A 54,505-nucleotide genomic window follows, 5' to 3' on the forward strand; every position below is an offset into this window, starting at 1 on the left:
CGCAGATATGCTCATAAGGCCAGCGGCGGGAGCGCCCTGCGGGCAAGGACTTCAGACCTTCAACACCCGACAGCGTAAACCAGTTAATCCAGCGACCGACAGATGAACGGGCACAGCAGAGTGTTCTGGCGACATCGCTGACACGGTCGCCCCGGTGTAACATCAGCATGGCGGTAAGTCTGCGGGCATGGTTCTTGTCACGCGTTTTATGGATAGTTTTCTGCATCAGGCGTCGTTCGATACGGGGTATGGGTGCTATGATCGGCATCGCTCAGTCCGGTTGGTGATGTGGGATATTTGGCGATTGATCAGATCGCACAATCCGGGCTGAGTTCCCTTTAAGTGATCTACTATTCCGCGCAGCTATTTAGATGTAAAAGATCAAGATTATTGTCAAATAGTACTTAAAAAGATAGATGAAGATACATTAAATAAATCCCTTGAAAATATTGATAATGGGTTAAATCATGGAGATAAGGAGCGCCAGAATGAAAGGGGCTAATAAAAAATCACTTTATCTCTGTGGAGGCTGTTTTTTATTTTTCTTTTTGTTTAAAGAGTTTTACCTTGATGATAAAAGAATACTTGATAAAGTCGAAAAAAGTTGTCGCGATGGAATGAAAAGCATAACCCTTAGCCAAGTGACAGATTTTGAATGGGATACAGTTTATATTCAGTACGGGCTTTCGACAGAGTTTATGTATGATGACTATAATCTATCTGGTCTCGGTGAGGATAATGTTACCGAAACTTATGGCTTATCAATGTATTTTATTAAAAATGGTCATGGAGTTTACATGGAAAATCACAAAGATTATATAAGGACATCCCCAGCATTTACCGCTGTTGTACATCAACCTCCTTTGTATGTGGAATTTGATGATCTGTTTTTTGAAAGTCATAAGGGGAAAAGAGATCGCATTTCAATTTCTGCGATCTTTAATAAGGATACTGAATTATCTATTAAGGTTAGAGAAATTCGCGGCAGTAAAATATGTACCTTCTCCGGCGGCATTGGTGATGTTTCCGGCATCTATTCAGGAGGCTGAATCTTGCCCTCGTTTTTAGTCAATAAATTTGAATGATGTAAGCAAAACCTTCCGCTATTCGTTGGGTGAATGTGAGGTTATGATTTATCACATCAAGGCACGGTGCCTTACCAAAACAACTTAACTGAAGGATTTACATCATGAACAGCATCAAAACTTTTGTCGCAGTTATCGCTCTCGCTACCTCATTCGGTTCTTTCGCAGCCCAGACCGTGACCGCAACGTCTTCTACTCTTGACGGTGCTGAAGCAAAAATCGCGGCTCAGGCTCAGGAAGCGGGTGCCTCTTCTTACAAAATCACTCAGGCCTTTGCCGGTAACCGCGTGCACATGACCGCTGAGTTAAATAAATAAGCCATAGCCACTGTCCCTGGCTCAGCCGAGCCCGGGACAGGTTTTATTTCCGCAGTAGCCGCACAAATTCCCCCGCGTTTTTCAATCCCGTAATTTCCCCTGGCAGATGCTTGTACAGCGTTCTCGCGAGATAGCTGAAAATCTTGAGTTCATGGCGGGCAGACGCGCTGGCACAGGCGATCAGCAGATGGCTTACCGGCTCGTGATTGACCGTGAGCGGATGAGAAAGCGTAATGAAAAAACCACGAAACGATGTCTCTCTCTCACTCCAGCAATGCGGAATAGCCAGCTGGTTCACGATAAGATTTTCCCCTTCCTGTTCACGCTGACAAATTCGCCAGGCTTCATCGGCGGTTAAATGCTTGTGTTTTACCAGCCGTTGACTGACGCGAGCGCAAATCTCCAGCCAGCTGTCCTCAGGGGAATTATCTTCATGGAAACTACCTTCAATGGGAAACAGGCGGTCGAGATTTTGCCGAATAAATACCGTATCGAGAAAATCCTTGATCTGGCTAATGCCACCGGGGGTGATAATGTTGCGGATATTCAGCACATTGCTCACGCTTTCATCCAGCTCCAGATGGCTGTTATTGATGATGCATACCGGCTGTAGCTCTTCCCGAAGCCCTATCATTTCGGTCACGCAGCGGGCGATATGTACCCGACTGTTCGGGATATCGCGTTCAATCGCCAGTTTGTTAACGGTGGCGATCGCATTTTGCTCGGCCAGTAGAATCACTGGCTGGCGTTCGGTCTGACGACGTTCCAGGGCGCAGGCAAAGTAGAGACCAATCAGGTCGCTGTCCGACATGATCAGCCCAAGCTGTTCACGCAGCAGGGCGATAAAGCGAATGCTCATATCAAACGCGACGGGCCATGCTGCTTTCAGATTGTTCATACTGCCCTGGCGGCTCTCGGCCACCCACACCGGCGAGGCTGCGCAGCGGGTCACGTGCCCGGTTAAGTCCTCAATGAGCTGGGCATCCAGTTCCCCGCCGGGATGGGCGCTTAAGGTTTCAGTCAGCAGATGCTGGATAACCTCCGGCGTAATGCGTGTAGCCTGAAGTTGCAATTCATCCAGCAGCGACACCAGCACGCTCAACGTCTTCTGATTAAAATAAAAACCCGCGTTTTCAATACAGAGCGCAATGTCATGATCCCCTTCGGAAAGCGGTACGCTGCGGATAACATTACGCATCGCCCATACCGCAAGGACCATGCTGACGACATAATCCCGGCCGATCGCGGGCCATCCCTGTAATGAGGCAAGAGATGAGGTTAATCGTTCGACAGCGGCGTAGTTAAAGCCAGTTAGCGGGGAGATAAACGGGTCTTTTTTCAGCAAGTTGGCGAGGATCAGGATCTGCCGCGTTTCGGGCTCGTCGATGAAATAACCGACCCCGGGCCGCCCGGCGATACTGAATACTTTTTCATAGCGTTGACGCAGTTTTACCAGCTTATCGGCAACCAGCGTTTCTGGAAGATTAAGTGCGTCTGCCAGCTGAAGACGGGTGGTGAAGCCGTTGAGCAACAGCAGGGCCAACAGCTGATCGTCGTGGTCGTGGCGCTGCAACAGCTGGAAATAGTGCTTTCGGTCGAGAATTTCGAGCTGCACTCCTGCGCTGCCCTGATTGTTCACCCGGGCGCGACCGCTGAGGGTGAAGTTCAGATAATCAATATCCCGCGAAATGGTTCGCGCGGATACGCCTGCGGACTGCGCCAGCTCCGCCAGGGAGCTGGACTGATGTTCCAGTTTGACCAAAAGGGAGAGCTGACGTTCGTTGAGCATCCTTGTTCACCTGAAATCCCGCAAATCCGCCACCGTATCACTGTTCAATCGCTGCAACAGTGTGCGGGTCATAGCAAATAACGCATCGTAGTCTTTTTCAGAAATCATCCCGCTGTTGGCGTGCAGATAGCGCGTGGGCAGGCACAGCGCCAGCACCGGGCGACCACCGCCCATCACGTTGTAGCGCCCGCCGTCGGTGGCCCCGGTCTTCATGATGCAGACCTGCACGGGGCTTTCTGTCTGCACCGCCGAGGCTTTCAGCAGCGCCGTTAATTTCTGGTTCGGGAAATAGCGTTTATCAAACAGCATCACCGCCGGGCCGCTGCCGAGTTTCAGCGGGAATTTCACGTTATCAATGCCTGGCACATCGCCAGCCACCGCGGTATCGAGGACGATCACCACGTCAGGCTGGATAGATTCGGCTGACGTTTGCGCCCCGCGCAGGCCCACTTCTTCTTCCACTGTGGCCACGCCATACAGGGTGATGTCCGGGTTATCGACCGCCTGAAACAGCTCGGCCATTAAGGCGCATCCGGCGCGGTTATCCAGTGCTTTTGCGACGATTTTATCCTCACCCCAACGGGCGAAATTGGCCTCGGGGCTAACAAAGTCGCCCGGTGCAATACCGCACTTTTCCACTTCTTCACGGCTGTTCGCGCCAACATCAATAAACATTTCGTCAAAATCGACCGGATGCTGTTTTTGCTTTTCCGTCAGCGCGTGGGGCGCGACTGAGCCGATGACTCCCGCAATTATCTGGCCCGTACGGGTTCGTACCGCGACCCGATGGTTGAGCATCGACTGGCTCCACCAGCCGCCGATGGTCGCAAAGCGCAGAAATCCCTCGTCGGTGATGTGGCTTACCATAAAACCCACTTCATCCATGTGCCCGACAATCGCCACTTTCGGGCCACGGTTGCCTTTGCGGGCGATAAAGCTGCCAAGGCCGTCGAAGCTGATTTCCTCCGCGCTCGTTTCCAGCGCTGCCCGCAAAATATCGCGAACTTCCTGTTCATCACCGCTGACGGCGGCGGCGTTACACAACTGCTTAAGCAGTTCGGTGTCCATGTACGTTTTCCTGTTGTGTCGCGGTTTTACGCTTCAGCCAGAGGCCTTTCAGTAAAATGATCAACGAGATGTTAAGTGCCAGCCCGACGGCCAGCACCAGATAGAACGACCCGACCGGTGACATCAGCCCGATGAGCGGATCAAAAATGCCTAAGCCAGGCGCCAGGCGTTTAATACCGAATGCAATCACCAACATCCCGGTAATGCCGCCACTCAGGGTATTGGCGGTGATCATCGGCAGCGGAGCGGCCAGCGCGTAAGGGATAGCAGGTTCGGTTGCCACCGTGGCACCGACCACAATCGCGCTGCTGGCGGCACTTTTTTCCTGCTGCGTGAACAGTTTCGGGGCCAGATAGGTGGCGATCCCGGCGGCCATTGGCGGCATTAACGCCACCACACCGACGATCGCGTACCAGTCGTAGATGTGTTTTTCGAGTAGCGAGAAGCAGAAGAACCATGCAGTTTTGTTGATAGGCCCGCCCATATCGAACGCCAGCATCGCCCCGACCAGGAACGCAGCACCGAGTTTCATCGACGGCGGAATGGTGTTGAGGATGTGCAGCAGGCCACTCATCACATCGGACATAAACGGCCCGACGAGGTAATAGGTCAGCACGCCAAACAGCAGCAGCGTAACGAAGGGAATCAGCATCGAGCCGAGCAGCGGTTGCAGGGCTTTGCCGAGTCGTACTTTACGAAACCACAGTACGAAGTAGCCGATAGCCAGCCCCAGCACCACCGCGCCAAGGAAGCCCGCGCCCGACTGGGTGCCGAGCAGGCCTTTATCGTTGGCGAGATAGCACACCAAAAATGCCGGGGCAAATGCCGGTTTATCAGCAATCGACGAGGCGATATACGCCCCCATAATTGGGATCATGAAGGTGAACCCGAGATAGCCGATCGATTCAACCACCCAGGTAAACGACGGTGCGCCTTTCGCCATATCGGTATATGGCAAACCCATCTGCACCAGCATATTGGCGATGGCCACCAGGATGCCGCCGCCGATAACGAACGGCAGCGCGGCTGAAACGCCCGCCATCAGATGGCTCATCACGCTGCCCTGAACAACATCCTGCTTTCCGAGCTTCACGCTGTTATCGGCGGTAAACGTCAGCGCTTGGGTCGCTAAGTGAGGGAAAATGGTGTCGATATTTTTTAGCGCCTGTGAGATAGGGATCTCATAAACCTTTTTTCCGACGAAACGCTGGCGATCGTCATTGCTGATGCCACGCCCGGTGGCGAGGATCACATAGTCGGCGGCAGCGATTTCCGCATCGCTGAGGCGGTTTTCGACCCCGCTTGAGCCTTGCGTTTCCACCCGAATGGTATGCCCGAGCTGACGCGCCTTTTGCTCCAGCGCTTCGGCGACCATATAAGTGTGAGCGATCCCCGCCGGGCAGTTGGTAATGGCCACAACGCGCAATGATGATTCCATAGCCGGTTCCTTTTATTCGCTGAGCGTCTGATTCAGTAGCGTCAGGATTTGGCTTACGTCGCCCTCCTGCAGCTGGCGGATAAAATCGGCATGAATGATTTTCCGGCACAGCGCACCAATCATTTTCAGCTGATTCGCTTCCCCTGCCTGCGGCACGCCGATGCAAATCCAGCCGTTGACCGGTTGGCCATCCGCGGCTTGCCAGTCGATGGTTTCCGTTTTGCGGGCGAACAGGACGAAGGGCCGGGTGATACAGGCACTTTTGCCGTGTGGAACGGCGATGCCTGAGCCGAAGCCGGTGGAATGCAGTTTTTCACGCTGCAACAGCGTTTGCAGAAATACACTTTTATCGCTGACAAAACCGCGGGCGTAAGCCATATCCGCTAATTGCTTCAGAATGGAATAGGCAGTATTGCCGCTAATGTTCAGGTTGATGCAGTCGGGAGTGAGGCGCGCCATCCGGATGCTCCGTCTAAAAAATAGACATCCAGTGTAGCGGGCAGGCGCGGGAAAGCTGACGGGCAATATGTCCGTGGGTGATGACAGAAACAGCGCTAAGTTTTGCGGGACAGCGCACACTCAGGCATGAAACCTGAGTGTATGCAGAATTAATGCAGGCCGAAATAACGCAGTACGGCGGTCACCACCGCAGCGGCGACAATCACCACAATGAGCGGCATTTTGCGCCAGGCCAGAAACACCGCCACCGCCACGCCGATAACACGCGCACTGCCCGCAAAATGGCTGCCCTCAAAGAAGGTCGCCGCCAGCGCTACTGCAAACAGTAAAGTAGTGGCCGCGTCGTTGAGCATCGCCTGAGAGCGGTCGGATAGTGCCAGCTTGTTGCCGAGCTTTGCCCCACCAAAGCGCATAAGGTAGGTTCCGGCGGACAGGACGGCGATGCCAAGAATAATCCACAGGGTATCAGCCATTATTTTTTCCTCGCGAAAATGCCCAGCAGCGACAGCAGAACCGGCACGCCTGCCGGAGTGAACGGCACGGACGCCAGTGAAATCGCGGCCCCGCTGAGCGCGCGAATTAACGTGGTGCGTTTCTTGAGCGCCGGCACCACCAGCGCCAGCAGAATCGCCGGGAATACCGCGTCGAGCCCGATGGTTTCCGGGGTGGGCAGCAGTTTACCGACGCCGCTGCCCAGCAGAACACCGACCGGCCAGAGGATGGCTATCCCGCAGCCGCACAGCCAGTAGGCCGCTTTGCGCTGTTCCGGCGTCGGCTGCGACAGGCCAAACACTACGCTTTCATCATTCATGATATGGCAGCCCAGCAGGCCGATGGCGCGGGTGCCCACCAGTTCACGCACTGCGATACCGAAGGGGATATGTCGGGCGTTCACCAGCAATCCCGCCGCCGCGGCGGCAAACGGGTTACCGCCGCTGACGATTATCCCGAGAAACATAAATTCAGACGCACCGCCCAGCACCAGCGTCGACAACGCCAGCGGCACCCACAGCGGAAAGCCCCATGACATCGCCAGCGATCCATACGAGACGGCGACCACGCCCACCGCTACGCAGACCAGCATGATGGCTTTGATGGTGTCGCCTTTCAGGCAGGAGAGAGAAAGTTTGGTCATCCAGTTTTAGCCATATCGAACGAGTTTCCATTATAATGAACAGTGTTGATTCGTTTTTCAAGACGAACGATTCGTTCGTTTTATAATATATGGAGCCGTGTATGACACAGCCAATCAGCGTGATCGCCAGCAGCCTGGTGCGTGAACGCCAGCGTACTGGGCTTTCACTGGCGGAGATCGCTCGCCGGGCCGGGATTGCTAAATCCACGCTGTCGCAGCTTGAAGCAGGAAACGGTAATCCTAGCCTGGAAACGCTGTGGTCGCTTTGCGTGGCGCTGGATATTCCGTTTGCCCGTTTGCTTGAGCCACAGGCGCCCACGACCCAGGTGATCCGCCGGGGTGAGGGCACGAAAGTGGTGGCCGAACAGGCGAACTATCAGGCGATTTTGCTCGCCACTTGTCCGCCGGGTGCCCGTCGGGATATTTACCTGTTGATGACGCAGCCGGGCGCAGACCGCATTTCTCACCCGCATTCGCCGGGCTCCGTTGAGCATATTATTGTCACCCAGGGCCGGGCGATGGTGGGCCTGACCGGTGCGGCGGAAGAGTTAGGTGCTGGCGATTACATCTGTTACCCCGCCGATAGAGAGCATGTTTTCAAAGCCCTGGAAGACGATACCCAAGCTATTCTGATTGCTGAACAGAATTAATGATAATCGCCCTCAATAGTTAGGGCGGTTTTTCGTTTAATCGATTTGTTTATTGTATGATTTAAAATAAGGGATGTTATCTCGCTCACGTTGTTGTCTATTTTTATTATCACCTTTCCTTGCTAATCAATATTATCCCTTGTCGGTTTCATTCAATGCATTTCTGAATGAAATCAAGCTGAATGAATGCAAATCATTCCTTTTTTAAATAAATAATAACTATAAATCATTCATCGCAAAAATATATTCATGGCGGAAAGCAATGTCCGCATTATTATTTCCTCAAGGAACGATGTATATGAAAAAAACGGCAATCGCAGTGGCTATTGGATGCTTACTGGTGGGGCATTCGGCTAGCGCAAAATCAACCTCGCTCACCGTTGAACAACGTCTTCAATTACTGGAAGACCGACTCATTTCGGCTGAACATCGGGCTGAAAAAGCAGAGCAAGAAGTTCAGGTGTTAAGAACCCAGCAAACCACGGCTCGAAAGGAGCTGAAGGAAGTACAGGAACGCGTAGTGGTAAAAAGCGAGACCCCGACAACGGAGACTGCAAAAAATGCCGCTACCCCAGCACTGTCGCTTTCCGGCTACGGTGACCTGAAAATCTACGGTGATGTCGAATTCAACATGGATGCGGAGAGTAAAAGAGGAACGCTGACCAAACTCAACGAAGATAACACGACCGAACAGTGGGACATGGATGGTCGTATCCTGCTTGGTGTTGACGGTATGCGTAAACTGAATGATGACCGTTACGCGGGCTTCTCCATTCAGCCGTTGGCTGATATGTATGGCAGCATGAACCTTGATGATGCGTATTTTCATTTTGGTCAGGAAAATGACTGGAAAGTGAAAGTGGGCCGCTTTGAAGCATTTGATATGTTCCCACTTAATCAGGATACCTTTGTTGAGCATTCGGGTAATACAGCCAATGATCTTTATAGCGATGGTCAGGGCTATATCTACATGATGAAAGAGGGGCGCGGGCGTTCCGATGCGGGCGGTAACTTCTTGCTGAGTAAGCAAATTGATGACTGGTATTTTGAATTAAATTCGCTGATTGAAGATGGCGCAACGCTATTTTCTGATAATGATAACGTGAGTGCGAATGGACGCACCTATCATGGTCGCGAGATGGAAAAAGAGAGAAATGTCATCTATATGCGTCCGGTCGTTTCCTGGTCGCCGATGAAAGAGCTGGCCTTCTCTGCGGCAATGGAATCCAACGTCATTAATAATGCGTATGGTTATACCAACAACAAAGGCGAGTTTGTCGATCAGTCCGATCGTACCGGGTATGGTTTGACCATGACATGGGACGGAAAGAAAACCGATCCTGAAAATGGTGTGACATTAAATCTCAATACCGCGTACATGGATGCCGATAATGAAGAAGATTTTACTGCCGCCGCTAACGCGTTATGGAAAAACTTCGAGCTAGGTTATATCTACGCCCATAATAAAATCGACGATTTTGAAAAAATGGTTTGCGAGGATGACTGTATCATCACCGACGAAGGTACCTATGATATTCATACCATCCATGCTTCTTATTTGATTCCAAACGTGATGGATATGAATAACTTCAATATCTATCTGGGGACCTACTGGTCTAAAATCCAGAGCGATGAGCAGATTTCCAGCGATGACGATCGCTACGGTGCGCGCGTGCGGTTCAAATATTATTTCTAAGAACACATCACAGCATACCCGGCAGCCTTGTCGGGTATTTTCCTGAGCGTCAACCCCATCAAATCCCGCGACGGCCATCATTCTGTTACACCGTTAAAATATTGTATGATGGAATTCTCTTCAAAGGACAATGTTATGACGAAGGTGAGCTTGAACAAAGTTCAACCTGTAAGGATTACTAAAAGTGACGAAAACATGATTAAAAGAAGTGTTTACTGTCCTCCCCAATCGTCGAGGAGGACAGGTAGAGAGACTTACTCCAGCCAGAACACTTCTTTCAGCTCTGCGCTCACCGGGCTGTTATCCGGATTTGAGGGCATCACTTCCCCCATGTATTTCCACCAGCGCTGACAAACATCGGTATTGGCGACGGCGTTCCAGCGCTCTTCCGACTCAATTTCCACCGTGGCAAACAGCAGGTTCCGGGGCTTATCAAGATAAATGGCGTAGTGATGCGCGCCATGGGCTTTCAGCACCGCTTCCAGTTCAGGCCAGATAGGATTGTGGCGACGTTCATATTCCTCATGCGTGTGAGGATGCACCTGCATGACAAAAGCTTTGCGGATCATAATGCCTCCAGATAGAGCTCGCGCACCTCGTCACGGCTGGCGGTACGCGGGTTGCACGGTGCGCACGGGTCGGCGAGGGCTTTATCCAGCCAGCTTTCGATATCGGCTTTGGTAACGCCGAGCTGGCTGAAACCAGACGGAATGCCGACCCGGGTGCTGAGATCGCGAATCGCCTGAATCGCCGCCATGCTCGCCGCTTCATCGCTCATGCCGCGAGTGTCGACACCCATGGCGTGCGCCACGCGGGCAAAGCGAGGGACGGCGTTCGGACGGTTAAAGTTTTCGATGACTGGCAGCAGGATGGCGTTGCACACGCCGTGCGGCAGGTTGTGTGTGGCCCCCGGCTGATGCGCCAGGGCGTGGACCAGCCCGAGACCGGCGCTGTTAAAGGCCATTCCCGCCAGGTACTGGCCGAACGCCATTTGCTCACGTGCTTCAAGGTTATGGCCGTTTTTGACCGCTTCTGGCAACCAGAGCGTAATCAAGCGAATCGCTTCCAGCGCGTTGGCGTCGGTGAGCGGATGCGCGCCCACGGAGACAAATGCTTCGATGGCGTGCGTCAGGGCATCCATACCGGTGGCTGCGGTTACGGAAGCCGGGATATCGAGCATCACGCTGGCATCGTCTACGGCGATATCCGGGATGATGTTGGAGTCGATGATGACTTCCTTCACCTGGCGTTCGCTGTCGATGATCACTGCGTTGCTGGTCATCTCTGCGGCGGTGCCGGCGGTGGTGTTAATCGCCACCAGCGGCACGCCCGGTTTTTTCACTTTGCCGACGCCGGAATAACGGGTAGACGGTCCTGGATTTGCGGTAAGGATTTTAATGGCCTTGGCGGTGTCGATTGGGCTCCCGCCCCCGAAGGCAATCAGGTAGTCGCAGTCTGCGCTTTGATACGCCTCGAAACCCTTCTGTACCAGCGCTTCCGTTGGGTTAGGGAACACCTCATCGAAGAGGTGATAAGACATTTCATGACTATCAAGAGCGGCAAACAGGGTGTCCAGCAGGCCCATTTTGACCAGATGACCGTCGGTGACAATCAGCGCTTTACCCCACTGTTTATCCGCCACCAGATTAACCATATCGCCAATGGCGCCCGCGCCATGCAGACTGATTTTCGGCAGTGCCAACATAAAACTCATGCTTATTCTCCTTAATATTGCTGATTTTACTGCCGGTTGGCACCTGCCACCCGGCGTTAATTCTTTCTTCGTGCCATCACTCTGCGGGTAATAATCGGCAGGGAAATCACCACGATCAGCATCGCGCCGATGATTATCGACATGACGATGCCCGGCACGTTGAGCAGGCTCAGGCCAAAAGTCACCAGTCCCATCAGGAAGGCGGCGATAATCACACCCACCATGCTGCCGGATCCGCCGAGAATATTGACCCCGCCGAGCACCGCCATCGTCACCACCGACAGCTCCCAGCCCAGGGCGATGGTTGGACGCGTGCTGCCCAGACGCGAAGTCAGCAGCACGGCGGCCAGGCCAGACATCAACCCTACCAGCACGAACAAAATCAAGTTGTGACGCTTGACGTTTATGCCCGAATACCATGCGCCAGTGGGATTGTTGCCGATGGCAAAGGTGCGCCGACCGAAGTTGGTTTTGTGCAGCACGAAGGTGAATACCGCCGCCAGCACGATAAATAATGCAAACTCAAACGACAGCGCGCCCCACACGTAACCCTGGCCGAACCAGGCAAAACTGGCCGGATATTGATTCAGCGCCTGATCGCCGAGCAGAATGTAAGAGATGCCACGGAACAGGCTCATGGTGCCGATGGTTATCACTATCGACGACAGATTTAGCCGGGTAACCAGCAGGCCGTTTACCAAACCGCACAGCAGCCCAACGGCCAGACCGACGCACACCAGCAGCGGGGTATCCATCCCCGCAGCGGCGCAAAATCCCATCGCCGTGGAGCTGAGGGCAATAATCGCCGCCACCGACAAATCAATCTCACGGGCGATAATCAACATGGCCATCGGTAGCACGATGATCGCCTTTTCGGTGAAGTTGAACGTGGCATCTGACAGGTTCCAGACGTTGAGAAAATAGGGTGAGGCAAAGGCGTTCACCACGAACACGGCCAGCGTGACCGCCAGCAGGAAACCTTCCCAACACGCCAGACGCTGGAAAAGTGACGTCTTCGGGGACGTATTTTGTACGGTGTCAGAGGTCAGAATTTTACTCATGATTTCACCGCCTGTTTTTGCCGGGCCAGCGCCGCATCCCGCAGGATCAGACGCCCTTTGCGCTTATTACCGCGCTCGTTAAGCACCACCGCAATCACAATCACCGCCCCGGAAATAGCCATTTGCCAGAACGGCGACACGCCGACGACCGGCAGGGCGTTGTTAATCACCCCAAGGAACAGCGCACCACACAGGCAGCCAAGCACCCGTCCGGTGCCGCCCATGGTGCTAATCCCACCGATGACGCAGGCGGCGACGACCTGTAATTCGAAGCCGTTTGCCACATCGACGTAGGCCACCGCAAAGCGTGAAATCCATAGGTAGCCGCAGAACCCGGCCAGTGCCCCGGACAGGCAGAAGCTGACGAACTGCATTTTTCCGGCGTTGATCCCGGTGTAATACGCCGCCGTGGCGTTGCCCCCTGCGGTGTATAACGCCCGCCCGGTACGGCTGTAGCGCAGGAAATATCCGACGAGCAACAGTGCGGCGATGGCGCACCAGCTCAGCACCGGCAGACCCCATATCGTCGCGCGCGGAAGGCCCAGAAAATCGGCACTCATCTGGTTGGCGTTCACCCAGCCACCGTTGGAGAGCAGAAAAATTATCCCGCGATAAATACTCATGGTGCCAAGCGTCACCACAATCGCCGGAATACCAAGCTTCCACACCAACAGTCCATTGATGATGCCCATCAGCAGGCCGAGCAGCGTCGCCAGCGCCAGCAGGGCAAGCACCGGAATATCCGGATGATGAAAATTAACCAGCGCTACGATCATCCCGCTGAGAGCCAGGTTGGCGGCCATCGACAGGTCGATGCCTTTGGTCAGCAAAACCATCATCTGACCGAGGGCGAGAATGATCAGGATGGCCGTATCGTTGAACATCTCCACCAGGTTGCCCGGGGCAATGAACGACGGCGCACGGCTGCCGATGGCGGCGACCAACAGCACGATAACCGCCGCCAACAGCGCTTCGCGGTGTTTGAGCAGAGAGCGCAACATCATGCGGCCTCCTTGCCAGCACCGCTGGCGGCGCTGACGATAACTTCCGCCGTCGCCTCACCCGCGCGGTATTCCGCCACGATAAGCCCTTCATGCATCACGATAATGCGGTCGGCCATGCCCATCACTTCCGGCAGTTCGGACGACACCATGATCACCGCCAGGCCAAGGTTCACCAGCTCGGACATAAACTGATGCACCGCCGCTTTCGAGCCGATATCAATGCCTTTGGTCGGTTCGTCGAGGATTACCACGTCGGGATGCGTGGCGAGCCATTTGGCGATCACCACTTTTTGCTGATTGCCGCCGGACAGCGTTTCCACCGGCTGTCGCCAACTGGATGCTTTTACCTGCAGCCGCCGGGCGTAGTCATCTGCCAGCCGCCATTCGCGGTCATCGTGCAGAATGCCGTTCGGGTTGAGCGTGCGCAGCTGCGGCAGGCTGATGTTCTGGGCAATGGGTAATTCAATAATCGCCCCCTGCTTTTGCCGCTCTTCCGGCACGCAGACAATCCCGGCGTTAATCGCGTCGGCGGGCTGATGGAAATGGACGTGGCGGCCGTTGAGTAGGATGTCGCCCGAAGACGGTTTTGTGACCCCCGACAGCGCCTGCATCAGCTCGGTACGCCCGGCACCGACCAGACCATAAAAGCCGAGGATTTCACCTTTGCGCAGGCTGAAATTGATATGCGCAAACTCGGTCGGATGGCACAGGTCTTTTACTTCCAGCACCGTGTCGCCGGGTTCACAGGCCACTTTCGGGAAGGTCTGGGTGATGGCACGCCCGACCATCATCGACACCATTCTCTCTTCGGTAATGTCGTGGATATTGCCCGCGCCAACAAACACGCCGTCGCGCAAAATGGTGTAGTGATCGGCCAGTTCGAAGATTTCATCAAACTTATGCGAGATAAACAGAATGGCTTTCCCGTCCTGCTTCAGGCGCTCAACTATTTGATAAAATTCGAGGATTTCGTGCTGGGACAGCGCGGCGGTTGGTTCATCCAGGATAACCACCTGGGCATCAAACGACAGCGCCCGGGCGATGGCGACCATGTGACGCTGGGCGATGCTCAGGGTTTTTAGCGTCGCACGCGGATCAATTTGTACTTCAAGACGAGCCAGAAGGGCCTGGGCGCGGCGGTGCATTTCGGGCCAGTCGAGTTTTTTCAGCAAACCCTTATACAGATACTGACCGACAAAAATGTTCTCAGTCACCGACAGTTCGTCAAACAGCACGGTTTCCTGATGAATGGCGGTGATCCCCACTTTATGCGCCGATTCGGGGGTGGGTAACAGAATGGGGATCGCTTTATAAAGAATGTCGCCCTCGTCGGGCTGATAAATGCCGGTCATCACTTTAACCAGCGTGGATTTTCCGGCGCCGTTTTCGCCTATCAGCGCGGTCACTTTGCCGGGCCACAGGCTGAGCTGCACGTTTTCCAGCGCGCGCACGCCCGGAAAGAACTTGCTGATGCCCGTGAGCTGGAGCAATGGGGTGGTTTCGGTCATGTGCGTTCTCCATCAAAAAGGGGTCTTGTAGGGCGGGTAAGCGGCAGCGTCACCCGCCGTGTTGCCGGATGGCGCTACGCTTATCCGGCCTACAAAACGCATCAGAAAATTTTGGAGAACTTATCAATGTTGCTGGCATCGTAAACGAACGGCTTCGCCATCGCGCCGTTACCCTCTGCATCCAGCGTGACTTTGCCGAGTTTGCCCATGCTGGCTTCGGTTTTGGTGGCCGTTCCTTTCACCAGATCGTCCGCTAAATAGGTTGCCGCATAGCCGAGATCGATAGGGTTCCAGATAGCGAAGCTTTTGCTGGCTCCGGATTTAATCGCTCCCGCCATTTCAGATGGCAGCCCCAGGCCGGTCACGTACACTTTGCCGATTTTGCCCTGATCCTTCACCGCCTGCGCCGCCGCCACGATGCCGACCGACGACGGTGAAACGATCACTTTCAAATCCGGGTAGGTTTTCAACAGACCGACCGCTTCGCGGTAGCTTTTATCGGACAGGTCATCGCCATAGGCGACGGTGACCAGATTGATTGATGGGTACTGCGGCAGCACCTTTTTCATCTCCGCAATCCAGATATTCTGGTTGGTGGAGGTGGGCGTGGCGCTCAAAATCGCCACATCGCCTTTGTCGACATTCAGCGCTTTCAGCGCATCGGCTGCCAGCTTGACGTTGGTTTCGCCGATCAGCGCGTTATTGGAAGGATTGAGGTGGATCTGACGGCCAGCCTGCGCCACGCCAGAATCCCATGACACCACTTTGATCCCACGCTGCATCGCCTTTTTCAGCACCGGGACCAGCGCATCCGGATCGTTGGCTGAAATGGCGATCGCATCTACTCCTTGGGCGATCAGGCCGTTCAGCACTTCGATCTGTGCCTCAGCCGTGGTGGTGGTGGGACCGGTATAAATGACTTTAACGTCACCTAACTCTTTTGCCGCTTCCTGCGCGCCAACGTTGGCTGCCTCAAAAAATCCATTTCCCAGCGATTTTGCCACCAGGGCAATTTTGACTTCAGCTAAAGCAGAACCGGACAACGCCAGTGCGGCAACGGTGAGGATCAAGCTTGGTTTTATTTTCATTGCTTTTACTCCACTGAATTGAGTTAGTTGTAGGGATTGCAGGTGTTTTTTCGCCCCGTCTCATTGAGCGGGGCGCGATGTTGTTATCTGTTATGCGTAAAGCGCTAATGCTGATGCCATCGGGGTCACGTCAAAGCGTTTGGCGAGGGCAATCAGTTCTTCTCGGGTGATGGTCTGTTTCATGCCGCCCATCGAGTAGACCTTCACCAGAACTTCAGCCGATTTCTCGGCGGTATCAATTAAGCCAAAGGCTTCATCAAGCGTTGGACCGCTGCCAAACACGCCGTGGAATGGCCACAGCACCAGCGAGTGCTGCTGCATTTCCGTGGCGGTGGCCTGGCCGATTTCATCGGTACCCGGCACCATCCACGGCAGAATGCCGACGCCATCCGGGAACACCACCAGACACTCGGTGCTGCCTTCCCACAGTTTGCGAGTGATGAGCTCGGAGGTATTTTCCAGCACGTAGGTCAGGGCGATCAGGTTGGTGGCGTGGCAGTGCATGATCACGCGGTCTTTTCCGTTGGTCGCTTTGATACGTTCGCAGTGGGAAAGGAAGTGTGCTGGCAGCTCAGAGGTTGGCACCGCTTCGTGCGTCAGCCCCCAAAGAATGTGGTAGCCCGCGCCGTCGCTGTCCACTTTCACCACGCCTAAATTCGCGGACGGATCGAGCTGTACGTTGCGGAAAAACTTGCCGGAACCGGTAACGATAAACGGCGTGTTGGCCAGCGCTGGCATCGGCTGGCTGAGCGGAATATAACGCGGATTCGGGTGGAAATCGGCTTCGAAAGGCGCGATATCTGCGGCATCCAGACGCAGGGTCAGGTTGCCGCCGTTGCGCTCGTCCCAGCCTTTGAGCCAGGCATCGGTGGTGGCTTTGATCATGCCCTGAACGAACCAGGCGTTGGTGATGGTCTGCATAGTCTTTCTTTCCTTCAAATTGTCGGGTGGCGCTGCGCTTACCCGACCTACCTGTAATGCGTAGGCCCGGCAAGCAACGCGCCGCCGGGCAGGTTTTTATTTACGCTTTGCTAAAACGCCTTTCTCATAGGCGCGCACGCTGTCGAGCCACTGGCTGCCCGCTGGCGTATCGTTCCGCTGGCAGTACATTTCCCACACCGCCTGCCACGGCAGGCATTTTTGCTCTTCGAGCAGGGCTAAACGTGCGGTGTAATCGCCGTCCAGTTCCAGTTGACGCAGTTCAGCCGTCGGTTCCAGCAGCGCGCGCAGCAGGGCTTTCTTCATGTTGCGAGTACCAATTACCCATGCCGCGATGCGGTTGATGGAGGCGTCGAAGAAATCGAGGCCGATGTGTACGCGGTCGAACAGGTCGTGGCGGATGATTTCGCTGGCAATGGCCTGGGTTTCGTCGTCCAGCAGCACTACGTGATCGCTGTCCCAACGTACCGGGCGGCTCACGTGCAGTAGCAGGCGCGGCACAAATAGCATCGCTGCAGAAATTTTGTCGGAGATAACTTCGGTCGGATGGAAGTGACCCGCATCCAGACACAGTGCGGTCTGGCGGCTGGTGGCGTAACCCATGTAGAACTCGTTGGAACCGACGGTGTAGCTCTCAGCACCAATGCCGAACAGCTTGCTTTCTACGGCGTCGATGTGGTGCGCCGGGCTCAGTTTTTCGCTGATGATTTCATCCAGCGCGTTCATCAGGCGCTGACGCGGGCCGAAACGGTCGACGGTCAGGTCTTTCATGCCGTCCGGGATCCAGATGTTCATCACCGATGGCGTGCCCAACTGTTCGCCGAAATAAGCTGATACGCGGCGGCTGGCCTTGCAGTGGTCAATCCAGAACTGGCGGATTTCATCGTTGGCGTGGGCCAGGGTGAAGCCGTCGGCGCTCATTGGGTGTGAGAAGCAGGACGGGTTGAAATCCAGCCCCAGCTTGTTGGTTTTGGCCCACTCTACCCAGTTCTTAAAATGTTCCGGTTTGATTTCATTCCGGCCAACCGGGGTTTCTGATTCCAGATAAATCGCGTGCAGGTTCAGGCGTTTCGGACCAGGGATCAGGCTCAGAGCCTGTTCCAGATCGGCACGCAGTTCGGTGGCATTACGCGCTTTGCCCGGGTAGTTGCCGGTTGCCTGAATACCACCCGTTAATGCGCCGCCTGGGTTTTCAAACCCGCCAACGTCATCGCCCTGCCAGCAGTGCATCGAGACGGGCAAACGGTCGAGTTGACGCAGGGCCTCCTCGACGTCGACACCCACGGTGGCATAACGTTGTTTTGCCAGTTCCCAGGCTTGTTCAAGTTGAGTGGTCATGCGCAAAGCTCCTTGGTCTGTTGTGGCTGAAACTGCGCGACATAGCGGGCAATTTCACTGTTCGGATCCGGGTTAAAGGTGGTAAGCGCGTAGTTGCTGCGCACCACCTTGCGAAATTCGTCAACGTTACTGAGTTCATCGAGGGTCATCAGCTGCACGCCGATATTGCCCAGCGTAGAGGCCTCAATTGGCCCGGCGGTGACGGTGATCCCGCAGGCATCGGCACAAAGCTGGTTCAACAGTGCGTTCTGGCAACCACCGCCGACGATGTGTAGCTGTGAAAAAGCGTGGCCGTGCAGGTCTGAGAGCTGGTGCAGCACACGGGCGTACAGCAACGCCAGGCTGTCGAAAATGCAGCGTGCCAGTTCGGCGGCGCTTTGCGGCTCCGGCTGGTGGCTGTCGCGACAGGCGGCCTGAATTTCGAGGCTCATGTTGTCCGGGTTGATAAAGCGGTCATCGTTCGGGTTAATCACGAACTGGCAGGCGGGCAGTTTCTGCGTTTGGGCCACTAATGCCGCGATATCGCTGATGTTTTGCTCTTTCAGTACCCGTTGCAGCAGCCACAGGCCCATGATGTTTTTCAGCACCCGATAGCGGCCTTCTGCGCCGCCTTCGTTAGTGATGTTGTTCGCCAATGCGATGTCGCTGGTACACGGCGTTTTGCTTTCATAGCCCATCAACGACCAGGTTCCGGAAGAGAGATAGGCCGCGTGTTTGCCCTCCAGCGGGGAGGCGATCACCGCACTGGCGGTATCGTGGCTGGCGACGGCGACCACCGGGATTTGGTTCCCCAGCGGGCAAATCCAGTGCCCGATGACGTTACCAGGATGCGTCGGCGTGCCGAACCAGTCGCGCGGTGCGCCCGCCCAGTTGAGCAGGTCTTCATCCCAGTTGTCGGTGTTGATGTTCACCATTTGGGTGGTGGTTGCGTTGGTGTATTCCCAGTTCATTTTGCCGGTCAGGCGATAGCTGAAATAGTCAGGGATCAGCAGCGCATGGGCGATATTCGCCAGCACATCAGGCTGTTGTTCGGATAACGCGCGGAACTGGTACAGGGTGTTAAACGGCAGGAACTGAATGCCGCTGCGGCGATAGATGTCGGCGCGGCCGAGCTGCGTTTCTGCACGCTGCATTACGCCCTGGGTGCGGCTGTCGCGGTAGGACACCGGCAGGCCAACGCGATGGCCGTCCTTATCCAGCAGCACAAAATCCACGCCCCAGGTGTCGATGCCGATGCTGTCGATAAGAATGCCGTCATCGCATACTTTCTTCAGCCCACAACGGATCTCGGCTTCAAGACTGTCGATATCCCAGCAGTCTGTGCCGTCCACTTTCTGTAGCGTATTCATAAAACGGTGGATCTCACGCAGTGCCAGGGTCCGTTTTTGGCGGTCGTAACTGGCCAGCATGACGCGCCCGCTGGAGGCGCCTAAATCAACCGCCACACAATGGCGAAAACTCATGGCAGGGTCCTTCTGATAGTCATTGCGGACAGTCTGAAGGAGTGCCAGCGTGTCGACCTTCTCACTACTGACAGCGGAAAATGGCGGCTGGCAAGAAAGCAAAGATGAACGTGAGAGGCATCACACTTTCCAGTAATGAGCCCGTCTCATGCGGGTGTGACGCTGAACTCATTTCCTGATTTTTCCGGTCGTTTCTTGAAAAACGGACAGGGTTTGCGCGCTTTGCTGTCAAAAATTCAAGGTGAGAATGGCGGGGGGTGCTTATTATCCTGATAACTTTTCTCATCTCGTGGGGCCATTATGACCGTACTGCACAGCATGGATTTTTTTCCGTCAGGACATGCACCTGTTGCCATTGAGCCACGGCTGCCACAAGCGGAGTTCCCTGAGCACCACCACGATTTTCATGAGATTGTGATCGTCGAACATGGCACCGGTATTCATGTGTTCAACGGCCAGCCTTACACCATCACCGGCGGGACGGTGTGCTTCGTGCGCGATCACGACCGCCATCTGTACGAGCACACCGACAACCTGTGCCTGACGAACGTGTTGTACCGTTCCCCTGACGCGTTCCGCTTTCTGTCTGGCCTGGAGCAGCTGTTGCCGCAGGAGCAGGACGGCGTGTATCCGTCGCACTGGCGGGTAAATCAGACGGTGTTGCAGCAGGTGCGCCAGGTGGTACAGCAGATGGAAACGCTAGATAGCGGGGACGACATGCACACCATCGCCAATCGTGAAATTCTGTTTATGCAGCTGTTGGTGCATTTGCGAAAGGGCAGTCTGGCGGCGGAGGCAACCAATAACGATGCGCGTCTGAATTTGCTGATGGCGTGGCTGGAAGACAATTTCGCCGATGAAGTGTGCTGGGAAGCGGTGGCGGACCGTTTTTCACTCTCGCTGCGCACGCTGCACCGCCAGCTTAAGCAGCACACCGGTATGACACCGCAGCGTTATCTCAACCGTATTCGTTTGACCAAAGCGCGCCACCTGTTGCGTCACAGTGACGAAAGCGTCACTGATATCGCATTTCGCTGTGGTTTTGGCGACAGTAACCACTTTTCAACGCTTTTCCGCCGCGAGTTTAACTGGTCGCCGCGCGATATTCGTCAGGGGCGCGACACCCAATTGCAATAACAAGCCCATGAGACTCATGGGCTTGTTATTGTGGTGCGTTTAATTAATGGAGTTTAAAACTTGACGTCTTTTAAGTATTCCCAATCTTTATTGCTTTTCTTGTTGGTCGGGAAATACCAGTATTGACCATCATGTTTCAGCTGGAACAGTTCAGTCGCATGGTTGTACGGGTTGTAATAAATATAGATATCGCCCGCGACGCCCTTATGACCATTTGCACTCCAGTCTTTGAAAGATTGAAGTGTTTTAATATTCTCCAGTGCTGCTTTTTTGTCGGTGCCTAAATAAACCCAGTTGCCATTATTGTTTTTATTGGTCGGGAAGTACCAGTAGCGGCCATCTTTACCGACGTTTTGCAGCATAAAATATTCTTTATCGCCGTTATAAGGATTGTCATATTGGTAAAGCGTGCCGAGGGTACCTTTATGGCCATTATCGCTCCAGTTGAAGGCATGCTCTGACAGGACGTCAACCTCTGGATACACTGATTTGATCCAGTCAATGTACTGAGAGATACGTGCCCCGGTGCTGCTGCGTGCTGCCCCGCCATTGGTGACCGCAATAATGGTTTTAATACCCTGATGAGTTTGCCACCAGGCTGAACCACTGTCTCCAGGGGCTGTGCGTCCCCATTTTGCGCTCTCTTTTACCGGTTCATAGCCCGCGCCAATACCATGATTCATCTCAAAAATACTGTCGATTACGCTCATGCTGGTCATGCGACGCTGTCCGGATTTCGGACCATAGGTTTCATTTTCCGTGACGTTGACGCCCCAAAGGCCATAACCCACAAACTGAACCGGTTTACCCTTTTCTTCGTTGCCGTCATACAGGACAGGCTTCACGACCTTCTTGCCGTTTTTATCGCGGTAGTCGGCCACTTTTTTCAACTTCAGGATTTCCAGGTCGGTTGAGGCGCCGCCGTAGCCTGCCGGGCGGTGGTTGCGCTCTGGAACCGTATAAACTGTTCCCCCGCTGGCAATAACGGTCTTGTCGTCATCGGCATAGAAATTATAACCCGTGTTGCTAACATCTTTTGTGGCCCCATTGCAGTGGGCAGCGGCGAGAATATATACCCACTCACCATCGTCACCCAGCCAGGTTGCCGTACAGCTGTAAATATGGCCGACGGCATTAAAGGCGCGGTCATAGCTTTGTACCCGTAAGGGTTCATTGACGTCGGCAATAGTTGATTTGATATTATTTAAATCACCGCCATTTTGCGTAAAAACATATTCGCTAATGACCTGTGCGTGAGATATTGTTGAAATAAAAGTGAGGGCTAATAAAGAGAGGGTCTTTAATTTTAATTGCATCATTTTTCCTTTGATGTGAGATTCCTTGCGTCGCGATCTTGCGTTGAATGATGAAAATAAGTCAATCGCTGTTCCGTTAATAACATATTGTGGTTTGATTAATATTGGTGGCGCTGTTTTAAAAACTTATTCATTTAAATTTTATATATTTTGTACGGGAGGTGTCCGGTGCGATGACATATTCGAGAACACAATCACCGTTTTTTATCCTGAAGTAGTGAATACTAACCGGTGATTCTGCATTTGAGGTGCCGGAGTGACGTATCCTTTGATTCTGAGAAAAGCGGATTTTTTTGCCAATCCGCAGCAGGCGGTGGCGGTGGCCGATCGCTATCCGCAAAATGTCTTTGCGGAGCATACCCATGAGTTTTGTGAGCTGGTGCTGGTGTGGCGCGGCAATGGTTTGCACATCCTTAACGATCGTCCGTATCGCATCACCCGCGGCGATTTGTTCTACATTCGCGCCGAGGACAAACACTCCTACGCCTCGGTGAACGACCTGGTTTTGCAGAACATTATTTATTGTCCGGAGCGGCTGAAACTTAACGTCGACTGGGCGGCGCACATTCCTGGCCTGAACGGGATGAACTGGACGCCGCACTGGCGAATCGGCAGCAGCGGCATGACTCAGGCGCGACAGGTGATTACCGCGCTTGAGCAGGAGAGTCATAAAGCCTGTAGCGATGCGAACGAGATGGCTGAGTTGTTATTTGCCCAGCTGGTCATGACCTTACGCCGGCATCGCTACGCCACCGATAACCTGGCCGCTACCGAAAGCGAGGCACTGCTCGATAAACTGCTCACCGCGCTGGCGGGTAGTCTGAACCGGCCTTTTGCCCTGGATAGTTTCTGTGAACAACAGGCCTGTAGCGAACGGGCGCTGCGTCAGCAGTTTCGTAGTCAGACCGGGATGACCATCAACCATTATCTGCGTCAGCTGCGTATCTGCCATGCGCAGTATCTGCTGGGTCATTCTGAATTGATGATCGGAGAAATCGCTATGCACTGCGGCTTTGAGGACAGTAACTATTTTTCAGTGGTTTTTAACCGGGAAGTGGGGATGACGCCAGGGCAGTGGCGTCATCGGCATAAAAGGGTCGCGTAATCAGTTAGCCATGCCTAAGCCCACGATATTTGCAGCGATGATAATTACCACGCAACCCAGGCTCAATACACCCACCGGGCGGCGTCCGGCATTGTTCCACTCTTTCAGAATTAAACCCACTACGCCACCGCACAGCACGTAGAAGCTCATGTGCAGCATCCAGCTCATGTAGTCATACTGTGCCGGGATGCGCGCGTGGCCCCAGGCATAGAAGAAGAACTGCAAATACCACATCAGACCGGCAAGCGCAGAAAACAGGATATTGCCGATGATCATCGGTTTTGCCAGCGAGAAGTCCGCTTTTATCGACAGATTTGATTTGGTGGCAAGACGGATGAAACAGAAGCCGAGGTTAATAACCGCGCCGCCGCCCATAATAACGACATAGCTTGGCAAGGCGACGTACAGCGGATCGACGCCGAGAGCGGCGGCGGCTTCATGCATCGGTTTAGCGGCATTCATCGCAAATGACATACCTGCGGAGAAAATCCCGCACATTACCGCCAGGATCAAACCTTTCTTGAGATTGAACTCTTCAGCCTTGATGCCCATCTTGCGTTCTTTTAGCTGCCCGGCACGAGTAACAATGCCCACGCCGATAACCGCCACCAGCACGCCCAACAGCGTCATCTGCCCGCCCTGGGTGCCAATCAACACATCAAACTGACCATTGATGATAGGCGTCATCAGGGTGCCGACAATCAGCGTGATGCCGATAGCGATCCCGATGCCCATCGACATGCCGAGGTAGCGCATGGTCAGGCCGTAATTGATGTTACCGATCCCCCACATGGCACCGAACAGGAACACTGGCAGCAGCGTAGAGGCATTAAAAGAACCGAAGTATGCCCAGAAATCTGGCAACAGCATGGCGCTGATTGACCAGGGCAGGATCAGCCATGAAACAAAACCACCAATAGCCCACATCGTTTCCCAGGACCAATTTTTAACTTTCTTGAATGGGGCATAGAAACAGGCTGCACTGGCCGCACCTATCAAATGCCAAAGAATACCCATCGTAATCGCGTGACTCATTTTTTACCCTCATGTTTTACATCGATGATTCTTTCATCTGAAGCACGGAGTATAAAAATCAGCCAGTTGATTAACCTTCGGGCCGCTGCCGTGGAAAGCGCAGACCTGGCAAAAAGCGCGTGTTCCCCTTGAGCGGGCTCACAAATTCTGCCACATCACCAAAAGTTATAACCTTATTAAAATTACGGCATTGATAAGCATTTTCAATATCATTTAATTAACTATAATGGACCAACTGCTTACGCGGCGTAACACCTCTGCCGCCCGATGATAATTGGAGATGAATATGAGTTATACACTGCCATCCCTTCCGTACGCGTACGATGCCCTTGAGCCGCACTTTGACAAGCAGACGATGGAAATCCATCACTCTAAACACCACCAGGCCTACGTGAACAACGCCAATGCGGCGCTGGAAAGCCTGCCAGAATTCGCTAATCTGCCGGTTGAAGAACTGATCGCTAAACTGGATCAGCTGCCAGCAGACAAGAAAACCGTTCTGCGTAACAACGCCGGCGGCCACGCTAATCACAGCCTGTTCTGGAAAGGCCTGAAAACCGGTACCACTCTGCAGGGCGACCTGAAAGCGGCTATCGAAAGCACCTTCGGCTCCGTTGAGAAATTCAAAGAAGAGTTCGAGAAAGCCGCTGCCACCCGTTTCGGTTCCGGCTGGGCGTGGCTGGTACTGAAAGACGGCAAACTGGCTGTTGTGTCTACCGCTAACCAGGATTCCCCGCTGATGGGTGAAGCAATTTCTGGCACTTCCGGTTTCCCAATCCTGGGCCTGGACGTGTGGGAACATGCTTACTATCTGAAATTCCAGAACCGTCGCCCGGACTACATCAAAGCCTTCTGGGACGTGGTGAACTGGGACGAAGCAGCGGCACGTTTCGCGGCTAAAAAATAAGACGGCAAAGTTAACGCCTGTCTCGCGGCTTTCGGGCTGCTGAAAATAAACCCTGCTGATTCAGCAGGGTTTTTTTATGCCTGTCGCATTTTGCGCAGAATACGTGCAAAAATAGCGAAGATGAGTCTTAAGAGCAGGAGAGGGAAGATGCGATATCCGATGGACGTGTTTACGGGCAGCGTGCGGCAGTATGACGGTAGCCGTCCCAGCGCGATTGCAAAACGGCAGGTCGATGGCGAGCTGGAACTCACTGACCGGGGTCTGGTGGGCGATGAGCAGGCGGAAAAGAAAATTCACGGCGGGCCGGACCGCGCGCTGTGCCACTATCCCCGTGAGCATTATACCGAGTGGGCGCGGGAATTTCCCGAACAGGCAGACCTGTTCTGCGCCTCGGCGTTTGGCGAGAATCTCTCCACGATCGGGATGACGGAAAAGACCGTATTTATCGGTGACATCTATCGCTGGGGTGAGGCGTTGATTCAGGTCACGCAGCCCCGTTCGCCGTGCTTCAAGCTCAATTATCACTTCGGTATCAGCGACTTGTCTTCGCAGATGCAGAGCAGCGGCAAAATGGGCTGGCTGTATCGGGTTATTGTGGCGGGAAAGGTCTCGACGGAACAGCCGCTGGAACTGGTGTCACGCTTAAGCGATGTGTCGGTATATGACGCAGCGGCGATTGCGTGGTACACGCCGTATGACGATGAACAGTATCGTCGGCTGCTGTCGGCGGCAGGATTGTCGGTGAGTTGGACGCGAACCATGCAGAAGCGGCGTCTGAATGGGCAGATTGAAGATAATTCGCGGCGGCTGTGGGGGAAATAATTTCCCCCACACATCCCTTAACCTCGTTTGTACAATGGCAGCCACAGGGTCAGACGTAAGCCGCCCAGCGGGCTGTCATCTGCCTTCACCCAGCCGCGATGCTGCTGGATAGCGGTTTCGACAATCGCCAGACCCAGACCGGTGCCGCCGGATTCGCGATCGCGGGCTTCATCGGTGCGGTAGAACGGACGGAAAATCTGTTCTCTGTCTTCAGGGCTAACGCCCGGGCCGTCATCATCCACGTTAATGGTGATACCGTCTTTATCTACCGAGAAGCTGACCGAGATTTTGGTGTGCGAATAGCGCAGGGCGTTACGCACGATATTCTCAAACGCACTTTCCAGCGCATTCGGGTTACCGTACAGCGGCCACGGGCCAGGCGGGTATTCAACGGTGAAGGATTTGCCGACCTGTTCTGCCTCAAAGGCGGCGTTGTCCAGTACTTCTCCCCACAGCTGATTGGCCTTCAGATTTTCGCTCACCAGGGCGTTTTTCGCCTGATTGCGCGACATCACTAGCAGGTCGTTGATCATGCTGTCCAGACGATGCGCTTCCATTTCGATACGCTCCAGTTCTTTGCTCTCGCCGGTACGACGGCGTAGCAGAGCAGTACCTAGCTGCAGACGTGTTAACGGCGTGCGCAGTTCGTGGGAGATATCAGAAAGCAGACGCTGGTTGGCGGTCATCATTCTTTCCAGCGCGGTCACCATCTGGTTAAAGCTGGAACCCGCAGCCAAAAATTCCTGCGGCCCGGCTTCCAGTTCCGGATGCTGTCTCAGGTTGCCCTGGGCGACCTCATCGGCGGCATTTTTCAGCTTACGGGCAGGTTTGGCGAGGCTCCACGCCAGCCATAACAGCAGCGGTGAACTCACCAGCATGGTGACAATCAGCAGCAACAGCGGACGGTCAAACAGCAGGTTAATGAAATCGGATTGCGAGGTGCTTGCCGGGCGAATCAGGTACAGCTGGTAGTTATCCTCCCCGTCTCTAACGGAGAAGGGACCGACCATTTCGAGGCGCCCATAGCGTTTTTTCTGCGGATGATCGGCATTATCAGACTGGCCGATAAAGTTACGAATGATCTGCATTTCATTGCGATCTGCGCCGATCACGCGGCCTTCGCTGGTTACCAGCAGCAGGCGTTGTCCCGGAGGCGCCCATTTGTCGATAGCGCGAAACAGACGGCGCCACCACATTAAATCGTTGGGCGGATCGTTCGCCAGTTCGGCTTCAACATGTTGCTCAATCATCAAGCCCTGGCGCTGCTCGCTATCGAGCAGTTCCGTCATCTGGCGTGAATCGAGTTTGGGCAACATCAATACCAGCATCAGCACCAGTGCCAGGGTTAACCAGAAAATGGCAAAGATGCGAGCGGTCAAACTTCCTATCATGAAGCGGACACCATCAGATAGCCGCGACCACGCAGGGTTTTAAACCACGGATGACCGTCTTTCCGTTCCGGCAGCTTACGGCGCAGGTTGGAAATGTGCATGTCGATAGCGCGGTCAAACGGCGTTAAGCGTTTACCCAGCACTTCCTGGCTCAAATGTTCACGAGAAACCACCTGGCCGAGATGTTGCGCCAGCAGGTACAGCAGCGTGAATTCGGTGCCCGTCAGTTCCAGGGTGGTGCCATCGAAGCTGGCTTCCTGACGGCCAGGATTGAGGCTCAGGGAATCGACTTCGAGGTTCGGTGAACTGTTTTCACTGGATTGCTGCTGCTCGCTCCAGTGGGAACGGCGCAGAATCGCGCGAATACGGGCGACCAGTTCACGGTCGTTAAACGGTTTAGGCAGATAGTCATCTGCGCCCAGCTCAAGGCCGAGGACGCGATCTAATTCGCTGCCGCGTGCGGTCAGCATAATGACCGGTGTCTGGTGTGTCTGGCGAAGCTCTTTAAGGGTATCAATGCCATTTTTCTTTGGCATCATTACGTCGAGCAAAAGCAGGTCGATGCTGTCATCCAAAAGCGCCAATGCCTGTTCCCCATCATGGGCAACCAGTACATTGAAGCCTTCCATGTCGAGCAGCTCCTTTAACAGGGAGGTGAGCTCCCGGTCATCATCAACTAACAGGATTTTATTCATTGATTAAATACCTCCGAGGCAGAAATTACGTCATCAAGGCGCGCTAATCCATGACTTTACGTTGTTTTACACCCCCTGACGCATGTTTGCAGCCTGAATCGTAGACTGGCTCTCGTTGAATCGCGAAACAAACGTACTTGGGAGCAATTGATGCGCAATGTTATCGCTGCCGTCATGGCCTCAACGCTGGCGCTAAGTGCGAATAGCCAGGCCGCTGAAGTCGTTACCAGCGTTAACTGGACCCCGAATGACGGGGCGACGCAAGGCAGTCATCAGAGCCATATGTTTGACGGCATAAGTTTAACCGAAGATCAGCGTCAGCAGATGCGGGATCTTATGCAACAGGCTCGAAGACAACAGCCGCCGGTTAATGTTAGCGAAATGGAGACAATGCATAAGCTTGTCACCGCAGACAAATTTGATGAAAACGCTGTCCGTGTTCAGGCAGAGAAAATGGCGCAGGAACAGGTTGTCCGCCAGGTCGAAATGGCCCGGGTTCGCAACCAGATGTATCGCCTGTTAACGCCTGACCAGCAAGCGGTTTTAAATGAACGACACCAGCAACGAATGGATCAGTTGCGCGAGGTTGCCCGGATGCAAAAAGGTTCAGTCTTAATGCTGTCCAGTAGTAGCAATACCCGTAGTAACCAGTAATAAACCCTGTTTTCCTTGCCATAGACACCATCCCTGTCTTCCCCCTCATGATGAGGGGGTTTTTTTTATCAATAACTTACCTCTCAATCTAAGTGAAAACAGCCACTTAGAAAAAGCTGCAAAGGTCTTGAAGGGTCTCATGGTTTCCCAAGTGTGGACACGATGTGGACACTCGGGGTCACTCAACCTCTTACAACGAAACACCACCGGCCAGCGGATTTAATGCAACAGCATTTTGTAGATAATCTGGCGACAGATGCGCATAAACCATCGTTTGCTGTATGTTCGCGTGGCCCAGTATTTGCTGAAGCGCAATTATGTTCCCTCCGTTCATCATAAAATGACTTGCGAAGGTGTGGCGCAGGATGTGCGTTGCCTGATTTGGCGGGATGTCTGGCTTAACCATCCGCAGCACCTTGCAGAATTTCTCATAGTCCACTTTGAACAACTTCGCGCTTGCCTCCTTCTTAATCATTTTTTCCAATTCTGGCGATATCGGTACCGTACGCTTTTTCCCGTTTTTCGTTTTCAGGAACGTAATGCGGCAATTGACCACCTGAGAAGGTTTTAACGTGACCAATTCTGACCAGCGTCCACCTGTACTTATGCCAAGTAATGCTATCAGGCGAGCGTCGCCGCTTAATGCATCTAGCAATTTGCCTATTTCAAACCTTTCCAGGAACGTCATTTCTGGGTTGGTTTCCGCCAGTGGTGGCAAACCGTGGACCGGATGCTCTCCTCTCATTTCCTCCAACTGGATCAGCTTCGTGAACATGCCTGAAAAACGGTACATATCACGATTAATTGTTGATGCGCTGATGCCATCACTCAGCCGGGCGGAACGATAATCCATCAAAATTCGTTTACTCAGCCTATTGATGGGCATATCGCCTAGGGTGTTAATCGTCTTCAGCAGGTGATTAAATTCCTTCTTACCGTGTTCATGGTTCTGCCCGTGATACTGCCACCACACCTGCAGCAATTCAGTCAGCAAACGGCGATCAGCCCGTTGCCCTGCCCATTCTTTTTGGCTTGCATTTGCCAGCGTGTAACGCTCAAACGCAACAGCTTCGGCCTTTCTATCAAACTTCCGGCGAATGCGACGTCCTTCGCGCCCGCGCGGTCTAATGTCCACTTCATAGCGACCATCATCGAGCTTCTTAATTGACATAAGAAAGCCCTCCGGCACTGTTTATCTCGTCTTGGTAACAAATAGTGAAAATGTAATGTTTATATAGTGTTAGCCAGTCTGTTTTTCGGATTGGCCTGATTTTGTTGGATCTTGCCCAATGTGTGCGAAAGCCGGTGAGATTTGACCAGCTTGCGGGGCGGTATTACCTGTCATTAGCCAAAGCGTATATTTTTCAAACTGCTTCGAGTTAGTTACTTGCATTACAACTTGTATGCCGGGTTCTTGATGACCACCTTCGTAGTTTTTTAATGTTCCTAATGCAATCCCGCTGATTTCGCAGAATTTAGCTTGAGTTAATCCCTCAGCTTTCCTTATGGCACGTAGCTTCTGTGCAAGATTCATTTGACATGGTCCTGACTCAATGACTATATTCACCCCGGAAAGGTCATTCATTCAGAACCTTTTGGGGCATAAAACCAGCCGCCGTGAGCGTTCTCAAGCGGTTTCTAAAGGGCTGGATCTTGAAAGGTTAGCACGAAGTCGCCACCAGACCACGGCGGCAGCGCAAAAATGAGGGTTTAACGATGGAAGCAAAAGAATACTTAATCCAGTATCCGCTAGATGCGGTTCATCCTGATAAATTCGCGGAATTGCTAGGAAAACCACGCACCGCAGTGGTTGAAATGCTTAAAGCTAACAAGCTGCCAATTATTGAGCTTCGCGATCCAGCAAAGCCAAATGCTCGCGCTGGTGACAAGTTGGTATATGTGCCGGAATTTAATCGAGGGGTTCGCGAGGCCTATTATAATCGCCCGCCTGAACAACGTGACGCTTGGCTTTTGTGGATGGGGCTCTAACTATGAAAGAGCCTCGTTGCATTGCCCAGCTTTTGCGTAACCAGCAGAACCTGACCCCGATTAATTTCACCATCACCCACGGTCGCGGCCGTAAAGGCATCATTATCCGCACCCGCAAGCCGAGTGTGATCGGTATGGCTATCACCTTCATGAAAACCCGGAGGTTATGGAAATGGCTGTGATGACTCTCGGTGTGGTTGCTCAGCAGCCGGAAGGTTTGCGTGGTCTGGTTGGTCGATATCTTGCTGCGCCGCGCTGGCAGGAAAGCTGCGATTTCTATAACAAGATGATGGAACGCGAGCGCCTGACCGTCTGTTTCCATGCGCAGTTAAAACAGCGCCACGCGACTATGCGATTTGAAGAGATGTGTGATGTGGACCGTGAACGTCTGGCCTGTGCGATTGATGAGCTGCGTGCAGCATTTTCAAAACGTCGTCAGGTGGGGGCGAGTGAAATTGCCTACATCAGTTATTTAACTGTCAGCCAGCGTCGCAGTTTATTTATGCATGCCGGTTTAACCGAGAAAGAATTTAATCAGCCTTACTGGCGTATTGATGAGGATTCATGTTATTGGCGCGAGAAGTTATTTCGCGCATTGCGTGAATTATTCAGCTTGTTTGAACATGCTCCAACAATTTTGACATCGGTTAAGCCCGAGCAATATCTGCATTAATTAATTACCCGTGTTTTTAACGCACTTGATTGTGCGGGGCTTCCTTTTATCTGGAGAAAGTCGTTATGACTAAAACAGGAAAGCAGTGCGCTAAGTTCTCTTTGTTGTTACAGCAGGCCAGAGCTGAGGCGCAGGCGGATGCAGCGACCCGATTTTCATCTCGCCTGGATGGGCTGATTCGCCACATCGCCGAGCGTGAGCTGAACAAGGTGGAGATTGTCGAGTTACTTAGTCAGGAGTCAACGCAGTTTCATAATGCAGGGCTGTTGCGTGGGGAGTGCTGCTAATGGCTACGCACAAGTCCGTATTACTGAATAACTGGCTAAAGGTCAGCGTAATGGATAACGGTGATTTAGCGCTGAAGGATATTAAACGCGATAAAGGCACCGGCGAAAAAATAGAGGCTGTTATTGCTATCTACGCGAACCAATTAAATCTCTTGTCGGACATGGTCAATTTGCTTCTTAAACGCGCCATCTATTTAAAGCAGATAACCAGTTTTGATGAGTTTGCCACATTAATCGAAGAGTTGAGCGCCGCCTGTCGGGCTGAGCTCAACAAGCTGAATGCATAAAGGAGTCAGGACAATGCCAGATTATATGGATCACGTTCAGGAGCTACAGGCCGAATCACTGGCCCGCCATGTCGATGCCGCACGTCTGAAATCGGGTGGCGCTGCTGTTTTGGTTTGTGTTGATTGTGACCGGTCAATTCCGGCTGAACGTCGTGCCGCCCACCCGACAGCTCTGCGTTGTGTTCATTGTCAGTCGCTTCTGGAAGCCACCGCCAGACACTACCGGGGGCAGGCATGAGCATTCGCATCGAGATTGGCGACCGCTATGTCGTCACCAGCGACCCGTTTCAGTTTATTTTGCAGGAGAAGAAAATAGCCAAAACCGGGAAAAATGCCGGTAATGAATGGCTGGATGTCGTCGGCTATTACACTAAGTTGGATCAGCTCGTTACAAGCCTGATGTTGCATGATGCATTAACGGGCGAGGCACGTGCTTTCGGCGAGCTGGCGGCGCAGATTGAGCGAGTCGGTCAGGCATGTTCGGAGGCGTTTGGCGTTAATGGCCGCTGAAAGAATGGGGCGTAGCGCCCCAACACCTCCACCGCCATTTTCCAAAAGCACCGGCGAGCCGTTTGTCGGTGCTTACCCGTTCAACGCGCCCCGCGAAGCTATCGGGCGCGAGAGACCCCTTACACGTGACGAACAGCGTCAGGTGCAAGGCGTTTTATCAAAGATTGACTACCTGCCATATTTCCTGAGCTCGCTCTTTACCTCACGCTATGACTACATCCGCCGGAACAAAAGCCCGGTGCATGGGCTTTATTTCCTCAAGTCGACATTCCTGCGACGGTTATGGCCGCGCATCGAGCGCGTCAATCAGCGTAACGAAATGAATGCTGATGCCTCTCTGCTGTTCCTGACCGAGCGCGAGAACTACGCCCGACTGCCGGGAATGAATGACAAAGATCTGAAGAAATTCGCGGCCCGCATCGCCGCGCAGCTTTTCATCATGTATGAGGAATTAAGCGATGCCTGGGCGGAAGCGCACGACGGCAAAGAATCGCTGTTTACTGATGAGGCGCAGGCTCACCTTTATGGTCATGTCGCTGGCGCGGCGCGTGCATTCAATATCACGCCGCTCTTCTGGAAGAAATACCGCAAAGGTCAGATGACAATCCGCCAGGCATTTTCCGCCGTGGCGCGTCTCATCAATGACGAGTGGTGGATTAACCAGTTTAAGGCGCAGCGTATGCGCTGGCATGAATCGCTGTTAATTGCCGCTGGTGAAGTGAATAAAGACCGCTCACCGTATGCCAGCAAAAGCGCCATCCGTGACGTGCATTCTCGCCGTCTGGCTAACCTCGAATACCTGAAATCCTGCGAGCTCGAGAATAAAGTCACCGGTGAGCGTATCGATCTCATTAGTAAGGTGATGGGGAGTATTTCAAACCCTGAGATCCGCCGTATGGAGCTGATGAATACCATCGCCGGTATCGAGCGTTATGCCGCCAATGAGGGTGATGTCGGGATGTTTATCACACTGACCGCACCGTCGAAATATCACCCGACTCGTCAGGTCGGCAAAGGACAAAGTAAAACCGTTCAGCTTAATCATGGCTGGAATGATGAGGCGTACACCCCGAAAGATACGCAGCGCTATCTGTGCCACATCTGGAGCCTGATGCGAACGGCGTTTAAGGATAACGATTTACAGGTTTACGGAATGCGCGTGGTTGAGCCGCATCATGACGGCACGCCACACTGGCACATGATGCTGTTTTGCAAACCCGGCCAGCGCAAAGAAATTACCGACATCATGCGCCGCTATGCCCTGAAAGAGGATGGTGACGAGCGGGGCGCTGCGAAACAGCGCTTTCAGGCGAAGCATCTCAATCAGGGGGGTGCTGCGGGCTATATCGCGAAGTACATCGCAAAAAATATCGACGGTTACGCCCTCGATGGCCAACTCGACCATGATACTGGCAAACCACTACAGGATACCGCTGCCGCTGTAACGGCGTGGGCGTCGACGTGGCGCATTCCTCAATTCAAACCGATTGGATTGCCGACAATGGGCGCTTATCGCGAGCTGCGCAAACTGCCTCGTGGCGTCAGTATCGCTTCGGAATTTGACGAGCGCGTCGAAGCGGCTCGTGCTGCTGCCGATGAAGGAGAGTTTGATTTATACATCGCTGCGCAGGGTGGGGCGAATGTGCCACGCGACAGCCAGACCGTCAGGGTGGCCCGCAACGTGACTGATGAGGTCAACGACTACGAAGAAGACATCGAGCGTATCGTTGGGATTTATGCCCCGCATATCGGCGCTAATCACATTCACGTTACCCGGTCAGCAGACTGGCGCATAGTTCCAAAGATTTTGGCCGTTGAGCCTTTGGCTTTAAAAAGCGGTATCACCGCGCCTCGGAGTCCTGTCAATAACTGTGGAAAGCTCACCGCTGGTGATAAGCCAGTTATGACGCCTACACCGTCTGAGCACGCCGCAGCGGTGTTAAATCTGGTTGATAGCGGAGTTGTCGCATGGGATGACCCGGAAGTCATGACGGTGCTTAGGGGCGCACTAGGGCATGATGCGCCGAAACCAATGCGGCAGCAAAGAAGCGGTGAGCCGTTGAAACCGAATCAGATTGCACCATCAGGAAGGATGACGAAAGCTGAACGGGAGCAGATGCCGCGTATCCGCTTCGAACTGGCTCAGCATGGCATCACGGCGCTGAGATGGGAACTTCAGGCGCTGGCGCGTGGCGCAACGGTCAATTTTGCTGAAAAATCTTTCAAATTTAGTTTGTTGCGTGAATGGGAGGGTTTTTTTTGAATGATGTGGCCATCATCACTCAAACAGGGCATTATAGCTGTCTATAAAAACTATCTTTTCAGCATGCCTGCTTCAGTTATAATGCGCAGTCGGTTAGGAGGAGGGCATTAATGCCAACGGTTGTTTCGTTGTTTTCAGGTTGTGGTGGTTCAGATGCGGGGGTTTTAAGCGCAGGTTTTCGCGTGCTTATGGCTAATGATATTTTGCCTTATGCGCGTGATGTCTATTTAGCAAACCATCCAGAAACTGACTACGTCCTCGGAAGTGTTGCCAATATTGAATCATTTCCTTCTGCCGAGCTATTGGTCGGTTGCTATCCATGTCAAGGATTTAGCCAAGGTGGTGTTCGTAAAGCTGATAGGAAAATCAATACCTTATATCTTGAATTCGCAAGAGCACTAAATTTAATCAAACCTAAAGCATTCATAGTTGAAAATGTTTCTGGAATGGTGAGAAGTAATTTTGAACATTTGTTACAAGATCAATTTAAGGTATTTTCAGAGGCTGGATATAAAGTTAAGTCACAAGTTTTAAACGCCTCTCATTACGGTGTCCCGCAGGACAGAAAGCGCATCTTCATCGTGGGGGTAAGGGAAGATCTTGGTGTAAATTATGAGTTCCCTACACCGACACATGGTGATGGTTTGAAACCTTTTACTACAATTCGTGATGCTATCGGTCATCTTCCTGAATGGCCACAAGGTGAGTTCTACGACTCAGACTTTCATTGGTACTACCTATCTCGGAACCGTAGACAAGGTTGGGAGCAAATTTCTAAGACGATTGTTGCTAATCCTCGCCATATGCCATTACACCCAATGAGCCCAGAGCTTGAAAAGCTTGGCCCTGATGAATGGCGATTCGTTAGTGATCTGCCAGCTCGTAGATTTAGCTATAGAGAAGCTTCGTTGTTGCAGGGATTTAATGAGCTACGATTTCCTGAAACTACTGCTGCCTCAATGAACATGAAATATACGGTTGTGGGCAATGCTGTTCCGCCACCACTTTTTGAAGTGGTGGCTAGAAATTTACCTGATGTGTGGGATTAATCCTCTTCGTACTCCGTTTCGATAAGTTCCTTCACATACGATATGTATTGGCTGTGATTTATGGTTCGATTGCTTGCGGTTAGGTTAATTAGACGCAGGCGATCGACGAAAATCACTTGGCCGATATCGTTTCTATGAGCCCATTTTCCATTTACCTTTCGCAAGTCTTGGGGCAGAAAATAGTATGATGCCCATGCGTGATTCACTGGTAAAAAGTTACCTAATTTACTAGGGTGAGCCTCAAACTGCTTAGCAACCCATTCAGTTGTCGAACATCCACATTGTACCATCGCAACGGGAATACAATCTCTTTCATCCCCCATAGGATGATAAGCTAGAATATCGATCCCACCATCACCCGTATCGCCTGGCTCATAATCATCAGGCTCAAAGTTCGGTCTGCATCTAATATCTTTAGCAATCTGAATCATCTTATTATATAAAAGCCCGGTATAGATAGCGTTTGCTCCGGCATTTGCCCAGCAATGATTTATTACCATACCTGAAGGCATCAGTTGCTTGAATACGGGAAGACTAATTTGCTCAAATGAGTTGGTTATTTGCTTTCTGCGTTTAGGCGTGATGTATTTTATGTTGGCACATGTAAGTAATGCTAAATATAAGCTCTCAGCCGGAGTTAGCTTGCTATGGTCCGTTTTTTTTATAAAAACGGTATCGCTGTCATCCGATAATTTAAAGGGATAACTTTTCCCAAAAATAGCCATCCTATTTCGTATGAAATTAACTGCGTAAGTCCACCTCTTTTCACTGAGATCTCTAGCTTCTGGTACTGCTTGAGCACGCATTAAGCTTGATAACTCTCCTTTGCTGTAAGACTTATCAATGGAAGTTGAAGCCCTAAGTTCCAAGAAGTCCGCCCATAAATACGGTTCAAGCTTGGGGAGCGAATCTAAACCAATAATCATTCGTCATCTTCCTCATCCCTGATAGCATTCGCAATGTGATTTCTAATTTGTTTAGATATATCAAATAATTGCGATGCTCTTTCTTGATGGTTAGATGAGAATTTCTGAGTGCTGAGAAGCATTTCCCATACAACCCTTAATTTGGTTTCGGCAAGATTGATCGCTTGATCAAGTGCCTGTTCTTGACCATTGGTATATAAAAATGCTTCATCTATATTAGATGATTTTAGCAGGTTATCAATTGCTCGAGGGTATTCAACTATGGTAGCTAAATCAGATATTCTGCGGGATTCCCCAACAATTGTTCTACCTTGTTGATCTCTAACAAAGCACCAGGCAAAGAGATTTTTAAGATTCTCTTCGTCAATTTCGTTACAATCAAAATCCTTTCTATCTTCTAGATTAAGCCATTCAGTCAAGTTTGAATAACCTAAAGCAGTTGTTATGTATGAGAAATCAACATCCTTCTCTGACATAGGTAAGTCAAAGAAATCATCTTCAGCTGCAACTTCATAAAGATGTAATGCAGTAAGAAGCATGCCTACATAATATGGTTTACTGCCTATCTCCTTTGATAGGCTTTTAAGTATGTCAGCCTTACTCTTTTTCTTTCCTTCATAGAAGGTTTCATATAACTCTTTAAGATATTTAGCTTTTGAGAGAGAGTCCCATTCTTTTACGCCAGTAATGTGTCTATATCCAATGTATCTCAAAACTTCTTCGCGGGTTTGATACACAATACATGGTAGTTCTTTGGGCTTGTAGGTGGCCTCATCCCGTATGAGCTGCACACTTTTATTCTTCTTGCTAGGTGGTTTTATTTCTCCGTTGAGCAGTTTTACAGCCGCTAAGCGGCGGTTTCCCTCTACAACAATATTTTTTTTACCATCCCTAACAACCAGCAATGGCTCACCCGGAAAATAGTCTTGTTCTCCAATTGAAAGCATAAGTTCCTGAACACTTTCATCTTGAAGCATTTCTGATATTACAACTCCCTCAGAACCAGCTTTGTCATTAAGACGGTAAAATCGCGGATTCTCGGGGTCAAAACTCAGTGATAATGTTTGGATTGGTTCGATTTTATTTGTCATTTTCTTCCTCGTTGAGCTTCCCAATGTGCGAACCATCGAATTAAGCACGGAGGTTCCCTAAGTCATGAGGAATCTTGTATCAATACGGATAGAACCTCAAGGGTGATTGTTGCATTTAGTTGCATCAAACTGCATTCGTTTTGAAACAGATGTCGTAAGTTGTATTGCATAGGCTTTATGCAGCATGTAGAAGCCATGCAACTGCATTAAAACCGCCCCCTAAAGCGGGCAGGCGTGGCGGGGAAAGCATTGCGCGCCCGGCGTGGTGCTGATAATTATTTTCTCGCGTCTGAGCGCGTCGCTGTGAGGTCGTATCCTGTGCGGGTGAGCAGTAAGGTGTCGCGGTGTATTGTAGACGTGTGGCGTTGCTGTGGGCGTCTGATGCGGGGCAGTAAAAAGCCGCCTTTCGGCGGCTGCGATCGTTACTCGTCCTCGGGCTCGAGTGAGTATTTTTTAAAGCGGATAATCTCTTCGCCCGCCCATTCGTTCAGCTCCATGAAGCGCGACTGTAACGGGCTGAGTTCGTTCCGTACAAAGACCTTCGCGACCTTCTCAACGTCGCCGAGTGAGCCGACATTCTCGGGCTTGCCTCCCATGAGCTGGAACGGGATGCGATGTGCATCGAGCATATCGGCGGCGCTCACTTTCTTGATGTTAAAAAAATCATCCTTTGTGGCGACTTCGCTCAGCGGCACAATTTTAATCCCGTCAGCTTTGCCGTTCGGCGCGTAGAAAAACAGGTTCTTAAAATTCCCGAGCCCCTTCGAATCACGCATTGCCTTGCGCAGCGCTTCGACGTCGGTGCTGCTTTGCGCGGCGTCGGTCACATACATGATGTACCCGGCGTGCGCCCCGTTCTGGTAATACTTACGGCGAAACAGGGTCGCGGATTCATTCAGCCAGGCTGAATTGAGGGCGCTCAGGTATTCCGGCAGGCCGTAGAGTTCCTGATTTATGTCCGGCTCCAGCAGGTGAAACACCGAGCCGGGGGCGAACTGATGCGCCTGCGCGAATGACTGAATGTACCAGTAAGCATCATCCTCGACGCCGCGCCGGGTGTATTTGGCCGGTGAGGTTTCAAATTTGACGGCCTTGCCGCTCAGGCTCCGGCGCATTTCGAGAAAGGCGTTACCGAAGACCAGAAAATCGAGCACAAAACGGCTGAAGTCCTGCCGGGATAATTTCGGGTGCGGAATGTAGGTCGACACCAGAATATTACGCTTCACGTAAATCGGTGAGCTGTGGTGCACCGCCGCTCGCATACTTTTCGCCAGCCCTGAGAAACTCACCGGCGGCTCGTACCATTGGCCGTTGTCGACGCATTCCACGTAATCGAGAATATCGCGCCGGTCGAGCACCGCCGTCGGCTCGCCAAAGGTGAACGCCTCCATGCTCTGAGCGGGCGCGGCGGTATGCTGGCGTGGCTTCGCGGTGTACGGGTTTTTCTTGCTGCGTTTGCTCATTAATAAAACTCCATAATCGAGGATGACGGCTGGCCGCTGGCGGCGGTCAGTGGCTCGTTAATTAAGACGTGCATGGTTGCCCAGGCGAGATCGGCATGACTGGCTTCCTCGGTGCGGCTGGCCTCGTAGGTGGCGCTGCGCCCGCTGCTGGTCATGGTTTTGCGGATGGACATAAACGACTGCGTGAGGTCGGTTGCGCCGACGTCATACTCGAGACAACCGCGCGTGATGGTGTCTTTGGCTTTCAGTACCATCGCGGTCTTCATTTCCGGGGTATAGCGGATTTCACGCGCGGCGGGGTAGAACGAGCGCACGAGCTGGAAGACGCCCTGACCAAGCCCGGTCGCATCGATGCCGATGTACTCGACGTTATATTTCAGCGTCAGCTCGCGGATAGATTCGGCCTGCTGTGCGAAGTCCATGCCTTTCCACTGGTGACGCTCAAGGATGCGGAATTTGCCCCCGGCGACCACCGGCGGCGCGATAACCACGCACCCGGCACTGTCGCCGCGTAATGACGGGTCATAGCCCACCCAGACCGGACGATGACCGAATGGCCGGTCAGCGAACGGGGCGACGTCCTCCCATTTCTCCAGACTGTCGACCATGCAGCGCTGCAATTCCTCGAACGGGAATACCGACGCTTTGTCGTCGACGAACTCGCACATAAACAGGTTGCGGAAGTCATCGACGCTGTTTTCGCGACGCAGGGTGTCGATATTAAACAGGGTACAGCCTTTGGCGAGCGCATCCTCAAGGGTGACAATCTGCCGCCACTGGCCGTCCGGGCAGGCGACGCCTTTCGCCAGTGCGGCGTGCGTGATATCGATGTCGACGCGCTCGCTGGCGTTGGACCGGCCACGGTTGAATTGCTCGCCAGACCAGAACGGATAAGCCCCGTGCGCCAGCGACGACGGCGTCGAAAAATAGGTGGTGCGCAGGTGCTCCTGTGAGGACATCCCGGACGAGACTTTTTTCAGTTGCTGGAAGTTGGGGATCCAGAAAATTTCATCGACGTACAAATCACCGTTGTGGCTTTGCGCGGTGTTGGAGTTAGTGCCGAGAAAAATCAGCTTCGCGCCGTTGTTGCCGATGACAATCGGGTCGCCGGTGAGCTCAACCTCGGCCAGCTTCGCAAACTGGATGATGTACTCGCGGAACACGTAAGCCTGCGTTTTACTGGCCGACAGGAAAATCTGGTTATTGCCGGTCTTCAGCGCCCGCATCAGCGCCTCGCGGGCAAAATAAAACGTCGCGCCAATCTGGCGGGATTTGAGTATGTGGCGGATACGGTGCGCCAGCCCGGCGCGGTACCAGTCGAGCTGATACTCGAATGACTGGTCGAGGAAAATCTCCTCGAGCTTTTCGATAGCCTCATCACTGAAAAAATTCTTTTTCGGCTTCTTCTTTTCGCCCTTGTTGCGGTTGGCGACGTTGGGGTTTAAATCCGCCTCGTTGCCGGTCTGGCCGTAGCGGTTGACCCGCGCCAGACGCTCCATCTGTCGAGCCAGAAAATCAGCGACCTTGAAATCGTGCGCCGTCAGATCGGGCTTTGCATACAGCTGGATGAGTCGTGCCTCGAGCGTGGTTTCGACGCGCGTCAGAGGTGCGGTTGCTTCCCATTTGTCGCGCTGTTTCCAGCTCTGCACCGTGGGGCGTTTGGTCTGCAACATCTCCGAGATTTGCGGCACGGAAAAGCCCTGCCAGAACAGCAGCGCCGCCTGTCGTCGCGGGTCGCTCAGGAGAGTGGTCTCAGTGGTGATGGTCATGTTTGCCTCGCCGTGGTTGATACAGGGCAAGGCTAAAGAAACAGGGGCGGTGAATCGCTAAAGCCCTGTTGTGTCAGGGGTACGCCATCCGCAATCGGTAGCCGCTGCGGGGGTGAGTCGGGAAACTAAGCCTGACCCGAAAACCCAACCTCAGGACACCTGGCTCATGGCAAAAAAAGCCTCCAAAATCTCGAAATGGTTTCGCATCGGCGTCGAGGGTGACACCTGCGACGGCCGCGTCATCAGCGCCTCAGACATTCAGGAAATGGCCGACACTTTTGACCCGCGCGTCTACGGTTGCCGCATTAATCTCGAACATATCCGCAGCATCAACCCCGACGGCCAGTACGGCCGCTATGGCGACGTTGCCGAGGTGAAAGCCGAAGTCATCGATGATGACTCAGCGCTGAAAGGCAAGCTGGCGCTGTTTGGCAGAATCACCCCGCTCGATAACCTCATCGACATGGTGGCGAAAGGCCAGAAGGTTTACACCTCGATGGAGATTCGCCCGAACTTCGCCAACTCCGGCAAGTGCTACCTCACCGGGCTGGCCGTCACCGATGACCCGGCGAGCCTCGGCACCGAGTACCTCGAATTTTGCAGCCGCGCCACGGCGAACCCGCTGAACGGCAAGAAAGAGCAGCCGGGCGACCTGTTTTCGGTGGCGACCCTCGCCGAGCTGGAGTTTGAAGACCAGCCCGACACCCTGCTCAACAAGCTGACCGACACCGTCAAAACCATTTTCAGCCGCAAGCAACAGAGCGATGACGCCCGTTTCGCCGATGTGCATGAGGCGGTGACCTCCATCGCCGAACGTGTGCAGACCGGTGGTGAAGCACTTGAGACCCGTTTTGCTGCGCTGGAAACCGCACTCGAGAACCTGAAGCAGGACGTCGCCGCGCAGGGGAATGAAACGGCGCAGCAGCTCAGCACCATTAAAACCACCCTGGACAAAACCGAAAGCATTAAACAGCCGCGTCGCCTGCTGAGCACCGGCGGTGATGCGGCGGATGTGACGCTGACTGACTGCTGATTTACCCATTCCAAACAGGATAAAAATTAATGCGTAAAGAGACCCGTTTTAAATTCAACAAATACCTGAGCCGCCTCGCCGAGCTGAACGGTGTGGAGGTGCCGGACCTCGATAAAAAATTCAACGTCGAGCCGTCCGTCACGCAGAAACTCTTCGATAAAATCCAGCAGTCGTCCTCGTTCCTGCAACTCATCAACATGGTGACCGTGGGCGAGCTGACCGAGGAAAAAGTCGGCATCGATGTCACTGGCACCATCGCCAGCACCACCGACACCGACGGCGGTACCGAGCGCAAAACGGCTGACTTCTCGAAGCTGGACGCGTTCCGCTACTTCTGCAAACCGGTCAACTTCGATTACAACCTGAAGTACAACAAGCTCGACCTGTGGGCGCGATTTGAAGACTTCCAGATCCGTATCCGCAACGCCATCATCAAGCGTCAGGCGCTGGATTACATCACTATCGGGTTTAACGGCACGAGCCGCGCCCCCACCTCCGACCGCACGAAAAACCCGTTGCTTCAGGACGTGGCGGTCGGCTGGCTGCAAAAGTACCGCAATGACGCGCCAGAGCGCGTGATGTCACACGTCGTCGATGATGACGGTACGGTCATTTCCGACACGATTAAAGTCGGTAAAGGCGGGCATTACGCCAACCTCGACGCGCTGGTGATGGATGCGCACGAATCCCTGATTGAAGAAATTCACCGCGAAAACCCGGAAATGGTGGTCATCTGCGGGCGTCGTATTCTGACCGACAAATATTTCCCGATGATTAACAAGTTCCAGGCCAACAGTGAACAGCTCGCCGCAGAGCTGATTGTCAGCCAGAAAACCATCGGCCAGCTTCAGGCGGTGCGTGCGCCGTTCTTCCCGGCGAACAGCGTGTTCATCACCACGCTGGATAACATTTCCATCTACCTGTACGAAGACGGCCACCGCCGCCATATCGTCGAAAATCCGAAACTCGACCAGGTGGAAAACTACGAGCAGGTAAAAGTCGATTTCGTTATCGAGGATTACGCGGCCGGTTGCCTGATTGAAAACATCGAAATCCTCGAGCAGGACGAAGAGGCCACCCCGGAAGCGGCGAGCGCGAAAGTGTTTGCGGCCGAAATGGTGAAAGCCATGCAGGCGCTGACCGCCGGGGTCGTCACGCAACATGCAGACGCCCCAAAGGCTGACGCGCATACCGACGGCGGGGAGGCGTAACCGATGGCGAGCCCCGCACGGCGTCACGCGATGCGGGTCTCGGCCGAACAGGCATCGCAGCGGGAACAGCGCCCGCTGCGCCATGCCACGGCTTATGAGCAAATGCTCGTGAAGCTGGCCGCAGACCGCAGGACGCTTTCACAAATCCATTCCAGAGAACGCAAGGCAGAGAAAAAGCGCGAGCTGCTGCCGTTTTACCTGCCGTGGGTAACCGGCGTGCTCGAGACCGGCACCGGGGCGCAGGATGACATCCTGATGACCGTGCTGCTGTGGCGTCTCGATGCCGGGGATATTCCCGGCGCGATTGAGATTGCCCGCTACGCGCTGCGTTTTGGCCTGTCGATGCCCGACGGTCACGCGCGCACCGCGCCGTACATGCTGGCCGAAGAGGTGGCGCTGGCCGCACTTCGCGCTCGCGCGACTGGTCAGCCGGTGGATGTGCAGCCGCTCCTGACCGTTATCGAGATGACCCGCTCCGCCGATATGCCTGACGAGGTTCGCGCCCGCCTGCATAAGGTCGCCGGTCTTATCCTGCGGGACGCCGGGCTGCTGAATGAGGCGATGACGCACCTGCAACGCGCCATTCAGCTCGATGACAGTTGCGGGGTGAAAAAAGACATCGAGCGCCTCGGCCGGGAGCTGAAGCCGAAGCCTGTCGCCCCGGTGAAGAAAACCCCGCCGAAGCCTGCGAAAAAGGCCACCAAAAAAACAACCGATTCACCGGCGAAACGGGGGCGAGGTCGCCCGAGGAAAGTCGCCGGTTAACAGAATGCGCCCCGCGCCGGGCGGCACGCTGGCTGAGGCAGGTGTTTCACCTGAGCGGAGGCCAGCGTCCACCGCCCACCTATTTCAGAGGTAGTCATGACGACGCTTGTAGTCAGTAACCCGGCACGACCGCGCGAGCCGCTGGTCATTCCGCCGGTGCCGGACGATGAACCGGTGATAAAAAACACCGGCTTTTTCCCGGACGTTGACCCGAAGCGCGTGCGGGAAGAGATGCGCCTCGAGCAGACGGTTTCCCCTGTGCGCCTGCGCCGGGCAATTAAGGCCGGGATGGCCGAAACCAACGCCGAGCTGCGCGACTGGCGCGACCTTCAGCTCGGGGCCGGTCACGCGACGCTCGCGGAGGTGCCGACCGATGAGCTCGACGGTGAAAGCGTGCGCGTTTTCCACTATTTCAACGCCGTGTGTGCGATGACCACCGCCACGCTCTATGAGCGCTACCGCGGGGTGGATGCGAGCGCCAAAGGTGACAAAAAGGCCGACAGCATCGACAGCACCATCGATGAGCTGTGGCGGGATATGCGCTGGTCTGTGGCCCGTATTCAGGACAAAGCCCGCTGCATCGTGGGGCAAATCTGATGAACGTCATCGCGCAGCAGGGCGACACCCTTGACGCCTTGTGTCATCGCCATTACGGCCGCACTGAGGGGGTTGTCGAGGCGGTGCTCGCTACCAATCCGGGTCTGGCTGAGCGGGGGGTCATTCTGCCGCACGGCACGTCCGTCAGCCTGCCAGTCGTCGACACGGCCGCCGTTAAGGAGACCGTCAACCTGTGGGATTAACGATGGAAAAAATCACAACGTTTCTGACGTACTGGTTTTCTGTGGCGCTGGCCTATTTCGGCACGCAGACCCCGGAAAAACTCGCGCTGTATGTCGGCGGCGGGTGCGCCATTTTCACCGCGCTGGTGAATTTCTGGTACCGCCGCCAGACCTACCGCTATCTCGTTGCGGCCGGAATCGATAAGGGGGTAATTCGTGGCCTCAGTCGTTAAACGTTGCAGTGTGGCCGTCGTGCTGGCGCTGGCGGCACTGGTACCTGATTTTCGTCTGCTGAATACCTCGCCGGAGGGTCTCGCCCTGATTGCAGACCTTGAGGGGTGCCGGTTGCGCCCCTACCAGTGCAGCGCGGGCGTGTGGACATCAGGCATCGGCCACACTGCCGGGGTGGTACCCAAACGCAATATCACCGAACACGACGCGGCGGCGAATCTGGTCGCCGACGTGCTCAATACTGAGCGACGGCTGGCGGTGTGCGTGCCGGGGAAGATGCCGCAGCCGGTCTATGACTCGCTCGTCAGTTTCGCCTTTAACGTCGGCACGGGTGCGGCCTGTCGCTCGACGCTGGTCGCGTTTATTAAGCGTCAGCAGTGGGCGCAGGCGTGCGACCAGCTCACCCGCTGGGTCTACGTGAACGGCGTCAGAAATACCGGGCTTGAAAGCCGTCGCGCCCGGGAGTGGTCGCGCTGTATGCAGGGGGCAAAATGAAAACACTGATGATTTTACTGGTGATGGCCGGGCTGGCGCTGGTCTGGCTGAAGCATGAAAACAGCAAGCTCAGCCGCGCATTTACCCGCGCGAATGACGTCGCCAGTGACCAGAAACGCACTATCGGCATGCTGAAAGACCAGCTACTCACCGCGCAGCGCCTGAGTGCTGACAATGACCGGGCGCAGGTTCAACTGCGCCAGAAACTCGCCGCTGCCGGAACGCGGGCCGCGCGTCGGGAGCGAACCATCACGAGGCTACTCAATGAAAACGAGGATTTACGCCGCTGGTACAGCGCTGAGCTGCCTGCTGCTGTGCGCAGCCTGCACCGACGCGCCCCCTGCATCGCAGCCGGTCGTTGTGCTGAACGCCTGCCCGAGGGTCAGCCTGTGTCCGATGCCGGGCAGTGACCCGTTAACCAATGGTGACCTGAGCGCCGACATTCGCCAGCTCGAGACCGCGCTCGAAAGCTGTGCGCTTCAGGTCGAAACGATTAAAGTCTGTCAGGATAAAACTGATGTTCAAACCGAAGAGTCTGCGCAACGCCTTAACTGATGCCGTGCCGGTGCTGAAAGCGAACCCCGACATGATGCGCATTTTTATCGATAACGGGAAACTGGCCTCTACGCTTGCGACATCGCTGTCGTTTGAAAATCAGTACACCCTCAACGTGGTGGTCACCGATTTTCCGGGCGATATTGATTTGATCCTCGTGCCGATTCAGGCGTGGCTGCGGGTCCAGCAGGCCGACATCATGACCACAGATGAGGGGCGTAAACGGGGCTTCATCTACGAGGCAGACATTAACAGCGACGACAGCATCGACCTCAGCATCAGCCTGTTACTGACCGAGCGCACCATCGTCAAAGAAGTCGGGGCCGAGCTGCACATCGAGCACGCGCCCGAACCGCAGCCGCCAGAGCCGGTAACCCGACCGATGAAGCTGTATGTTCACGGCGAGCTTGTGAGCGAATGGGATGAATGAGTTTAAGCCCTTTGATGACCGGCTGGCCGGGCTGATTGCGGCGCTTTCACCGGCGAACCGTCGACGGATGGCCGCAGATATCGCGAAGACGCTGCGCACCCGACAGCAGCGTCGTATCAAAGCGCAGAAAGCACCGGACGGCACCCCATACGCCGCCAGAAAACGCCAGCCGGTCAGGGCCAAAAAGGGCCGGGTAAAGCGCGAGATGTTCGCGAAGCTGCGCACTAACCGCTTTATGAAAGCTAGCGGACGCGATGATGCTGCTGTCGTAGAGTTTGCGGGCAAGGTGCAGCGCATGGTTAACGTGCATCAGTTCGGGCTTAAAGACCGGCCAAACCCACGCAGTCAAGATGTGCAATATCCGAAGCGTCCGCTGCTTGGTTTCAGCCAGTCAGAAAAGCATGGTATTGATGAGCTTATTATCAAATATCTAGAAATGTGACTAACTTCGAGCATTTCATATGTAATTTTCTGTTATGACAATTAAATGTTGAGCCGTTTAATTATTATGCATGTGTAGTTAACGACTTCTTGACTCGCGGAATTAGGCTTGATTATTCTAAGCCACCGGAACACGTGAAGGATACAAGGGAAATGCTTGAAAACTTACTTAACATTGAGTCGCTAATTGCTATTTCAGTAGGGGCTGTATTCAGTTTTAAAATCGCCAAAATCAATCTTAACCTACGAAGTGATGTTAGGGCGCAAAGCCCAAATATAAATGGGGATAACAATACCGTTATCTACAATCAGGCAATGGTTTCTGTCAGGAAAGAAATGGCATTTTCTGTGAAAGTGTTTGCTTTCGTGATGATGATTGCGTTTCACATGTTTCCTCTTTTTTATGTCAATTTACTTGGCTCTTTAGCATTTCTGCTGCCTGTGTTTAGTGTTGCAGGTGTGATTTATACGATTAGGCTACATGGTCTTAGTAGAGGGTGGGATGTTATGTACACCCTCGCTACGTTTATAGTGGGTGTTCTTTTTTATTGTTCGTCAAAAGTCATGGGCAATTACATTGAACTTTATCCTAAATTGTATTCGATTTACGAGTATATATCAGGGTATCGCTTTATGGGGCTCTTTGATGTGCCACTACAAACACATGATTTTTTCTTTGTTGTGGTCTCAAGTATTGCATGCCCCGCATTGATTGTTTTGGGGTTCTATATGTCCTTTGCTTACACAGTAGCTAGAGATGGGAATGACATCTTTAGATTTTGTGTAATGTTGATAGCAATGGGATATATGGCTTATCTTTTCTTGTCAGGCGTTATGTTTTCAGATTCGCAAGGTAATACTAATTACTTTATACAGGTTTTATCGTATCCATTTTTTACCCTAAAAAATATTTTCGGTTAGTAGAATGTTGTGCTACAGGCCGTACATACGGCCTGTATTGCTACTATTCTAGACCGGCGGCATCCTCTCATGCATGAAAACACAATCCACTCTTCAGGATATTCTGCGCCTGCTGCGCAATCTGATCCGCACCGGCGTCATCACTGAGACCGACCTTAATGCAGGTCGCTGTCGCGTGCAGACCGGCGGCATCATTACCGACTGGCTTCAGTGGCTGACGCATCGCGCCGGACGCTCGCGCACGTGGTGGGCTCCCTCGGTGGGTGAGCAGGTGCTCATTCTGTCCGTGGGCGGTGAGCTCGATACGGCGTTTGTCCTGCCCGCCATTTTCTCTGATGACCATCCTGCCCCGTCGGTATCTGCTGATGCATTTCACATCGCCTTTCCTGATGGCGCAGTCATTGAGTACGAACCCGACACCGGGGCGCTTTCGGTTACCGGCATCACCACTGCCGAGATTGTCGCGTCCAAATCAATTACCGCCACCGTGCCGGTCGTACTTATTAAAGCCGACACCCGCGTCACCCTCGATTCACCCGAGGTTGTGTGCACCAGCAAGCTTATCACCGGCACGCTCGAAGTTAGGAAGGGCGGGAAGATGAGCGGCAACATCGAGCACGCAGGCGGGAAATTTACCTCCAACGGCGTGCAGGTGGATGACCATGACCACGGCGGCGTCGAGCGCGGGAACAGCCGGACGGAGGGTACGAAATGACGACTCGCTACCTTGGCATGAATCGGGAGACCGGCCGGGCCATTACCGATGCCGACCATATCCGCCAGAGCGTGAGCGATATCCTGCGCACGCCGGTCGGGTCGCGGGTGATGCGCCGTGATTACGGCTCGCTGCTGTCCTCCCTGATTGATATGCCGCAGAACGATGCACTGAACCTTCAGATGATGTGTGCCTGTTATATGGCGCTGCTGAAGTGGGAGCCCCGCGTCACCATCACGTCACTGATGATTGAACGCCGGTTTAACGGGCAGATGGTGGTTGACCTGACCGGTGAAATTAAAGACTCAGCCGCCCCTTTATCCCTGACCATTCCAGTGAGTTGAACCTATGGCCATTATCGACCTGAGCCAGCTCCCCGCGCCCGACGTGGTGGAAACGCTGGATTATGAATCCATCCTCGCCGAGCGTAAGGCGACCCTGATTTCGCTCTATCCGGAAGACCAGCAGGACGCCATCGCCCGCACGCTCGCGCTGGAGTCCGACCCGCTGGTGAAATATCTGGAGGAAAATTCGTACCGCGAAGTGTTATGGCGTCAGCGAGTGAACGAGGCCGCGATGGCTGTCACGCTGGCATACGCCGAAAACAATGACCTCGATGTGATGGCCGCGAACACCAATACCGCCCGCCTGATTATCACCCCGGCCGACGACAGCACCATCCCGCCGACACCGGCGGTCATGGAGTCCGACACGGATTTTCGTCTGCGGGCGCAACAGGCTTTTGAGGGCTTAAGCGTCGCGGGGCCGGTGGGGGCGTATGAGTTTCACGGCCGCAGCGCCGACGGTCGGGTCGCTGACATTTCCGTCATCAGTCCTGAGCCTGCGTGCGTGACCATATCCGTGCTTTCCCGCGAGGATAACGGCGCTGCCTCTGATGCGCTGCTGACCGTGGTGCGTCACGCGCTTAACGGCGAAGACGTCAGGCCGGTAGCCGACCGGGTGACCGTCCAGTCGGCGGCGGTTGTTAACTACACCATCGATGCGACGCTCTTCATTTTTCCCGGCCCGGAAAGCGAACCCATCCGCGCCGCAGCCGAAGCAAAACTGAAAGCCTACATCAGCGCTCAGCATCGGCTCGGGCGTGACATTCGTCAGTCTGCCATTTACGCCGCCCTGCATGTGGAAGGGGTGCAGCGGGTCGAGCTGGCGGCACCGGCCGCAGACATTGTGCTCGATAAAACGCAGGCATCTTTCTGCTCAGATTATCAAATCAGGCTCGGGGGCTCGGATGAGTGAGGCGCGTCTCCTGCCGGTTGGGTCATCGCCGCTGGAGGTGGCCGCCGCCCGCGCCTGTGCGGAAATAGAAAACACCCCGATACCGTTACGCCGGTTATGGAACCCGACCGACTGCCCGGTGAACCTGCTGCCGTGGCTCGCCTGGGCGTATTCCGTCGACCGCTGGGACAGTGACTGGCCGGATGAGACAAAACGCGACGTTATTCGGGCGGCTTTTTACATTCACCGGCGCAAAGGCACCATCGGCGCAGTGCGGCGCGTGGTCGAGCCGTTGGGCTATGTGATTAACGTGACGGAGTGGTGGGAAACCAGCGACCCGCCCGGCACCTTTCGACTCGACATTGGCGTGCTGGAAAACGGCATCACCGAGGAAATGTATCTCGAGATGGAGCGGCTCATCGCGGATGCCAAACCGGCCAGCCGCCACCTTATCGGACTCAACATCATTCAGGACGTGGCCGGTTATCTCTTCGCCGGCGGCGTCAGTTATGACGGCGACATCATTACCGTATATCCGGGCTAAGTGAGAGCAGAATGACAGTGAAATATAAAACAGTGGTCACCGCGGCCGGGGCGGCAAAATTTGCGGCCGCACTGACGCCGGGTGGCAAAAAGGTCAATATCGTGGCGATGGCCGTCGGTGACGGGGGCGGTACGCTGCCTGAGCCGAACACCAGCCAGATAAAACTCATCAATGAGGTCTGGCGTCATCCGCTGAACAAAATCAGCCAGGACAACAAGAAGAAAAATTACGTGGTGGCCGAGCTGGTTATCCCGCCGGAAACGGGCGGCTTCTGGCTGCGTGAAATGGGGCTGTATGACGACACCGGCACGCTGGTCGCCGTCGGCAACATGGCCGAGAGCTACAAGCCAAAACTGGAAGAGGGTTCCGGTCGGGCGCAGACCCTGCGCATGGTTATCATCCTGTCCGATCTTGAATCAGTCGAGCTCGCGATCGATTCATCAATGGTGATGGCAACGCAGGACTACGTTGACGACAAAATCGCGGAGCACGAACAATCGCGCCGCCATCCTGACGCCACGCTGAAAGAAAAAGGTTTTACCCAGCTCAGCAGCGCTACCGACAGCACGTCTGAGGCGCTCGCTGCGACGCCGAAAGCGGTGAAGGCGGCATATGACCTCGCTAAAGGCAAATACACGGCTCAGGACGCGACCACGGCGCAGAAGGGTATTGTACAGCTCAGCAGCGCGACCGATAGCACGTCTGAAGCACTGGCGGCGACACCAAAGGCGGTGAAAGCGGCGAATGACAATGCTAATGGGCGCGTGCCGACCACCCGCAAGGTGAACGGCAAAGCGCTAAGTGGCGACATCAGTGTCACCTCGCAGGATATTTTCAACGGCCAGAGCGCGGAAATCGGTGCGAATCAGAACCTCGACACCTATAAAACGCCGGGCCTGTATCACCAGCCCGCGAATGCCAACGCCACGGCCGCACTGAAATACCCGGAGAACAGCGCCGGGACGCTGATTATTTATAAAAATGCCGGAGTCACACAGATTTATTGCGTCTACAACTCATCGCGCAGTTATTCCCGCAGCCAGTATTCCACCGGCGTCTGGACGCCGTGGACACCCGCCGACACGTTCCCGGTCGGGGCACCTATTGCGTGGCCGTCTGACAGCATTCAGACCGGTTATGCCTTCATGCAAGGGCAAAAGTTTGATAAGGCGGTTTACCCGTTGCTGGCGATGGCTTACCCGTCGGGCGTCATTCCTGATATGCGCAACTGGACGATTAAGGGGAAACCGGCCAGTGGTCGTGCAGTGCTGTCGCAGGAGCAGGACGGGATTAAGTCACATACGCATAGCGCCAGCGCGACAGCAACGGATTTAGGTACCAAGACAAGTTCCTCATTCGACTATGGCAATAAAACGGCTGCGTCGACTGACCTCGGCACTAAAACGACGTCCTCGTTTGATTACGGAACCAAAACCACCAATACCACCGGCGCACATACTCACACTTTTGCAAACTCGGCCAGCTCGAGCAGCACCGGCATGGCCGATGGCGGTGATCCTAAAAAACAGGATTCCACGCAGACGACCAGTAGTGCGGGAGCGCATGCCCACACAGTCGCCATCGGGGCACATACGCATTCTGTCGCCATGGGCGGGCATAGCCACACCGTGCCGGTTGGGGCGCATGCGCACACCATTGTCATGGGGTCACATACGCACGCAGTTTCCGTCGCTGCGGCGGGTAACGCCGAAAACACCGTTAAAAACATCGCATTCAACTATATCGTGAGGCTTGCATAATGACGTTCAAAATGAGCGATGTGGATCGCACCATCAGGGTTTTCAATTTAAGCGCGGACACCTGCGAGTTTATCGGCACCGGTGATGCCTGGTTACCGGCGCATACCGGGTTACCCGCGAACTGTACACACATTGCACCTCCAGATATTCCCGAAGGGAGAGCGGCGGTATTCAGTCAGAATAAATGGTCTCTGGTCCGGGATTATCGCGGTGAGACCGTGTACAGGACTGATACCGGTCAGGCTGTCTTTATCACTTCCCTCGGAGATTTACCGCCTGACACAACGGTTATTGCGCCTGAGGGTGATTTCATGCGCTGGAGCGGTAAGGCGTGGGTAAAGGACGAAGAGGCCGAATACAGCGCGGCAGTAAAAAATGCCGAAGACGAAAAAAGCCGGTTAACCGGCGTAGCCACACTCGCCATTAATGCGTTGCAGGATGCGGTTGAACTCGAAATGGCGACCGACGATGAAAACGCATCATTGCTTGAATGGAAAAAATACCGCGTTCTGCTTAACCGCATTAATGTCAACGATGCCCCGAATATCGCGTGGCCGGTCGTACCGGAATAAGGCTGGCGGGCTCATGCCCGCTTTTTCTTTGCTCCCAGTTGTACCAACTCCTGACCAACCCGCATCAATAGCCCACCGATACCGCTCATCCGAAAATAGCACTCACCCCAACCCAACGGAGTTAAACGGATGAGTGATTTTCATCACGGTGTGCAGGTCGTCGAAGTCAACGACGGCACGCGCATCATTTCCACGGTTTCGACCGCCATTGTCGGCATGGTCTGTACGGCCAGCGATGCTGACGTCAAGACCTTCCCGCTCAATGAGCCGGTGCTAATTACCAACCCGCAAAGCGTCATCGGGAAAGCCGGGACCAAAGGCACGCTCGCCAGCTCGCTACAGGCCATCGCTGACCAGTCAAAGCCGGTGACCATTGTCGTGCGTGTAGAAGAGGGCACCGGCGACGATGAGGACGCGGCGCAGGCGCAGACCATTTCTAACATCATCGGCACCACCGACGAGAACGGGAAATACACCGGACTAAAAGCGTTGTTGACCGCGCAGGCGGTGACCGGCGTCAAGCCGCGTATTCTCGGCGTGCCGGGTCTCGATTCACTGGAGGTGGCGACCGCACTTGTACCGGTGGCGCAAAAATTGCGGGCTTTCGGCTATGTCAGCGCCTGGGGCTGCAAGACAATTTCTGATGCCATCAAGTACCGCGACAACTTCAGCGCCCGCGAGCTGATGGTTATCTGGCCGGATTTCCTGTCGTGGGATACCACGGCTAACGCGACGGATACGGCGTACGCCACCGCGCGAGCGCTCGGTCTGCGAGCGAAAATCGACAATGACACCGGCTGGCACAAAACCCTGTCTAACGTCGGCGTGAATGGCGTCACCGGTATCAGTGCGTCTGTGTTCTGGGATTTGCAGGAACCCGGCACCGATGCCGACCTGCTGAACGAAGCCGGGGTCACCACGCTGATCCGCAAAGACGGTTTTCGCTTCTGGGGGAACCGCACCTGCTCAGATGACCCCCTTTTCCTGTTTGAGAACTACACCCGCACCGCGCAGGTTATCGCGGACACGATGGCTGAGGCGCATATGTGGGCGGTCGATAAGCCGGTGACCGCCACGCTCATTCGCGACATCGTTGACGGCATCAATGCGAAATTCCGCGAGCTGAAAACCGGGGGCTATATCGTCGATGCGACCTGCTGGTTTGACGACAGCGCCAACGATAAGGAGTCGCTCAAAGCCGGGAAGCTGTATCTGGATTACGACTATACGCCGGTACCGCCGCTCGAAAACCTGACCCTGCGCCAGCGCATTACCGACAAATATCTGGCGAATCTCATCTCGTCAGTGAACAGCAAATAAGGAGCCTGAGACATGGCATTACCTCGCAAGTTAAAGCTCATGAATCTGTTTATTGATGGCACGAACTATCTCGGTGTTGTCCAGTCGGTGACGCTGCCAAAGCTGACCCGAAAACTGGAAAAATATCGCGGCGGCGGGATGAACGGTACGGCCCCGGTCGACCTTGGTCTCGATGATGACGCGCTGGCGGCGGAGTTTTCCCTCGGCGGATTCCCGGATGACGTTATCTGGTCGCTCTACGCTGCGGCGACAGCCTCGGCGGTGCCGCTGCGTTTTGCTGGCTCCTACCAGCGCGACGACACCGGCGAGACGGTACCGGTCGAAGTGGTGCTGCGTGGCCGTCAGAAAGAAATCGACACCGGCGACGCCAAACAGG

64 protein-coding genes are annotated in these 54,505 nt (G+C 53.9%); 38 read left to right on the forward strand and 26 right to left on the reverse strand.

The genetic code is table 11. The features are described from left to right. Positions 1-268, reverse strand: a 268-nt coding sequence (locus tag ACG0Z5_RS18745) for a helix-turn-helix domain-containing protein (RefSeq protein ID WP_394450120.1), incomplete at its 3' end; no start/stop codon positions are given. Positions 269-488: 220 nt separating this feature from the next. Between ACG0Z5_RS18745 and ACG0Z5_RS18750 the strand changes: the two genes are divergently transcribed. After that, positions 489-1,049 carry a hypothetical protein gene (locus ACG0Z5_RS18750; RefSeq protein ID WP_394450122.1) on the forward strand — a complete coding sequence of 187 codons (561 nt, stop codon included), beginning with the start codon at positions 489-491 and terminating at the stop codon, positions 1,047-1,049. A gap of 140 nt (positions 1,050-1,189) precedes the next feature. After that, positions 1,190-1,402, forward strand: coding sequence for a DUF1471 domain-containing protein (locus ACG0Z5_RS18755; protein ID WP_319629605.1), 213 nt, complete (start codon positions 1,190-1,192; stop codon positions 1,400-1,402). Positions 1,403-1,445: 43 nt separating this feature from the next. On the opposite strand, the gene ACG0Z5_RS18760 is transcribed toward ACG0Z5_RS18755, so the two are convergent. From ACG0Z5_RS18760 to ACG0Z5_RS18785, 6 genes are all read right to left on the reverse strand, one after another. After that, a complete protein-coding gene (locus ACG0Z5_RS18760; protein WP_394450124.1) occupies positions 1,446-3,191 on the reverse strand; it encodes a putative frv operon regulatory protein in 1,746 nt (581 codons plus the stop codon). A gap of 6 nt (positions 3,192-3,197) precedes the next feature. Continuing rightward, entirely contained in the window at positions 3,198-4,259 is a 1,062-nt protein-coding gene (locus ACG0Z5_RS18765; RefSeq protein ID WP_394450126.1) for an aminopeptidase, read from the reverse strand. Further along, entirely contained in the window at positions 4,240-5,697 is a 1,458-nt protein-coding gene (locus ACG0Z5_RS18770) for a PTS fructose-like transporter subunit IIBC (RefSeq protein WP_394450128.1), read from the reverse strand. Before ACG0Z5_RS18770 ends, ACG0Z5_RS18765 begins: the two co-directional genes overlap by 20 nt. Before the next feature lie 12 nt (positions 5,698-5,709). Next, positions 5,710-6,156: a PTS fructose transporter subunit IIA gene (locus tag ACG0Z5_RS18775; protein ID WP_394450130.1), complete on the reverse strand. Its 447-nt coding sequence runs from the start codon at positions 6,154-6,156 to the stop codon at positions 5,710-5,712. Between the two features lie 149 nt (positions 6,157-6,305). Further along, entirely contained in the window at positions 6,306-6,629 is a 324-nt protein-coding gene (locus tag ACG0Z5_RS18780; protein WP_394450132.1) for an AzlD domain-containing protein, read from the reverse strand. Beyond that, positions 6,629-7,291 carry an AzlC family ABC transporter permease gene (locus tag ACG0Z5_RS18785; RefSeq protein WP_394450134.1) on the reverse strand — a complete coding sequence of 221 codons (663 nt, stop codon included), beginning with the start codon at positions 7,289-7,291 and terminating at the stop codon, positions 6,629-6,631. The genes ACG0Z5_RS18780 and ACG0Z5_RS18785 overlap by 1 nt, the downstream gene beginning before the upstream one ends. Before the next feature lie 101 nt (positions 7,292-7,392). Between ACG0Z5_RS18785 and ACG0Z5_RS18790 the strand changes: the two genes are divergently transcribed. Together ACG0Z5_RS18790 and ACG0Z5_RS18795 are read left to right on the forward strand one after the other, a co-directional pair. Continuing rightward, a complete protein-coding gene (locus tag ACG0Z5_RS18790) occupies positions 7,393-7,941 on the forward strand; it encodes a helix-turn-helix domain-containing protein (RefSeq protein WP_394450136.1) in 549 nt (182 codons plus the stop codon). Positions 7,942-8,239: 298 nt separating this feature from the next. Continuing rightward, positions 8,240-9,637: a carbohydrate porin gene (locus tag ACG0Z5_RS18795; protein ID WP_394450138.1), complete on the forward strand. Its 1,398-nt coding sequence runs from the start codon at positions 8,240-8,242 to the stop codon at positions 9,635-9,637. 254 nt (positions 9,638-9,891) lie between these two features. On the opposite strand, the gene rhaM is transcribed toward ACG0Z5_RS18795, so the two are convergent. The 9 genes from rhaM to rhaB all read right to left on the reverse strand — a co-directional run bounded on the left by rhaM (position 9,892) and on the right by rhaB (position 19,752). After that, positions 9,892-10,206, reverse strand: coding sequence for an L-rhamnose mutarotase (rhaM, locus tag ACG0Z5_RS18800; RefSeq protein ID WP_394450140.1), 315 nt, complete (start codon positions 10,204-10,206; stop codon positions 9,892-9,894). Further along, positions 10,203-11,351 carry a lactaldehyde reductase gene (fucO, locus tag ACG0Z5_RS18805; RefSeq protein WP_394450142.1) on the reverse strand — a complete coding sequence of 383 codons (1,149 nt, stop codon included), beginning with the start codon at positions 11,349-11,351 and terminating at the stop codon, positions 10,203-10,205. Before fucO ends, rhaM begins: the two co-directional genes overlap by 4 nt. A 56-nt stretch (positions 11,352-11,407) precedes the next feature. Beyond that, on the reverse strand, positions 11,408-12,412 hold the full coding sequence (locus tag ACG0Z5_RS18810) for an ABC transporter permease (RefSeq protein ID WP_394450144.1): 1,005 nt from the start codon (positions 12,410-12,412) through the stop codon (positions 11,408-11,410). After that, complete coding sequence (locus tag ACG0Z5_RS18815) at positions 12,409-13,416, reverse strand: ABC transporter permease (protein WP_394450146.1); 1,008 nt, start codon at positions 13,414-13,416, stop codon at positions 12,409-12,411. Before ACG0Z5_RS18815 ends, ACG0Z5_RS18810 begins: the two co-directional genes overlap by 4 nt. After that, entirely contained in the window at positions 13,413-14,924 is a 1,512-nt protein-coding gene (locus ACG0Z5_RS18820; RefSeq protein WP_394450148.1) for a sugar ABC transporter ATP-binding protein, read from the reverse strand. The genes ACG0Z5_RS18815 and ACG0Z5_RS18820 overlap by 4 nt, the downstream gene beginning before the upstream one ends. A gap of 101 nt (positions 14,925-15,025) precedes the next feature. Then, on the reverse strand, positions 15,026-16,012 hold the full coding sequence (gene rhaS, locus ACG0Z5_RS18825) for a rhamnose ABC transporter substrate-binding protein (RefSeq protein ID WP_319629590.1): 987 nt from the start codon (positions 16,010-16,012) through the stop codon (positions 15,026-15,028). A 90-nt stretch (positions 16,013-16,102) separates the two neighbouring features. Continuing rightward, entirely contained in the window at positions 16,103-16,933 is an 831-nt protein-coding gene (rhaD, locus tag ACG0Z5_RS18830; RefSeq protein WP_319629589.1) for a rhamnulose-1-phosphate aldolase, read from the reverse strand. A 96-nt stretch (positions 16,934-17,029) separates the two neighbouring features. Continuing rightward, positions 17,030-18,289, reverse strand: coding sequence for an L-rhamnose isomerase (rhaA, locus tag ACG0Z5_RS18835; RefSeq protein WP_394450151.1), 1,260 nt, complete (start codon positions 18,287-18,289; stop codon positions 17,030-17,032). Then, on the reverse strand, positions 18,286-19,752 hold the full coding sequence (rhaB, locus tag ACG0Z5_RS18840; RefSeq protein ID WP_394450153.1) for a rhamnulokinase: 1,467 nt from the start codon (positions 19,750-19,752) through the stop codon (positions 18,286-18,288). The genes rhaA and rhaB overlap by 4 nt, the downstream gene beginning before the upstream one ends. Positions 19,753-20,052: 300 nt before the next feature. Between rhaB and rhaS (ACG0Z5_RS18845) the strand changes: the two genes are divergently transcribed. Further along, on the forward strand, positions 20,053-20,889 hold the full coding sequence (rhaS, locus tag ACG0Z5_RS18845) for an HTH-type transcriptional activator RhaS (protein ID WP_394450155.1): 837 nt from the start codon (positions 20,053-20,055) through the stop codon (positions 20,887-20,889). Between the two features lie 53 nt (positions 20,890-20,942). Here the strand turns inward: rhaS (ACG0Z5_RS18845) and ACG0Z5_RS18850 are convergent, their stop codons facing one another. After that, positions 20,943-22,208, reverse strand: a complete 1,266-nt coding sequence (locus ACG0Z5_RS18850; protein ID WP_394450157.1) for a hypothetical protein — start codon at positions 22,206-22,208, stop codon at positions 20,943-20,945. A gap of 253 nt (positions 22,209-22,461) precedes the next feature. Between ACG0Z5_RS18850 and rhaR the strand changes: the two genes are divergently transcribed. After that, a complete protein-coding gene (gene rhaR, locus ACG0Z5_RS18855) occupies positions 22,462-23,310 on the forward strand; it encodes an HTH-type transcriptional activator RhaR (RefSeq protein ID WP_394450159.1) in 849 nt (282 codons plus the stop codon). Here the strand turns inward: rhaR and rhaT are convergent, their stop codons facing one another. Continuing rightward, entirely contained in the window at positions 23,311-24,345 is a 1,035-nt protein-coding gene (gene rhaT, locus ACG0Z5_RS18860) for an L-rhamnose/proton symporter RhaT (RefSeq protein ID WP_319629584.1), read from the reverse strand. A gap of 286 nt (positions 24,346-24,631) precedes the next feature. On the opposite strand from rhaT, the gene sodA reads away from it, so the two are divergent. After that, entirely contained in the window at positions 24,632-25,252 is a 621-nt protein-coding gene (sodA, locus tag ACG0Z5_RS18865; protein ID WP_319629583.1) for a superoxide dismutase [Mn], read from the forward strand. Positions 25,253-25,399: 147 nt separating this feature from the next. Further along, positions 25,400-26,074 (forward strand): 6-hydroxyaminopurine reductase, encoded by a 675-nt coding sequence (gene yiiM, locus ACG0Z5_RS18870; protein ID WP_394450162.1) that lies wholly within the window; start codon positions 25,400-25,402, stop codon positions 26,072-26,074. A 17-nt stretch (positions 26,075-26,091) separates the two neighbouring features. Here yiiM and cpxA read toward each other — a convergent pair whose 3' ends face one another. Together cpxA and cpxR are read right to left on the reverse strand one after the other, a co-directional pair. Then, positions 26,092-27,465: an envelope stress sensor histidine kinase CpxA gene (gene cpxA, locus ACG0Z5_RS18875; RefSeq protein ID WP_394450164.1), complete on the reverse strand. Its 1,374-nt coding sequence runs from the start codon at positions 27,463-27,465 to the stop codon at positions 26,092-26,094. After that, a complete protein-coding gene (gene cpxR, locus ACG0Z5_RS18880; protein ID WP_319629580.1) occupies positions 27,462-28,160 on the reverse strand; it encodes an envelope stress response regulator transcription factor CpxR in 699 nt (232 codons plus the stop codon). Before cpxR ends, cpxA begins: the two co-directional genes overlap by 4 nt. A gap of 150 nt (positions 28,161-28,310) precedes the next feature. On the opposite strand from cpxR, the gene cpxP reads away from it, so the two are divergent. Continuing rightward, entirely contained in the window at positions 28,311-28,814 is a 504-nt protein-coding gene (cpxP, locus tag ACG0Z5_RS18885; RefSeq protein WP_319629579.1) for a cell-envelope stress modulator CpxP, read from the forward strand. A gap of 190 nt (positions 28,815-29,004) precedes the next feature. Here cpxP and ACG0Z5_RS18890 read toward each other — a convergent pair whose 3' ends face one another. After that, positions 29,005-29,985: a tyrosine-type recombinase/integrase gene (locus tag ACG0Z5_RS18890; protein WP_394450167.1), complete on the reverse strand. Its 981-nt coding sequence runs from the start codon at positions 29,983-29,985 to the stop codon at positions 29,005-29,007. A gap of 69 nt (positions 29,986-30,054) precedes the next feature. Further along, on the reverse strand, positions 30,055-30,348 hold the full coding sequence (locus ACG0Z5_RS18895; protein ID WP_258964593.1) for a helix-turn-helix domain-containing protein: 294 nt from the start codon (positions 30,346-30,348) through the stop codon (positions 30,055-30,057). Positions 30,349-30,530: 182 nt separating this feature from the next. On the opposite strand from ACG0Z5_RS18895, the gene ACG0Z5_RS18900 reads away from it, so the two are divergent. The 9 genes from ACG0Z5_RS18900 to ACG0Z5_RS18940 all read left to right on the forward strand — a co-directional run bounded on the left by ACG0Z5_RS18900 (position 30,531) and on the right by ACG0Z5_RS18940 (position 35,872). Beyond that, the gene (locus tag ACG0Z5_RS18900) at positions 30,531-30,803 is read left to right on the forward strand and encodes a regulatory phage cox family protein (protein ID WP_258964594.1); all 273 of its coding nucleotides are present in this window, start codon (positions 30,531-30,533) and stop codon (positions 30,801-30,803) included. A gap of 2 nt (positions 30,804-30,805) precedes the next feature. Then, positions 30,806-30,985, forward strand: coding sequence for a hypothetical protein (locus tag ACG0Z5_RS18905; RefSeq protein WP_394450168.1), 180 nt, complete (start codon positions 30,806-30,808; stop codon positions 30,983-30,985). Further along, positions 30,976-31,476, forward strand: a complete 501-nt coding sequence (locus tag ACG0Z5_RS18910) for a replication protein B (RefSeq protein ID WP_258968307.1) — start codon at positions 30,976-30,978, stop codon at positions 31,474-31,476. Before ACG0Z5_RS18905 ends, ACG0Z5_RS18910 begins: the two co-directional genes overlap by 10 nt. 65 nt (positions 31,477-31,541) lie before the next feature. Continuing rightward, positions 31,542-31,763: a DUF2732 family protein gene (locus tag ACG0Z5_RS18915; protein ID WP_394450169.1), complete on the forward strand. Its 222-nt coding sequence runs from the start codon at positions 31,542-31,544 to the stop codon at positions 31,761-31,763. After that, a complete protein-coding gene (locus ACG0Z5_RS18920; RefSeq protein WP_394450171.1) occupies positions 31,763-32,050 on the forward strand; it encodes a DUF5405 family protein in 288 nt (95 codons plus the stop codon). The genes ACG0Z5_RS18915 and ACG0Z5_RS18920 overlap by 1 nt, the downstream gene beginning before the upstream one ends. A gap of 13 nt (positions 32,051-32,063) precedes the next feature. Continuing rightward, the gene (locus ACG0Z5_RS18925) at positions 32,064-32,288 is read left to right on the forward strand and encodes a TraR/DksA C4-type zinc finger protein (protein ID WP_394450172.1); all 225 of its coding nucleotides are present in this window, start codon (positions 32,064-32,066) and stop codon (positions 32,286-32,288) included. Continuing rightward, complete coding sequence (locus ACG0Z5_RS18930; protein WP_394450174.1) at positions 32,285-32,560, forward strand: DUF5405 family protein; 276 nt, start codon at positions 32,285-32,287, stop codon at positions 32,558-32,560. Before ACG0Z5_RS18925 ends, ACG0Z5_RS18930 begins: the two co-directional genes overlap by 4 nt. Beyond that, positions 32,550-34,823, forward strand: a complete 2,274-nt coding sequence (locus ACG0Z5_RS18935; protein WP_394450176.1) for a replication endonuclease — start codon at positions 32,550-32,552, stop codon at positions 34,821-34,823. The genes ACG0Z5_RS18930 and ACG0Z5_RS18935 overlap by 11 nt, the downstream gene beginning before the upstream one ends. 110 nt (positions 34,824-34,933) lie before the next feature. Then, entirely contained in the window at positions 34,934-35,872 is a 939-nt protein-coding gene (locus ACG0Z5_RS18940) for a DNA cytosine methyltransferase (protein ID WP_394450178.1), read from the forward strand. Here ACG0Z5_RS18940 and ACG0Z5_RS18945 read toward each other — a convergent pair. The 4 genes from ACG0Z5_RS18945 to ACG0Z5_RS18960 all read right to left on the reverse strand — a co-directional run bounded on the left by ACG0Z5_RS18945 (position 35,869) and on the right by ACG0Z5_RS18960 (position 41,121). Further along, positions 35,869-36,798, reverse strand: coding sequence for a hypothetical protein (locus ACG0Z5_RS18945; protein WP_394450180.1), 930 nt, complete (start codon positions 36,796-36,798; stop codon positions 35,869-35,871). The genes ACG0Z5_RS18940 and ACG0Z5_RS18945 overlap by 4 nt on opposite strands. Continuing rightward, on the reverse strand, positions 36,795-37,889 hold the full coding sequence (locus tag ACG0Z5_RS18950) for a hypothetical protein (protein WP_394450182.1): 1,095 nt from the start codon (positions 37,887-37,889) through the stop codon (positions 36,795-36,797). The genes ACG0Z5_RS18945 and ACG0Z5_RS18950 overlap by 4 nt, the downstream gene beginning before the upstream one ends. Positions 37,890-38,311: 422 nt before the next feature. Next, complete coding sequence (locus ACG0Z5_RS18955) at positions 38,312-39,352, reverse strand: phage portal protein (protein WP_319787135.1); 1,041 nt, start codon at positions 39,350-39,352, stop codon at positions 38,312-38,314. After that, complete coding sequence (locus ACG0Z5_RS18960; protein ID WP_394450184.1) at positions 39,352-41,121, reverse strand: terminase ATPase subunit family protein; 1,770 nt, start codon at positions 41,119-41,121, stop codon at positions 39,352-39,354. The genes ACG0Z5_RS18955 and ACG0Z5_RS18960 overlap by 1 nt, the downstream gene beginning before the upstream one ends. Before the next feature lie 166 nt (positions 41,122-41,287). Here ACG0Z5_RS18960 and ACG0Z5_RS18965 point away from each other — a divergent pair, with 166 nt between their 5' ends. The 20 genes from ACG0Z5_RS18965 to ACG0Z5_RS19060 all read left to right on the forward strand — a co-directional run. Further along, on the forward strand, positions 41,288-42,154 hold the full coding sequence (locus ACG0Z5_RS18965; protein WP_394450186.1) for a GPO family capsid scaffolding protein: 867 nt from the start codon (positions 41,288-41,290) through the stop codon (positions 42,152-42,154). Between the two features lie 29 nt (positions 42,155-42,183). After that, positions 42,184-43,365 carry a phage major capsid protein, P2 family gene (locus ACG0Z5_RS18970; RefSeq protein ID WP_258966337.1) on the forward strand — a complete coding sequence of 394 codons (1,182 nt, stop codon included), beginning with the start codon at positions 42,184-42,186 and terminating at the stop codon, positions 43,363-43,365. A gap of 3 nt (positions 43,366-43,368) precedes the next feature. Then, positions 43,369-44,130: a terminase endonuclease subunit gene (locus ACG0Z5_RS18975; RefSeq protein WP_394450189.1), complete on the forward strand. Its 762-nt coding sequence runs from the start codon at positions 43,369-43,371 to the stop codon at positions 44,128-44,130. A 96-nt stretch (positions 44,131-44,226) separates the two neighbouring features. Continuing rightward, positions 44,227-44,727 carry a head completion/stabilization protein gene (locus ACG0Z5_RS18980; RefSeq protein ID WP_159757868.1) on the forward strand — a complete coding sequence of 167 codons (501 nt, stop codon included), beginning with the start codon at positions 44,227-44,229 and terminating at the stop codon, positions 44,725-44,727. Further along, complete coding sequence (locus ACG0Z5_RS18985; protein ID WP_394450190.1) at positions 44,727-44,930, forward strand: tail protein X; 204 nt, start codon at positions 44,727-44,729, stop codon at positions 44,928-44,930. The genes ACG0Z5_RS18980 and ACG0Z5_RS18985 overlap by 1 nt, the downstream gene beginning before the upstream one ends. Then, positions 44,921-45,142 (forward strand): hypothetical protein, encoded by a 222-nt coding sequence (locus ACG0Z5_RS18990; RefSeq protein ID WP_032634204.1) that lies wholly within the window; start codon positions 44,921-44,923, stop codon positions 45,140-45,142. The genes ACG0Z5_RS18985 and ACG0Z5_RS18990 overlap by 10 nt, the downstream gene beginning before the upstream one ends. Beyond that, entirely contained in the window at positions 45,126-45,635 is a 510-nt protein-coding gene (locus tag ACG0Z5_RS18995; protein ID WP_394450192.1) for a lysozyme, read from the forward strand. Before ACG0Z5_RS18990 ends, ACG0Z5_RS18995 begins: the two co-directional genes overlap by 17 nt. Continuing rightward, positions 45,632-46,045 carry an Rz-like lysis system protein LysB gene (lysB, locus tag ACG0Z5_RS19000; RefSeq protein WP_394450194.1) on the forward strand — a complete coding sequence of 138 codons (414 nt, stop codon included), beginning with the start codon at positions 45,632-45,634 and terminating at the stop codon, positions 46,043-46,045. Before ACG0Z5_RS18995 ends, lysB begins: the two co-directional genes overlap by 4 nt. Next, complete coding sequence (gene lysC, locus ACG0Z5_RS19005; protein ID WP_394450218.1) at positions 45,948-46,190, forward strand: Rz1-like lysis system protein LysC; 243 nt, start codon at positions 45,948-45,950, stop codon at positions 46,188-46,190. Before lysB ends, lysC begins: the two co-directional genes overlap by 98 nt. Next, positions 46,153-46,620 (forward strand): phage tail protein, encoded by a 468-nt coding sequence (locus ACG0Z5_RS19010; protein ID WP_394450196.1) that lies wholly within the window; start codon positions 46,153-46,155, stop codon positions 46,618-46,620. Before lysC ends, ACG0Z5_RS19010 begins: the two co-directional genes overlap by 38 nt. Continuing rightward, a complete protein-coding gene (locus ACG0Z5_RS19015) occupies positions 46,613-47,062 on the forward strand; it encodes a phage virion morphogenesis protein (protein ID WP_394450198.1) in 450 nt (149 codons plus the stop codon). The genes ACG0Z5_RS19010 and ACG0Z5_RS19015 overlap by 8 nt, the downstream gene beginning before the upstream one ends. Positions 47,063-47,214: 152 nt before the next feature. Then, positions 47,215-47,982 (forward strand): hypothetical protein, encoded by a 768-nt coding sequence (locus tag ACG0Z5_RS19020; RefSeq protein WP_394450200.1) that lies wholly within the window; start codon positions 47,215-47,217, stop codon positions 47,980-47,982. Positions 47,983-48,055: 73 nt separating this feature from the next. Further along, on the forward strand, positions 48,056-48,697 hold the full coding sequence (locus tag ACG0Z5_RS19025; protein WP_394450202.1) for a phage baseplate assembly protein V: 642 nt from the start codon (positions 48,056-48,058) through the stop codon (positions 48,695-48,697). Next, the gene (locus ACG0Z5_RS19030; RefSeq protein WP_394450204.1) at positions 48,694-49,041 is read left to right on the forward strand and encodes a GPW/gp25 family protein; all 348 of its coding nucleotides are present in this window, start codon (positions 48,694-48,696) and stop codon (positions 49,039-49,041) included. The genes ACG0Z5_RS19025 and ACG0Z5_RS19030 overlap by 4 nt, the downstream gene beginning before the upstream one ends. A gap of 4 nt (positions 49,042-49,045) precedes the next feature. Beyond that, the gene (locus tag ACG0Z5_RS19035) at positions 49,046-49,954 is read left to right on the forward strand and encodes a baseplate assembly protein (RefSeq protein WP_394450206.1); all 909 of its coding nucleotides are present in this window, start codon (positions 49,046-49,048) and stop codon (positions 49,952-49,954) included. Continuing rightward, the gene (locus tag ACG0Z5_RS19040) at positions 49,947-50,477 is read left to right on the forward strand and encodes a phage tail protein I (RefSeq protein WP_394450208.1); all 531 of its coding nucleotides are present in this window, start codon (positions 49,947-49,949) and stop codon (positions 50,475-50,477) included. The genes ACG0Z5_RS19035 and ACG0Z5_RS19040 overlap by 8 nt, the downstream gene beginning before the upstream one ends. A gap of 11 nt (positions 50,478-50,488) precedes the next feature. After that, positions 50,489-52,237 (forward strand): phage tail protein, encoded by a 1,749-nt coding sequence (locus tag ACG0Z5_RS19045; protein WP_394450210.1) that lies wholly within the window; start codon positions 50,489-50,491, stop codon positions 52,235-52,237. After that, on the forward strand, positions 52,237-52,809 hold the full coding sequence (locus ACG0Z5_RS19050) for a tail fiber assembly protein (protein WP_394450212.1): 573 nt from the start codon (positions 52,237-52,239) through the stop codon (positions 52,807-52,809). Before ACG0Z5_RS19045 ends, ACG0Z5_RS19050 begins: the two co-directional genes overlap by 1 nt. 129 nt (positions 52,810-52,938) lie before the next feature. Next, entirely contained in the window at positions 52,939-54,129 is a 1,191-nt protein-coding gene (locus ACG0Z5_RS19055) for a phage tail sheath protein (RefSeq protein WP_394450214.1), read from the forward strand. 12 nt (positions 54,130-54,141) lie between these two features. Next, a partial coding sequence (locus ACG0Z5_RS19060) for a phage major tail tube protein (RefSeq protein ID WP_394450216.1) occupies positions 54,142-54,505 on the forward strand: 364 nt, incomplete at its 3' end.

This window comes from Scandinavium sp. M-37 (genome assembly GCF_043558715.1).
Classification (GTDB): domain Bacteria; phylum Pseudomonadota; class Gammaproteobacteria; order Enterobacterales; family Enterobacteriaceae; genus Scandinavium; species Scandinavium vulneris_A.

Bases quoted from the DNA above. Each gene is read 5' to 3' on its own strand.
- ACG0Z5_RS18750 (WP_394450122.1), top strand. From the start codon at position 489: ATGAAAGGGGCTAATAAAAAATCACTTTATCTCTGTGGAGGCTGTTTT.
- ACG0Z5_RS18755 (WP_319629605.1), top strand. From the start codon at position 1,190: ATGAACAGCATCAAAACTTTTGTCGCAGTTATCGCTCTCGCTACCTCA.
- ACG0Z5_RS18760 (WP_394450124.1), bottom strand. From the start codon at position 3,191: ATGCTCAACGAACGTCAGCTCTCCCTTTTGGTCAAACTGGAACATCAG.
- ACG0Z5_RS18765 (WP_394450126.1), bottom strand. From the start codon at position 4,259: ATGGACACCGAACTGCTTAAGCAGTTGTGTAACGCCGCCGCCGTCAGC.
- ACG0Z5_RS18770 (WP_394450128.1), bottom strand. From the start codon at position 5,697: ATGGAATCATCATTGCGCGTTGTGGCCATTACCAACTGCCCGGCGGGG.
- ACG0Z5_RS18775 (WP_394450130.1), bottom strand. From the start codon at position 6,156: ATGGCGCGCCTCACTCCCGACTGCATCAACCTGAACATTAGCGGCAAT.
- ACG0Z5_RS18780 (WP_394450132.1), bottom strand. From the start codon at position 6,629: ATGGCTGATACCCTGTGGATTATTCTTGGCATCGCCGTCCTGTCCGCC.
- ACG0Z5_RS18785 (WP_394450134.1), bottom strand. From the start codon at position 7,291: ATGACCAAACTTTCTCTCTCCTGCCTGAAAGGCGACACCATCAAAGCC.
- ACG0Z5_RS18790 (WP_394450136.1), top strand. From the start codon at position 7,393: ATGACACAGCCAATCAGCGTGATCGCCAGCAGCCTGGTGCGTGAACGC.
- ACG0Z5_RS18795 (WP_394450138.1), top strand. From the start codon at position 8,240: ATGAAAAAAACGGCAATCGCAGTGGCTATTGGATGCTTACTGGTGGGG.
- rhaM (WP_394450140.1), bottom strand. From the start codon at position 10,206: ATGATCCGCAAAGCTTTTGTCATGCAGGTGCATCCTCACACGCATGAG.
- fucO (WP_394450142.1), bottom strand. From the start codon at position 11,351: ATGAGTTTTATGTTGGCACTGCCGAAAATCAGTCTGCATGGCGCGGGC.
- ACG0Z5_RS18810 (WP_394450144.1), bottom strand. From the start codon at position 12,412: ATGAGTAAAATTCTGACCTCTGACACCGTACAAAATACGTCCCCGAAG.
- ACG0Z5_RS18815 (WP_394450146.1), bottom strand. From the start codon at position 13,416: ATGATGTTGCGCTCTCTGCTCAAACACCGCGAAGCGCTGTTGGCGGCG.
- ACG0Z5_RS18820 (WP_394450148.1), bottom strand. From the start codon at position 14,924: ATGACCGAAACCACCCCATTGCTCCAGCTCACGGGCATCAGCAAGTTC.
- rhaS (WP_319629590.1), bottom strand. From the start codon at position 16,012: ATGAAAATAAAACCAAGCTTGATCCTCACCGTTGCCGCACTGGCGTTG.
- rhaD (WP_319629589.1), bottom strand. From the start codon at position 16,933: ATGCAGACCATCACCAACGCCTGGTTCGTTCAGGGCATGATCAAAGCC.
- rhaA (WP_394450151.1), bottom strand. From the start codon at position 18,289: ATGACCACTCAACTTGAACAAGCCTGGGAACTGGCAAAACAACGTTAT.
- rhaB (WP_394450153.1), bottom strand. From the start codon at position 19,752: ATGAGTTTTCGCCATTGTGTGGCGGTTGATTTAGGCGCCTCCAGCGGG.
- rhaS (WP_394450155.1), top strand. From the start codon at position 20,053: ATGACCGTACTGCACAGCATGGATTTTTTTCCGTCAGGACATGCACCT.
- ACG0Z5_RS18850 (WP_394450157.1), bottom strand. From the start codon at position 22,208: ATGATGCAATTAAAATTAAAGACCCTCTCTTTATTAGCCCTCACTTTT.
- rhaT (WP_319629584.1), bottom strand. From the start codon at position 24,345: ATGAGTCACGCGATTACGATGGGTATTCTTTGGCATTTGATAGGTGCG.
- sodA (WP_319629583.1), top strand. From the start codon at position 24,632: ATGAGTTATACACTGCCATCCCTTCCGTACGCGTACGATGCCCTTGAG.
- yiiM (WP_394450162.1), top strand. From the start codon at position 25,400: ATGCGATATCCGATGGACGTGTTTACGGGCAGCGTGCGGCAGTATGAC.
- cpxA (WP_394450164.1), bottom strand. From the start codon at position 27,465: ATGATAGGAAGTTTGACCGCTCGCATCTTTGCCATTTTCTGGTTAACC.
- cpxR (WP_319629580.1), bottom strand. From the start codon at position 28,160: ATGAATAAAATCCTGTTAGTTGATGATGACCGGGAGCTCACCTCCCTG.
- cpxP (WP_319629579.1), top strand. From the start codon at position 28,311: ATGCGCAATGTTATCGCTGCCGTCATGGCCTCAACGCTGGCGCTAAGT.
- ACG0Z5_RS18890 (WP_394450167.1), bottom strand. From the start codon at position 29,985: ATGTCAATTAAGAAGCTCGATGATGGTCGCTATGAAGTGGACATTAGA.
- ACG0Z5_RS18895 (WP_258964593.1), bottom strand. From the start codon at position 30,348: ATGAATCTTGCACAGAAGCTACGTGCCATAAGGAAAGCTGAGGGATTA.
- ACG0Z5_RS18900 (WP_258964594.1), top strand. From the start codon at position 30,531: ATGGAAGCAAAAGAATACTTAATCCAGTATCCGCTAGATGCGGTTCAT.
- ACG0Z5_RS18905 (WP_394450168.1), top strand. From the start codon at position 30,806: ATGAAAGAGCCTCGTTGCATTGCCCAGCTTTTGCGTAACCAGCAGAAC.
- ACG0Z5_RS18910 (WP_258968307.1), top strand. From the start codon at position 30,976: ATGGCTGTGATGACTCTCGGTGTGGTTGCTCAGCAGCCGGAAGGTTTG.
- ACG0Z5_RS18915 (WP_394450169.1), top strand. From the start codon at position 31,542: ATGACTAAAACAGGAAAGCAGTGCGCTAAGTTCTCTTTGTTGTTACAG.
- ACG0Z5_RS18920 (WP_394450171.1), top strand. From the start codon at position 31,763: ATGGCTACGCACAAGTCCGTATTACTGAATAACTGGCTAAAGGTCAGC.
- ACG0Z5_RS18925 (WP_394450172.1), top strand. From the start codon at position 32,064: ATGCCAGATTATATGGATCACGTTCAGGAGCTACAGGCCGAATCACTG.
- ACG0Z5_RS18930 (WP_394450174.1), top strand. From the start codon at position 32,285: ATGAGCATTCGCATCGAGATTGGCGACCGCTATGTCGTCACCAGCGAC.
- ACG0Z5_RS18935 (WP_394450176.1), top strand. From the start codon at position 32,550: ATGGCCGCTGAAAGAATGGGGCGTAGCGCCCCAACACCTCCACCGCCA.
- ACG0Z5_RS18940 (WP_394450178.1), top strand. From the start codon at position 34,934: ATGCCAACGGTTGTTTCGTTGTTTTCAGGTTGTGGTGGTTCAGATGCG.
- ACG0Z5_RS18945 (WP_394450180.1), bottom strand. From the start codon at position 36,798: ATGATTATTGGTTTAGATTCGCTCCCCAAGCTTGAACCGTATTTATGG.
- ACG0Z5_RS18950 (WP_394450182.1), bottom strand. From the start codon at position 37,889: ATGACAAATAAAATCGAACCAATCCAAACATTATCACTGAGTTTTGAC.
- ACG0Z5_RS18955 (WP_319787135.1), bottom strand. From the start codon at position 39,352: ATGAGCAAACGCAGCAAGAAAAACCCGTACACCGCGAAGCCACGCCAG.
- ACG0Z5_RS18960 (WP_394450184.1), bottom strand. From the start codon at position 41,121: ATGACCATCACCACTGAGACCACTCTCCTGAGCGACCCGCGACGACAG.
- ACG0Z5_RS18965 (WP_394450186.1), top strand. From the start codon at position 41,288: ATGGCAAAAAAAGCCTCCAAAATCTCGAAATGGTTTCGCATCGGCGTC.
- ACG0Z5_RS18970 (WP_258966337.1), top strand. From the start codon at position 42,184: ATGCGTAAAGAGACCCGTTTTAAATTCAACAAATACCTGAGCCGCCTC.
- ACG0Z5_RS18975 (WP_394450189.1), top strand. From the start codon at position 43,369: ATGGCGAGCCCCGCACGGCGTCACGCGATGCGGGTCTCGGCCGAACAG.
- ACG0Z5_RS18980 (WP_159757868.1), top strand. From the start codon at position 44,227: ATGACGACGCTTGTAGTCAGTAACCCGGCACGACCGCGCGAGCCGCTG.
- ACG0Z5_RS18985 (WP_394450190.1), top strand. From the start codon at position 44,727: ATGAACGTCATCGCGCAGCAGGGCGACACCCTTGACGCCTTGTGTCAT.
- lysB (WP_394450194.1), top strand. From the start codon at position 45,632: ATGAAAACACTGATGATTTTACTGGTGATGGCCGGGCTGGCGCTGGTC.
- ACG0Z5_RS19010 (WP_394450196.1), top strand. From the start codon at position 46,153: ATGTTCAAACCGAAGAGTCTGCGCAACGCCTTAACTGATGCCGTGCCG.
- ACG0Z5_RS19015 (WP_394450198.1), top strand. From the start codon at position 46,613: ATGAATGAGTTTAAGCCCTTTGATGACCGGCTGGCCGGGCTGATTGCG.
- ACG0Z5_RS19020 (WP_394450200.1), top strand. From the start codon at position 47,215: ATGCTTGAAAACTTACTTAACATTGAGTCGCTAATTGCTATTTCAGTA.
- ACG0Z5_RS19025 (WP_394450202.1), top strand. From the start codon at position 48,056: ATGAAAACACAATCCACTCTTCAGGATATTCTGCGCCTGCTGCGCAAT.
- ACG0Z5_RS19030 (WP_394450204.1), top strand. From the start codon at position 48,694: ATGACGACTCGCTACCTTGGCATGAATCGGGAGACCGGCCGGGCCATT.
- ACG0Z5_RS19035 (WP_394450206.1), top strand. From the start codon at position 49,046: ATGGCCATTATCGACCTGAGCCAGCTCCCCGCGCCCGACGTGGTGGAA.
- ACG0Z5_RS19040 (WP_394450208.1), top strand. From the start codon at position 49,947: ATGAGTGAGGCGCGTCTCCTGCCGGTTGGGTCATCGCCGCTGGAGGTG.
- ACG0Z5_RS19045 (WP_394450210.1), top strand. From the start codon at position 50,489: ATGACAGTGAAATATAAAACAGTGGTCACCGCGGCCGGGGCGGCAAAA.
- ACG0Z5_RS19050 (WP_394450212.1), top strand. From the start codon at position 52,237: ATGACGTTCAAAATGAGCGATGTGGATCGCACCATCAGGGTTTTCAAT.
- ACG0Z5_RS19055 (WP_394450214.1), top strand. From the start codon at position 52,939: ATGAGTGATTTTCATCACGGTGTGCAGGTCGTCGAAGTCAACGACGGC.